This window comes from Stappia indica (genome assembly GCF_020177335.1).
Lineage (GTDB): Bacteria > Pseudomonadota > Alphaproteobacteria > Rhizobiales > Stappiaceae > Stappia > Stappia indica_B.
This window is the reverse complement of sequence record NZ_JAIVMG010000009.1, coordinates 170,270-227,191: the sequence shown is the minus strand read 5'-3', so window position 1 is coordinate 227,191 and position 56,922 is coordinate 170,270. Positions and strand designations below refer to the sequence as shown.

Below are 56,922 nucleotides of genomic sequence, written 5' to 3'. Positions count from 1 at the left end.
CGGTCCGGGCGCCTGTTTGGGTGCCGGACGGGGCGGGAACATGGCTGCACGGAATTTATGTCGACAAAAAAAATACAAATGATATTTTATTGGTGACCCGTTCGGAATGAAGGTGCGGACGAACGGTGCGCGCCGCACGAAATTACGCATGCCAAGGAGACCAGCATGAGCAATGATATTTTCACGGGCTGTATTCCTGCCCTGATGACCCCCTGCAAGGCCGACCGGAGCCCGGATTTCGATGCGCTGGTGCGCAAGGGCAAGGAGTTGATCGCGGCCGGCATGAGCGCGGTCGTCTACTGCGGGTCGATGGGCGACTGGCCACTGTTGACCGACGAGCAGCGCATGGAAGGCGTCGCACGGCTGGTGCAGGCCGGTGTTCCGGTGATTGTCGGAACCGGCGCGGTGAACACGGCCAAGGCGGTGGCCCATGCCGCCCATGCGGCCGAGGTTGGTGCGCATGGCCTGATGGTGATCCCGCGGGTTCTGTCGCGCGGCACCTCGGTCGCCGCCCAGCGCAATCATTTCAAGGCAATCCTTGCAGCGGCGCCCGATCTGCCGGCGGTGATCTACAACAGCCCCTACTATGGCTTTGCCACCCGGGCCGACCTGTTCTTCTCCTTGCGTGCGGAACACCCCAATCTGGTGGGCTTCAAGGAGTTCGGCGGGGCCGACGATCTGCGCTATGCGGCGGAAACCATCACCAGCGGCGATGAAGCGATCAAGCTGATGATCGGGGTGGACACCACGGTCTATCACGGGTTCGTCAACTGCGGCGCCACCGGTGCCATCACCGGCATTGGCAACGTGATCCCGAAGGAGGTGCTGCACCTTGTTGCCTTGAGCAAGGCGGCGGCCGCAGGCGATGCCGATGCACGTCAGCGCGCTGCTGAGCTCGATGCGGCGCTGCATGTGCTGTCGTCCTTCGACGAGGGCGCCGACCTTGTGCTTTACTACAAGTACATGATGGTTCTGAACGGCGACGAGGAATACCGCCTGCATTTCAATGAGACCGACGCGCTGTCCGACAGCCAGCGCGGCTATGTGGAGGCGCAGTATCGTCTGTTCCGCACCTGGTATGCGGACTGGAGCAAGTTGCCCGGCGCGGTGGCGAAATACGCCGCCTGAGGTTTCAGGTAGAGCCCTCCCGGTTCTCCGGGAGGGCTTTTTTCTTTTCGAAAGGGGCGGTTCAGACCGCCTCCAGTCTCAGGTCGCGCAGCCGGTGAAGCAGCGCCATTTCCTCGGCGCTGAGCCGGATGCCCTCGCTGCGTGCCCGGGCGCGAGCGGAGAAACGGCGCTGGGAGGGAAGGCGCGCGCCCTGGCCAAGCAATGCCTCGAACAGCGTTTCGGCGCGGGCCATCGGATCGCCCGCGCGTCCTTGCGAAAAACGGGCAGGGTCGAAGGCGAGGATCAGCTCGCCATGAGCCGGCACCAGCGTGGTGGTGCCCAGCGCCTCAAGCGCTTCGGGACTGGTCAGGTCGCCGATCATCACCCCGGCCAGCAGTTCAATCATCATCGAGATTGCCGATCCCTTGTGCCCGCCGAAGGGCAGCATCGCGCCGGCGAGAGCGGCCTCCGGGTCGGTGGTCGGCGCGCCGCTGCCGTCGATGGCCCAGCCTTCGGGCAGTCTGGTGCCGGCGCGGCGGTGCAACTCGATCTCGCCGCGTGCTGCGACGCTGGTGGCGAAGTCGAACACATAGGGCTCGGCGTTGCGGCGTGGCCAGCCAAAGGCGAAGGGATTGGTGCCCAGCAGGGGCGCGCTGCCGCCCGCCGGGGCGACGCTTGCGTAGCTCGGGCACATGGCCATGGCCGCAAGCCCCTGGTCCGTCAGGACCTCGATCTCGGGCCAGAGGGCGGAAAAATGGGTGCAGTCATTGATGACAAGCGCGGCCAGACCCAGCGCGCGGGCCTTTTCCGCCAGCACCGGAGCGGCCAGCTCGAACGCGGCGCAGGAAAAGCCACCCTTTGCGTCGACACGCAGGATCGCGCTGTCGTCGCGCGTCAGCTTCGGCTGTGCATCGGCGACGACCTTGCCGGCCTTGAGCGTGCGCAGGCACCCCTCGATCCGGTAGATGCCATGGGATTTGCAGGCATCGCGCTCGCCGGCGACGATCACCCGCGTCAGTGCATCGGCATGCAGGGGGGCGAGGCCCGCCTTGCGCAGGATTTCCCCGACGAGCCGCTCGAGCTCATCGAGGGTTAGCGTGGTCTCGCTCATGAAACGTCCTTTCGGTGTGCAAATGGGTTGCATTCTTGCATACATAATGTATGCAGTTAACGATGGATGCAAGCGGCGGAATGGCAACGTCCCGTGCCGTGCGACTGCGCCGCCAATGGCCTGGAACCCACAGCAAGAAGGAGGGGATACATGCCCTTCACTCCCCATGGAAACCACCTGATCGCGGGCGAATGGATCGCCAGCGGCGAGACCTTCGAATCCGCTCCGGCCAGTGGCCCCGCGCACCGCTTCAGCGTCGGCACGGTGGAGCTTGTGGATCGCGCGGTGCGGGCGGCCGAGGCAGCCTTCGAGACCTATGCGAACTCTTCGCGGGAAGACCGCGCCGCCTTTCTCGAAACCATTGCCGATGAGATTGAGGCTCGCGGTGCCCAGATCACCGAGATCGGCACCCAGGAAAGCGGTCTCCCTGCCGCGCGCCTGGAAGGAGAGCGTGGCCGCACCGCCGGTCAGCTTCGCCTGTTCGCCGCGCATATCCGCAAGGGCGAGTATCTCGACCGGCGGCATGACGTGGCGCTGCCGGACCGTCAGCCGCTGCCGCGCCCCGATCTGGTGATGGTGCAGCGGCCGATCGGGCCGGTTGCTGTCTTCGGCGCGTCGAACTTTCCGCTGGCCTTTTCCACCGCCGGCGGCGATACGGCGGCGGCGCTGGCAGCGGGCTGCCCGGTGGTGGTCAAGGGGCATTCGGCCCATCCCGGCACGGGCGAGATCGTTGCTGAGGCAATCAAGGCGGCGGCCGTGAAATGCGGCATGCCGGCCGGTGTCTTTTCGCTCATTCAGGGCGGCGATCGCAGCGTCGGACAGGCGCTGGTGCAGCATCCGCTGATCAAGGCTGTGGGCTTTACCGGAAGTCTGGCCGGCGGCCGGGCGCTGTTCGATCTGTGCGCCGCCCGGCCGGAGCCGATCCCCTTCTTCGGCGAGCTGGGCTCGGTCAACCCGATGTTCCTGATGCCGCAGGCGGCAGGGGCACGGGGGGCGGAGATCGGTCGTGGCTGGGCCGGGTCCCTGACCATGGGCGCGGGGCAATTCTGCACCAATCCGGGCATTGCCGTTGTCATCGACGGCAAGGAGGCTGATGCGTTCGTTGCTGCCGCTGCCGAGGCTCTGGCGCAGGTCGAGGCTCAGGTGATGCTGACCGACGGGATCGCCGGCGCGTTCTGCGACGGGCGCGAGCGGATCGCGCAAAGCGGCGCGGTGCGTCCGGTGACCGTTGCCAGTGCAGAAGGCCGTGCCGCCGCGCCGGCCCTTTTCGAGACCTCGGCTGCCGAGTTCGGCGAAAATCCGCTCCTGCATCAGGAGGTCTTCGGGCCGCTGGGGCTGGTCGTGCGGGTAAAATCGGCGGAAGAGGTCATGGACATCGCCCGGGGGCTGGAGGGGCAGCTCACGGTGACGCTGCACATGGATGACGAGGATACCGAAGCGACGAAGGTGCTGCTGCCGGTTCTGGAACGCAAGGCCGGCCGGCTGCTGGTCAACGGCTTTCCCACCGGGGTCGAGGTTGCCGATGCGATGGTGCATGGCGGCCCCTATCCGGCCAGCACGAATTTTGGCGCGACCAGTGTCGGCACCTTGTCGATCCGGCGGTTCCTTCGCCCGGTCTGCTACCAGAACATGCCCGCAGTGCTGCTTCCCGAGGACGCGCGCGGCTGACATCGGCGATCGCGGTTTGCCCCGGTCTGATCGCGGCGCGCAGGATCCTGCGCGCCGCGTTTTCGTTTGGCGATGCTGAGGCGCCTGCCGCAGGGCAAGGGGAGGGTGTGTGAAGTGTTGTCGAGATTTGAATATTTTTTTTGTCGACACAGAGAATAGAGTTTGTATAAATCTTGAGCGCAAAAATGGGCGACGCTCAGGCGGTGCCTTCAGGAACATCAGAGGAGGAGTTGATATGTTTCTTGGTCTCAAGCGGCTGGCGCTGGCCGGCGCGGTGGCACTTGTCGCCACGGGTGCGCAGGCCCAGGACGTGACCTGGCGGGTGCCGACCTCGGTGCCGGAAGGCTCGCCCTTTTACGTGAATTTTCTTGAGCGGTTTGCCAGCAATGTGGATCTTCTGACCGATGGGGCCGTCGAGATCCAGCCGTTCGGCGCGGGTATTCTGGTGCCGGCGCTGCAGGTCTATGACGGGGTCAAGGACGGCATTGTCGAGGCGGGCCATTCCACGCCGAGCTACCTGGTCAACCAGGATCCGGTGAACGCAATTTTCGCCGGCTTTCCCGGCGGCATGGGGCCAGAGGCCTATTCGACCTGGATCTTCCAGGGGGGCGGCAAGGAGAAGCTGGCCGAACTTCGCGCCGAGGAAGGGCTGAAGTCGCTGGTCGTCGGCATCGGATCGTCCGAGATCATGGCTCATGCCAACAAGCCGATCACCAAGGCTGAGGATCTCAAGGGGCTGAAATACCGCACCTCCGGTCCCTGGGCGGAAGTGATGCGCGATTACTTCGGCGCGGTTCCGACCGTCGTGCCGCCGGGAGAAATCTACACGCTGCTGGAGCGCAAGGGCGTCGACGCGATCGAGTGGGGCCCGCCCTCGGGCAACCTGCCGGAAGGCTTCCACGAGGCCGCGCCTTACATCGTCGTGCCGGGCGTGCACCAGCCGACCTTCCTGTGGGAAGTGGTCGTCAAGCAGGAGACCTGGGACGCGCTGGATGAGGCGGTCCGGGCCAAGATCGAGGCCGCGGCCGAGCTCACCACCCTGCAATCGCTGGCCCATTTCTACGACCAGGACATGAAGGCGATGGCGACCTTGCGCGCCAGCAAGGCCGAGGTGATCGAGCTTGAGCCGGCGTTCCAGAAGCAACTGACCGATGCCGGCCGGGACTGGATCCAGAAGACCGCCGAAACGCAGAAGGCCGAGGGCAAGCCGCGGATGGCCGAAATCCTCGACGAGTATCTTGCCTATGAGGATCGCTGGGCGGAGCAAAGTGGCTATCTGATCCGCAACTCCAAGTAAGAGGCTGGAGGCGATCATGAAAAGCATTCTCCTTACCGTCGCGGATCGTATCTCCTCGGGGTTGAATGCCATCGCGCAGGCGATGGTGCTGATCCTGATCGCCTCCATGCTCTACGAAGTGGTGGCGCGCTATGTGTTTGGCGCGCCAACCCTCTGGGCGTTCGATGTCGCCTATATGAGCACGGGTGTTCTGTTCGTCCTGGGCGCGGCGCAGGCGCTGCGCGAGGACGCCCATGTGCGGATCGACTTCCTGTCCGCGTTGCTGCCGGCGCGGGTGCGCGGCGCGATCGACGGCCTGGCCTTTCTCGCGGTGCTCTGTCCCATCTTCACCTGGCTGGCGGTGATTGCCGGCCAGCGCGCCTGGCGCGCCTTTCTGACCGGCGAGGTCGAGCATGTCAGTCCCTGGGCGCCGTTGATGTGGCCCTTCTACAGCGCCCTGGCGATCGGGCTCGCGGCGCTGGCGCTGCAGATCCTGGCCGAGGGCTTGCGCGCCCTGGCGGCTCCGCGCAACGACGACAGCTTCAAGATCGAGGCCTGACATGCTGATCGCAGGATTGATGTTTCCCGCGCTGTTCGTGTTGATCCTGCTGGGATTGCCGATCGCGTTTTCGCTGGTGATCGTGGCGGTGGGGGCCGGGCTCGGCGCCTTTGGTCCCGTTGCCTTCAACCAGCTCTACGGCTCCTTCTACTCCGCCTCGACCAATTTCATCCTGTCGGCGATCCCGATGTTCATCCTGATGGGCGCGCTGCTGGAGCGCTCGGGCATCGCCGAGCGCCTGTTTCGCGTCATGAACCTGTGGCTGTCGCGGCTGCCCGGCGGGCTGGCGCTGGCCACCATCGCCATGGGGGCGATCTTCGCCGCCGCCGCCGGTGTGGTCGGCGCGGTCGAGGTGATGATCGGCATGATGGCGATCCCGGCGATGCAGAGGGCGCGCTACGGCAACCCGCTGATTGCTGGCACCATCTGCGCCGGCGGATCGTTGGGAACGATGATCCCGCCTTCGGTGATCGCGGTGATGTATGCCTCGCTGGCGCAGATGTCGGTGGGCAAGCTCTTGGCCGGCATGATGCTGCCCGGCCTGCTGATGGTGGGGTTGTTCCTTGCCTATATCTTCATTCACGGGCTCCTGTATCCGGCCCGGCCCGAGCCTGGCGAGGAGGCCGAGGCGTCTGTGGGTCTGGGCGAAAAGCTGTGGCTGACCGCGACGGTGATGCTGCCGGTGGTGCTCCTGATCGTCGCCGTGCTGGGGTCGATCCTCGCCGGCGTGGCCTCGCCGACCGAGGCGGCGGCAGTGGGGGCGGCGGGCGCGCTGGCGCTGTGCATCCTCAACGGACGGTTCTCGGTGGAGATGCTGCGCTCGTCGCTGGCGATCACCGTGCGGATCTCGGCGATGATCCTGTTGATCGTTGCTGCCGGGACCATGTTCATGGGCGCGTTCGCGGCCAATGGCGGTGCGCGGCTCATCCGCGATGTGATCGATGGGGCGGGGCTCGGCACCACCGGCATGATCGTCTTCTTCCTGGCGGTGGTGTTCATCCTCGGCTTCGTGCTGGACTGGACGGCCAACGTGTTGATCTGCGTGCCGCTTTTCACTCCGTTCATCCGCTCGGCCGGGGTCGATCCGGTGTGGTTCGCCACCCTGGTGATCATCGTGATCCAGACCGGCTATCTGACGCCGCCGATGGCCTCCTCGATCTTCTATCTGAAATCGATCGCGCCGCCGGGAATGACCTATGGACAGATGTGTCGCGGCGTGTTGCCCTTTATCGTGTTGCAGGTGGTGACCCTGGCCCTGGTGGCGAGCTTTCCGGCGCTGTCCACCTGGCTGCCCGAGAGGATCGTCGGGTTCTGACGCCGGCTATGTGAATTTTTTGCGTCGGCGATAAGTATACAAATTGTATTTTGAATGAGTTTGTGATTGCCTGAACTGGTTTCCGGCGCACCGCGCTGCCGTGTGCCGGAAACCTTGGAACCTGGGAGAGAGACATGAACTTCAAGACCGTTGCAGGTGGCCTGATCGCTGCCACCCTCGTTGCCGGTACGGCGCAGGCCGACAAGCTGGACGACATCATCGCCTCGGGCACGCTGCGCTGCGCGGTGGTGCTCGATTTCCCGCCGATGGGATCGCGCGATGAGAACAACGAGCCGATCGGCTTCGATGTCGATTACTGCAGGGATCTGGCGAAGGTTCTCGGAGTGGAGGCCGAGATCGTCGAAACGCCGTTCCCCGATCGTATTCCCGCGCTGGTCTCGGGCCGTGCGGACGTCGGTGTGGCGTCCACCTCGGACACGCTGGAGCGGGCCAAGACGGCCGGCTTCACCATTCCCTACTTCGCGTTCACCAATGTGGTGCTGACCAAGGAAGGCACGGGGGCCGACAGCTACGAATCGCTGAAAGGGCGCACGGTGGGCTCGGTTGCCGGCACCTATGAGGCGATTGCCCTGGAGAAGGACATCAAGGCGTGGGGCGAGGGCGGCAGCTTCCGTCCCTACCAGTCGCAGGCCGATGTGTTCCTCGCCCTGTCCCAGGGGCAGATCGACGCCACCGTCGTCACCTCGACCGTTGCCTCGTCCATTGTCGACAGCGGTCGCTACGAGGGGCTGACCATCGGCGGCGACGCGCCCTATCTGCCTGACTATGTGTCGCTGATCGCCCTGCGCAGCGAGTACGGCCTGCTGAACTATCTCGACCTGTTCATCAATCAGCAGGTCCGCACCGGCCGCTACCAGGAGCTCTACGAGAAGTGGGTCGGCGGCGCCGCACCGGATCTGACCGTCAACAAGGTCTACCGCTGATCCGGGAAAAGGGGGGGCAGCTGCCCCCCCGCCCAACGCGAGCCGATAGCGGGGCGCAGGATGTTTGAATACACCTTTCAATGGCGGCAGGCCTTTCGTGCGCTGCCGCAGATGCTGGACGGCGCGCTGGTCACGATGCAGATCGCCGTTCTGTCGATGGTGATCGGCGTAACCATCGCCGTGTTGCTGGCGGTGGCACGAAATGCCCATTCGCCCTGGCTGCGATGGCCGGCGACGGCCTGGGTCGAGGTGGCGCGCAACACCCCGGCGCTGTTCCAGATCTACATGGCGCATTTCGGTCTGGGATCCTTCGGGATCTACCTCAGCCCCTATGTGGCGCTCCTGGCCGGGATCACCTTCAACAACGCCGGGTACCTATGCGAGACCTTTCGCGGGGCCTTGCGGGCGATCCCCGCGACCCAGGTGCGCGCCGGCCGCTCGCTGGGCATGGGGCAGGTGATGGCGTTTCGCCTGATCGTCCTGCCGCAGATGTTCCGCATCGCCTTCCTGCCGACCACCAACCAGATGGTCTGGGCAATCCTGATGACCTCGCTCGGCGTCACCGTGGGCATGAGCACGGATCTGACCGGGGTGACGCAGGACCTCAATGCGCGCACCTTCCGGACCTTCGAGCTCTTCGCTCTGGCGGGCGCGCTCTACTACTGCATCGCCAAGGCGGTGATGTTTGCCGCGCGGCTCGCCGCCTGGCGTTTGTTCCGGTACTGAGGGGGAGAGGCGATGTTTGATACCGCTTTGAGTTTCAACGACCTTCTGTTCCTCCTCAAGGGGGCCGGAGTGACGCTGTCGGTCACCGCCTTCGCGGTGGTGGGCGGCACGGTGCTGGGCCTTTTGTTCGGCGTCCTGCGCAGCCATGTCAGCCCCTGGGCGGTGCTGCCGCTCACCTTCGTGCTGGATGTGTTCCGGTCGGTGCCGCTGCTGATCCAGCTGATCCTGGCCAACGCCTCTCAGGCGATTGCCGGCTTGCAGTTCTCCCCCTTTGTCACCTCCTGCATCGTGCTGGCGCTCTACACCTCGGCCTATTGCACGGAGATCGTGCGCGGCGCCATCGAGGCGGTGCCGCCGGTGACGCGCCGGGCGGCGCGGTCGCTGGGGCTGACCTGGGGGCAGGACATGACGCAGATCGTCTTTCCGATGGCACTGCGCGTCGGCCTGCCGAGCTGGATCGGCCTGACCCTTGGGGTAATGAAGGACAGCGCGCTGGTCCTGTGGCTGGGCATCATCGAGCTGCTGCGTGCCAGCCAGATCCTCGTGACGCGCCTGCAGGAGCCGATGTTCATCCTGCTGATTGCCGGCGCGATCTATTTCGCCCTGAGTTTTCCCATCGCACGGCTTGGCGGTCGGCTGGAGAAAAGGTGGCAAGAGAATGATTGAGATCGAAAACGTGCACAAATCCTTCGGAGCTCTGGAAGTTCTGAAGGGCATCAACCTGACCGTCGACAAGGGCGAGGTGGTGTCGGTGATCGGTGGCTCGGGCTCGGGCAAGTCGACCCTCCTGACCTGCATCAACGGGCTGGAGCCGATCAACAGCGGCCGCATCCTCGTCGATGGCATCGAGGTCCATGCCAAGACCACCGATCTGAACAAGCTGCGTCGCAAGATCGGCATCGTGTTCCAGCAGTTCAATGCCTTTCCGCATCTGACCGTTCTTGAGAACGTGACGCTGGCACCGCGCAAGGTGAAGGGCTTGTCGCGGCAAGAGGCGGAAGAGATCGCCGTCAAGCATCTCACCCATGTGGGGCTTGCCGAAAAGCTGAATGTCTATCCCGGCCGGCTGTCGGGCGGTCAGCAGCAGCGCATGGCGATTGCCCGCGCCCTTGCCATGTCGCCCGACTACATGCTGTTCGACGAGGTGACCTCCGCGCTCGATCCGCAGCTTGTGGGCGAGGTTCTGGACACGCTGAAGATGCTGGCCGACGAAGGCATGACCATGATCTGCGTCACCCATGAGATGAGCTTTGCCCGGGACGTGTCGAACCGGGTCGCGTTCTTCCACAAGGGGGTGATGGCCGAGATCGGTCCCCCTGAGCAGATCTTCGGCAATGCGCAGCATGAAGAGACGCGGAAATTCCTGTCGAGTGTCCGGTGATGGCACCGCGGGAGGTGATTGTCGTCGGTGCCGGGGTTGTCGGTCTGTCCGCGGCGCTGGAGGCGCAGGCGCGAGGTCTGTCCGTGCGGGTGATCGACCGGGAGGGGCCGGCGGCCGGCGCTTCGGCGGGAAACGCGGGGGCCTTCGCCTTTTCCGACATCCTGCCGCTGGCCTCGCCGCGGATCATCCGGCAGGCGCCGAAATGGCTGCTCGACCCGCTTGGGCCGCTCAGCATCCGTCCGGCCTACGCCTTGCGCATCCTGCCCTGGATGTGGCGCTTCTGGCGGGCGAGCTGGCCGGCGCAGGTGCGCGCCTCGACGGCGGCGCAGACCGAAATGATGCGCGTCTCGCAGGCATCGCTCGAACCGTTCCTCGATCGGGCCGGGCTTGCCGACATGCTGCGCCGCGACGGCCAGCTGCAAGTCTATGAGGGCGAGCGGGAGTTCCGTGCCTCGCTGCCCGGCTGGCAGGCGCGTGAGGAAGAAGGCATCGCCTTCCGCCACCTGAAGGGGGAGGAGATCGCCGCTTATCAGCCGGGTCTGTCGCCGCGCTTTACCCATGCCACCTTCACTCCCGGCTGGCAGTCGATTGCCGATCCCAAGGACTATACGCTGGCGCTGGCCGAAAGGTTCCGTGCCGGGGGCGGCGAGATCGAGATCGCCGAGGTCGAGGCTCTGGTGCCGGGCGGGGTGAAGACGAGCGCCGGCGAGAGAGCCGGTCAGGTCGTTCTGGCGGCGGGCGCCTATTCGCATCGTCTGGCGCGCACCGCCGGGGTGCGCATCCCGCTTGAGACCGAACGAGGCTACAACACCACCTTGCCCGCTGGCGCCTTCGATCTGCGCATGCAGGTGACTTTTGGCGGTCATGGGTTCGTCATTTCGCGGCTGAGCTCGGGGCTGCGGGTGGGCGGCGCGGTGGAACTGGGCGGACTGGAGCTGCCGCCGAACTATGCCCGCGCCGACGCCATGCTGAAGAAGGCAGCCGAGTTCCTGCCCGGGCTCGACATTTCCGGCGGGACGCAGTGGATGGGGTTCCGCCCCTCGCTGCCGGACACGTTGCCGGCCATCGGCCCCTTGCCCGGTCGGCCGGATGTGATCTGCGCCTTCGGTCATGGCCATCTGGGCCTGACCCAATCGACCGGCACGGCGGCCCTCGTTGCCGATCTGTTGACCGGGCAGGCACCCGCCATTGACCTGGCGCCGTTTTCTCCGGGGCGGTTTTCCTGAGGCCCGGATTCCCCAAGGCGTTGTTCTGAGGTGAAAATGACCCAATACACCTTTCCCTGCATCGATGGGCATACCTGCGGCAATCCGGTGCGACTTGTCACCGGCGGCGCGCCGATGCTGCGCGGTGCGACCATGCTGGAAAAGCGTGCGCATTTTCTGGCCGAATACGACTGGATCCGCACCGGCCTGATGTTCGAGCCGCGCGGCCATGACCAGATGTCGGGGGCAATCCTCTACCCGCCGACCCGCGAGGATTGCGACATCGCGGTGCTGTTCATCGAGACCTCGGGCTGTCTGCCCATGTGCGGGCATGGCACCATCGGCACCGTGACCATCGCTCTGGAAAACGGTCTGATCCGCCCGCAAACCCCGGGCACGCTCAGGCTGGAGACGCCGGCCGGTCGGGTCGATGTGCGCTACACCCAGGAAGGCCGGTTCGTCGAGGAAGTGCGGCTGACGAATGTGCCGGGCTTCCTTCATGCCGAAGGCCTGACCGCCGAGGTCGAGGGTTTGGGCGAGATTGCCGTCGATGTGGCCTATGGCGGCAATTTCTACGCCATTGTCGAGCCGCAGAAGAACTTCCGCGACATGGCGGATTTCTCCGCTTCCGAGTTGATCGGGCTGAGCCCGAGACTGCGCGCGGCGCTGAATGCGAAATACGAATTCGTTCACCCCGAGCATCCGGCAATCAACGGTCTCAGCCACATTCTGTGGACCGGCACGCCGCGCGACCCTGAGGCCCATGCGCGCAATGCGGTCTTTTATGGCGACAAGGCCATCGACCGCTCGCCCTGCGGCACCGGCACCTCGGCGCGGATGGCGCAGCTCGCCGCCAAGGGCAAGCTGAAGCCGGGGGACGATTTCGTCCATGAAAGCATCATCGGTTCGCTGTTTCGCGGCCGGGTCGAGGCGACGACGGAGGTGGCGGGCCGTCCGGCCATCGTGCCGTCGATCGCCGGCTGGGCGCGGGTAACCGGCTTCAACACCATCTTCATCGACGAGCGCGACCCCTTCGCGCATGGCTTTGTCGTCACCTGAAAGGCCGATACCGATGGGCTCTCTTTTCGTTCCCGCCGAGGCCGAAGGGCCGGTGCTGGCCTTTTCCGAAGGCTTGAGCTTCTGGGGCGGTGTCGATCCGGCGACGGGCCGGGTGATCGACGCGCATCACCCGCTGTGCGGCCAGTCGCTGGCCGGCAAGGTGGTGATGATGCCGACCAGCCGGGGCTCCTGCACCGGCAGCGGCGTCTTGCTGGAGCTGGCGCTGAACGGCCACGCGCCGGCGGCGCTGGTGTTTCGCGAGGCCGAGGACATCCTCACGCTTGGTGCGCTGATTGCCGGGCGCATGTTCGGCAAGCCGCTGGCGGTGGTGCGGCTGGCGCCGGAAGACTACGACGCGCTTGCCGCCGCCCCCAGCGCACGGATTCTTCCCGACCGGATCGAGGCCGGGGCGCTGTCCGTGCCGCTCGTTCCGCTCGATCCCACCAAACTGGCGCTGAGCGAGACCGACCGCGCCATGCTGGCCGGGGAGGAAGGGCAGGCCGTGCAGCTTGCCATGGAGATCATCTGCACCATGGCCGCCGGGCAGGGAGCGGACCGGCTCGCCGATGTCACCCGCGGCCATATCGACGGTTGCATCTACGCAAGCCCCGCCAATCTGCGCTTTGCCGAGGCGATGGTCGAATTGGGCGCGCGGGTGCGGATCCCCACCACCATGAACGCCATTTCCGTGGATTTCGCCAACTGGTGCGCGCAAGGCGTGGCGCCGGACTTCGGCCAGCCGGCGGCACGGCTGGCGCAGGCCTATGTGGACATGGGCGCCCGGCCCAGCTTCACCTGCGCGCCCTATTTGCTGCCCGAAGCCCCCTCGCGGGGCGAGGCGATTGCCTGGGCGGAATCCAACGCGGTGATCTATGCCAACAGCGTGCTTGGCGCGCGCAGCGTCAAGCACCCGGATTTTCTCGACCTGTGCATCGCCCTGACCGGGCGGGCGCCGCTGTCCGGGGTTTACTTGCAGGAAAACCGCGCCGCGCGGCGGGTGATCCATGTGGAGCTGCCGGAGGGGTATGACGATGCGCTCTGGCCGATGCTGGGCTGGCTGGCCGGACAGCTTTCGCCCGACCGGATCCCGCTGCTGACGGGGCTGGAAGAAGCCGCACCGTCGGAAGACGATCTGAAAGGGCTTTGCGCCGCCTTCGGCACCACATCGGCGGCGCCAATGCTGCATGTGGCCGGCGTGACCCCGGAAGCCGGCGAGGCGGTGGCCGCCGATGCCGATAGCACCCGCATCACCCGCGCCGATCTCGCCAGGGTCTGGCAGACCTTCAACCAGGGCGACGACACGGTCGATCTGGTGGCCTTCGGCAGCCCGCATTTCTCGCTGGCCGAGTGCCGGGCACTGGCGCAGTCCCTGGGCGGGCGGGTTCGAAATCCCGACACGGCGGTCATCGTCACCCTGGGGCAGGACGTGCTGACCAAGGTACGCGAGGAGGGTCTCCTTGCCCGGCTCGAAGCCTCGGGCGTGCAGGTGGTGGCCGACCTTTGCTGGTGCTCGATCTCCGAGCCGGTGTTCCCGCCGGAGGCCCGGGTGCTGATGACCAATTCCGGAAAATACGCCCATTACGCCCCGGGCCTGTGCGGCCGCGCGGTCCGGTTCGGCAGCCTGCGCGACTGTGCCGAGGCGGCGGTCAGCGGCCATGCGACCGCCGCGCTGCCGGCCTGGCTCGCCTGACAGACCACGACTGAGAGACGCCAAGATGCGAAGCAGCAAGACCGTACATGTGATTTCCGCCCATGCCGAAGGCGAGGTCGGCGACGTGATCGTCGGCGGTGTCGCGCCGCCGCCGGGCGACACGCTCTGGGAACAGAGCCGCTGGATCGCCAGGGACGAGACCTTGCGCAATTTCGTGCTCAACGAGCCGCGCGGCGGGGTGTTCCGCCATGTCAACCTGTTGGTGCCGCCGAAGGATCCGCGCGCCGATGCCGCCTTCATCATCATGGAGCCGGAAGACACCCCGCCGATGTCGGGATCGAACTCGATCTGCGTCTCGACGGTGCTGCTCGATGGCGGCATCCTGCCGATGAGCGAGCCGGTGACGGAGCTGGTGCTGGAAGCGCCGGGCGGGCTGGTCAAGGTGCGGGCCGAATGCGCGGACGGCAAGGCGCAGCGGATTTTCGTTGAGAACCTGCCGAGTTTCGCCGCCGAGCTTGATGCCTCGCTGGAGGTCGAGGGGCTTGGCACCCTGACCGTCGACACCGCCTATGGCGGCGACAGCTTCGTCTTCGTGGATGCGCAGGCGCTCGGTTTCGCGCTGACGCCGGACGAGGCGCATGACATGGCGCGGCTGGGGGTGAAGATCACCGCCGCGGCGAATGAAGCGCTGGGCTTTCACCACCCGGAAAACCCCGACTGGAAGCACATTTCCTTCTGTCTGTTCGCCGGTCCGGTCACCCGCGATGCCGAGGGCTTGCGCGCTGGCGCGGCGGTGGCGATCCGCCCGGGCAAGATCGACCGCTCGCCGACCGGCACGGCGCTGAGCGCGCGCATGGCGGTGCTGGCGGCGCGCGGGCAGATGGGCCCTGAAGACCAACTGACGGCGGTCTCACTGATCGGCTCGACCTTTACCGGGCGTATTCTCGGGGAAACCCGGGTGGGCGAACTACCGGCGATCCGGCCGCAGATTTCCGGACGCGGCTGGGTCACCGGCATTCACCAGCACATGCTCGACCCAAGCGATCCCTGGCCGGAGGGCTATCGCCTGTCGGACACCTGGGGCGCGCGCTAGCGGCGGCGCCATAACCTTGTCCGCTTCGGTCCGGCCAGAGAACGGTTGTCTTGGGAGCAACCGCCCTGGCCGGGCAGGAGACCCTATTGACGGTGAGCTTCGATCAGTTGGATCGCCGCTGCCTTGGCATCTTGCGCCGGGTTCGCCGTATGGCCCAGATGGGCCGTGACCATCGCCCCTTCCTTCAGAAGAAGCAATTGCCGGGCGAGCGCGTCGGCATCCCGTAACCCCGCCTTCCGGGCGAGGTCGGTGATGTGGATTTCAAGCATCCGCTTGTGCTCGGCGGACTGCTTGTGAATGGGGTGGTTGGCGTCCTGATATTCAGAGGATGCCTTGATGAACATGCACCCCCTGTAGCCGGGCTCGGCGAACCATTCTTCCAGCGCGTCGAACATGGCAATCAGTTGCTGTCGCGGCGTCTCGGCCAATTCCTCCATCCGGCGATAGAGCCAGTTTCGAAAATGCTCGTCGCGCAGGCGTAGCACCGCGAGGATCAGATCCTCCTTGGTGCGAAAGTGCTTGTACATCGACGTTTTCGATATGCCGGTTTCGGCAGCCAGCATGTCCATGCCGGTCGCCTGAAAGCCGTTGCGATAGAACGCTTGCAGCGCCTGTTGAACCAGCTCGTCGCGTTTGGTTGGTCTCACGATACACCTGCCTTTGAAACTGATCGGTACATATTGGTAAGCCGATCATGGCGCAAGGTGTAAAATTTTTCTCTGAAAAATCAGAATGATGATCGGCTGCGTCTCGTTTTTCAGCGAGTTCAGCCGACTATTTCGCTTGACTAAGTGAACTGATCGGTTCAGTTACTGAGATGCAAAGTGTACCGATCGGTAAACATAGAGCCTTCCGGTCACGGCGCTCCGGCATCCAACCGTCTGGCGTTTCACTTCCGGCCAGATGGCCGCAAGCGGGTCCAAAACGAACATGAAACAGGAGAAGATCATGAGCCGTCCCCCCCTTCCGCCCTTCACCAGGGAATCCGCAATCCAGAAGGTGCGTGCCGCCGAGGATGGCTGGAATTCGCGCAATCCTGCGAAAGTGGCGCAGGCCTACACGCCCGACAGCCTGTGGCGGAACCGGTCCGAGTTCCTCCAGGGCCGCGAGGCAATCGAAGCGTTTCTGACGCGGAAATGGGAAGGCGAGAGAGAGTATCGCCTTATCAAGGAGCTCTGGGCCTTCACCGACAACCGTATTGCCGTGCGGTTTGCCTACGAGTGGTGCGACCTTGAGGGAAACTGGTTCCGCTCCTATGGCAACGAGAACTGGGAGTTTGATGAAGACGGCCTGATGCGGTGGCGCCTTGCATCGATCAATGATCTGCCGATCAAGGAAGAGGACCGGGTGATGCGCTGGCCGATGGGAACGCGGCCCGACGATCATCCGGGCCTGTCCGACCTGGGGCTCTGAGGCCCCCTTGCCAATGGGGCCGGCGCGCGAGCGCCGGTTCCTTCTTTCGCAAGGAGCGGGGGGCCTTGCCTCACTCCTCCTGGCCGGCCAGCGGTGTCATGCCCAGCACCGCCGCGCTGCTCAGCATCAGGCGCATCAGTTCGGTCTGGCGGCTGATGCCGCTTTTGGAAAAGATCGAGCGCAAATGGGTGCGCGCGGTGTTACGGCTGATGTTCAGCGACTGGGCTGTTTCGTCGAGCGAAAGGCCCGAGGTCAGGCTGCAGGCGACCTCGGCTTCAGCGGCGGTCATGGCGAAGAGATTGCGCAGGATGGCGCGCTCCGGCTCGCCGCTGCGGTCCGGATCGCGGATCATGACGACAGTGGCAAAGCCGCCGGGCGCCTCCGGCGCGCAGCGCAGGCTGTGAACGATGAGGCCCAGCTCGCGCCCGCCCGAGGGGCGAGAGACCACCAGCGTTTGCGGCTGTTGCCGGGGAGAGCCTGCGGCTTGGTCCAGCTTGCCGCGAATGGCGGTCTGCAGCAGCCGGTTGTCGGCCGCATCGGCCGCCGCCAGACCGCCGCGCAGGAGCTGCAACCCGTCGCGGCTGTCGATCAACTCCCGGGCGACCCGGGTCGCGTGGATCACCTTGCCTTGCGCATCGAGGAAGATGGCGCCGACGGCCAGTCGGTCGAGGGTGCTCGAATAGACGCTGCGCTCCTGTTCCGAGCGGTCGATCTGGGCGGCCAGCCGGTGGGCGCGGCGGATGTGCCGCAACAGGTCCTGGGTAAGGTCCTGAAGAGAGGCCGGAAAGGGCGCGCCATCATGGCTCGGGGTCAGATGCAAGCGGTAGTGGTCGTCATGCGGATCGCCGCATTCTGCGGTGACCCAGGCGCTGGTCGCGGCGAGCAGGGCGCCGCGCGTGTCCGTCCCCATCGCCGTGTTGTCGGAGCCCCCTGCCGCGTTTGAGGAAAGGCAGCGATGGCGAACGCTCGCCCCGCGCGTCTCGATCTCCAGCGTGACCTCCATCGCCCCGGTGGCGCCGCGTACCAGGTCCAGGCATTGGCGCAGCGTGCCGCCCCCGGTGAGCGTGTCGTAGATGCGTTCAATGATATCCGCTGTTTCGGCGTTGCGCCGGACCGTGTCGAGCATGTCGGTTCCTCCCGCGATGCAATGTCTGGCCGTCGGTCCCTCCCGATCCGTACCAACATTTTCACCATCATGACGATTAATCGACTATGTGTCAATTAATCGGCTATGCGTTGAATTTTAGTCGTTTATTTTGCCCTGACGCTGCTCGTCCCCTCGGACGATGCGCGCTGTGCCGGTTCGAAGGAAAAAGGTCGGGAATCCTTTGGCCGTGCGCTCCGGCGCGGCCGGCAAGCAGGGAGCTGTCATGCGGGAAGCAGTGATTGTCTCGGTGGCGAGAACGCCCATCGGCAAAGCCTACAGGGGCGCCTTCAACGATACGGAGGCACCGGCTCTGTCCGGACATGTCGCGCGCGAGGCGCTGGCCCGCGCCGGGGTCGCCGGCGGGGAGGTCGACGATGTGGTCATGGGGTGTTCGGCGCAGCAGGGAACCCAGGGCTACAACATCGGGCGGCTGACCGCCGCCGCCGCCGGCCTGCCGGAGACCGTGCCGGGCATGACCGTCGACCGGATGTGTTCGTCCGGGCTGATGGCTCTGGCCATCGGCGGCCGGCAGATCGCGCTCGACGGTATGGAGACGGTGATCGCCGGCGGGGTCGAATCGATCAGCCTCACCCAGAACGGCCACAAGAACACCTACCGCAACCAGTCGCAGGCGGTGACGGCGCGGTGGCCGCATATGTACATGCCGATGATCGAAACAGCGGAGATCGTCGCCGAGCGCCATGGCATCGACCGTGCGGCGCAGGATGTGTTTTCGCTGCAAAGTCAGCAGCGCACCGCCGCTGCCCAGGCCGCCGGCCGGTTCGATGCGGAACTGGCACCGATGACCACCCGCAAGCTGGTGAAGGACCGGGAAACCGGTGAGACACGCCATGAAGAAGTGTGTCTTGCGCAGGACGAGGGCGTGCGGGCGGAGACGACGCTGGAGCGCTTGCGCGGGTTGGCTCCGGTCTTTGCCGATGGGGCGGTGGTGGAGACGGGGCGGCATGTGACGGCGGGCAATTCCTCCCAGCTTTCCGATGGCGCGGCGGCGCTGGTGCTGATGGAGGCGCGGCGGGCCGAGCGACGTGGTCTGTCGCCGCTCGGTGCCTTGCGCGGCATGGCCGTTGCCGGCTGTGCGCCGGAGGAAATGGGGATCGGTCCGGTCCTTGCCGTGCCGAAGCTCCTGGAGCGCCATGGGCTCGCGGTCGACGACATCGATCTGTGGGAACTCAATGAGGCCTTTGCCAGCCAGGCGGTCTATTGCCGCGACCGGCTTGGCATCGACCCGGACAAGCTCAATGTGAATGGCGGGGCGATTGCCGTCGGTCATCCGTTCGGCATGACCGGCGCCCGGCTGTCCGGCCATCTGCTGATCGAGGGGCGCCGGCGGGGCGCGCGTCATGGCGTGGTGACAATGTGCATCGGCGGCGGCATGGGCGCGGCCGGTCTGTTCGAGATCTTTTCGTGAGTTGGCGGGGGCGCGGCGGACAGCCCGGTTCCGCTTCGGTCCCTGCCGGTGCTAGGGTCAGCATGTTTCGAGGCGATGGATCGCCGGGGAGGTTCGGAAATGGCGAACAGGGGCGAAGGCGACGGTGAACGGGACGCTGATCGGGACAAGCCGCGCGCGCAGAAGGCGGAGCGGCGCGAGACCAATCCGCGCAAGGAGCTGGTACGCGAACAGCTTCTCGATATTGCCGCGCGGATGTTCGACGAGAAGGGCTACGACCGGTGCAGCATGGCGGCCATCGCCAGCGAGGTCGGGCTCGGGCGGTCGGCGATCTACCATTATTTCGGGTCGAAGGACGAGATCCTGGCGGCACTGATCGATACGGAGGCGTTCGAGCCGTCGAAACGCCTGCGCGATCTGGCCAGCGACAGGACGCATAGCCCGGCCGAGCGGTTGCGGGTCGCCATCGTCGACGGCGTGGTGCGACGGCTGTCCAGCGGGGCGCGCTTCGTGCGGCTCGCGCGTCTTGAGGCGCAGATCCCCGACCATCTTCTGGCCGACTACAACACCTCGCGCCGGGCGATCTACGACTATTACGTCGATTGCATCGAACAGGGCATCACCGCCGGCGAGTTCCGCGAAGTGGACGCTCAAATCGCCGCCTTCGCGGTGATCGGCATGGCCAACTGGACCTCGCGCTGGTACCAGCCCGGCGGCCGCCTCAGCGCCGAGGAAATCGGCGAGGCGATGGCGGATCTGGCCCTCGCCGGCCTGCTTTCCAATGATCAGAACCAGCGCCGCCTGGAAGAGGCGCGCAGCCGCATGCGGGCGCTGAGCGACGATGTCGCGGCCCTGACCCAGCTTCTCGGCTAGCATCGGGGCTTGCCGCCCCGGGGCGCAAGATATCCCTGGCCATGCGGATGGCTGCTGCGTCGTCCGATTGCATGATGCAGCCACTGCACTTTCACGGCACACTCTGACGACAAACGGTTATCGCCAACCGGAGCCGGCCTCAGCCGGCATGACAGCGTTCGGCCCCGGGGAGGGGGCCTGCGTCATCTGACCCGGGAAAACAGGCAGGACCGTCGCGCGACGTGGCCTGAAGGCGTTCACGTGCGGGACGGGGTGTGGGGGGAGGAACATGCTCAACGAAATCGCCATCATCGTCATACGGGGAGTGGCCATCGGCGCGCTGTTCTCCATCATCGCGATGAGCTTCAACATTGTGCACAATGCCACGCGCATCCTGAATTTTGCGCAAGGCAACATCTTCATTCTGGGGGGCTTTGCCGCCTATTTCCTGGCGGATAACGCGGGGCTGCCGAGCTGGCTCGCGATGCTGCTGCTGGCCAGCCTGGTCATCGCCGTTCTCGTCGCCGCGCAAGGCTGGCTGACCCTCTTGCCGCTACGGGACAACACCACCGAGCAGGACAGCTGGATGATCTCCACCGTCTCGGTCTCCGTCATCATCGCGGCGATCCTGATGCTGCTTTACGGACCGTTCGCCTATTCGGTCAGCGGGCCGGTGCCGGCATTCCGGATCTTCGGGGTCAAGACACCCGGCGCCTTCATCCTGGCGATCGCCGCCATGCTGGGCTGGTATCTTCTTTTATCCTGGTTTTTGCGCCGGACGTTCACCGGGCTGGCGATCAGTGCGTTGTCGCAGGATTTCGATGCGGCCCGTGCTGCTGGCCTCAGCGTTCGCCGGCTGCAGCTTCTCGCCTTCGGTATCAGCGGCATGATTGCCGGCTCCGCCGGGTTCATGGTGGCGCCGATCATCTCCGTCAGCCCCGACGCGGGATTGCGCTACGTGCTCAACGGTTTCATCGCCGCTGTGGTCGGCGGGATCGGCAACAACACCGGCGCGCTGATCGGCGGACCGCTGGTCGGGGTGATGGCGATGCTGATGGCCTACAAGGTCGGTGGCGCCTATCAGGATCTGGCCTCGCTGATCGTCCTCGTGGTGATCCTGATGTTCTGGCCGCAGGGCCTGTTCGGACGCGCAACGGCGCGGAGGGTGTGACGCGATGGCCAGCCAACACAACAGTCTTGCCGAGGCAGCCGGGCCCGAAGTGTCCCTTCCCGCCGGGAAAGGGCATTTCAAGTCCGACGGGCTGCAGCTTCGCCTTGGCATCCTGCTGATCTTGCTGACCGGGATCGGGCCGAGCCTCTTGGGCAACTCCTACTGGGAGCACACCTTTCAGCTGGTGAACATCTACATCGCGGTCGCGGTCCTGCAGAATTTCCTGTTTGTCGACGCGGGCCAGAAAAGCTTCGGACAGGGCGCCATCCTCGGTCTTGGTGCCTATGGGCTGGCCATTGCCAGCGGCATTCACGGGTTACCGCTGACGGTTGGTGTGCTGGCGGCGGTGGGAGCCGCCATGCTTGGTGGCCTGTTGTTCGCCCTGCCGGCCCTCAGGGTCCAGGGGTTCCATCTCGGCTTCGCCACTCTGAGCGCGGCCATCGTCTTTCCGCAGCTTCTGATCCAGTTCGATGACGTGACCCGGGGCATCAACGGCATCAGCCTTTATCTGCCGGCGCTGAAGACCCCCCTGGTTCTGGGGCTGAGCGGGTTGACGCTGCTGGTGACGGCGGTGCCGATTGCCGCGCTTCTCCTGCATTACGGCATCCGCAATGCCCGGTTGGGCCGGCGCATGCGCGTTGCGGCGGAAAGCGCGGAGGCGGCCCGCTCGCTCGGCGTGCGTCCGGGGCTGATGCGGGCGCTGGCCTTCATGATTGTCTCCGCCGGCACCGGCATTTGCGGTGCGCTCTATGTTCCCACGGTCGGCTTCATCAGCCCGCAAGGGTTTTTGGTGGAACTCTCCTTCACCCTGTTCTTCGTGGTGGTCGTCGGTGGGCGCGGTCAGCTTCTGGGGCCGATCGTCGGCATCTGGGTGATCTACATCGTGCCGAATGTCCTTCTGGTGCAGCTCGTCGAATACCGCCTGTTGATCTACGGCTTCCTGACGCTGGCGGTGGTGATCGTCTTTCCCGACGGGCTGGTCGGCACCATCGAGGCGCGGCGGCGCAAGCGTTTCCAGCGCGGCGGCGGCGAACAGGGCTTCCGCCTCGCCCCCTTTACCGAGATGCTGGAGAAGATCCCGCCGCGCCAAGTACCGGCTGAGGCCGCGCCCATTCTGGAGGTGCGCGGCGCGGTCAAGCGCTTCGGCCAGGTGGTGGCGCTGGACGGCGTCGATCTCAAGGTGCGCCCCGGCGAGGTGCATGGCCTGATCGGCGCCAATGGTTCGGGCAAGACCAGCCTTTTGAACGTGATCTCCGGTTTCAGCCGGATGGATGGCGGCAGCTACAGCTTCCGGGGGCGCGATGTGACCCGGCAAAGCGCCTCGAGCATCGCCCGGATGGGGCTCGGGCGCACCTTCCAGACACCGCGGATCTTCACCGACCTGTCGGTCTGGGACAACATCCAGCTCGGTCTCGATGCCCGCCCGACGCCGCTGGCGCCGGAGATGGCCGCGCTCGCCGAGCGCTTCAAGGAGGCCTATGGCGAGGACAACCCGGGCCTTCTCGCCCATGGCCAGCGCCGCTTGCTTGAGGTCATTCGCGTGGTCTTCGCCGATCCGGGGCTGGTGCTGTTCGACGAGCCGGCGGCGGGACTTTCCCCGGTCGAGCGGGCCGAATTTTCCAGGCTGCTGCGCCTGCTCAGCAAGCGGCTCGGCATGGCGGTGATCCTGGTGGAACACGATCTCGATCTGGTCTGGGATATTGCCGACCGCATCACCGTGCTGGAGACCGGCTCCGTGGTGGCCTCCGGACCGCCGCAGGAACTCGCCCGGGATCCGGCCGTGCAGCATCTTTTCGTCGGAGGCGCACATGCTTGAAGTTCGCGGCCTGATGGCCGGATACGGGGATATCCCGGTGCTGCGCGGCATTTCCCTGCATGCCAAACCCGGCGAGATCCTGCTGATTGGCGGGGAGAACGGGGCCGGGAAATCGACCTTGATGCGGGCGATTGCCGGCTTCATCAAACCCTCGCAGGGCAGCGTTCTGCTGGATGGTCAGCCGCTCACCGGCCTGCCACCGGAAAAGGTGGCGCAGTCGGGGCTGCGGCTGGTGCTTGATGGGCACCGGGTTTTTCCCGAGCTCACCGTCACCGACAACCTGCGCATGGGGGTGGCCGCCCGGCGCGGCGACCGGGCGGGGCTCGCACGGTCGCTGGAAGAGATCTATGCGGTCTTCCCCATCCTGAAGGAAAAGGCCAAGGCGCGGGCACATGATCTGTCCGGCGGCCAGCAGCAGATCCTGGCTCTCGGTCAGGCCTTTGTCGCCCAGCCGCGCGTCCTTTTGTGCGACGAACCTTCGCTCGGGGTGGCGCAGGCGCTGTTGCCGCCGATCCTGTCGTTCCTGCGGCGCTGGGCGGAAGGCGGCACCGCCGTCGTCATCGTCGATCAGCATGTGAAGATCAGCCTGCCCTATGCGGATCGGGCGATGATCGTCCAGCGCGGCGAGGTGGTGCTGGACTGTCCCGCCGGCGAGCTCGACCAGCGGCTTTCGGACATGCACGAGGCGCGCCAGAGCGCTTACGCGGAAAGCTGATCGCGGAGGCGGCCCCTCCGCCTCGTCGGCCTGTCGGACATGGCGCCTTGTCGTCCTATCGGACGATGAAGCGGGTGGGCCAGCGGGCTATCCCTTGAGGCATGAGACAGCGAACCCGTGAGGAGCTTGTCATGCCGGACAGTGGAAGCCCGCCCCCCAGCTACGAAACCGACCAGCCCGTTCTTTACCGGGTCGAGGCGTCGGTTGCCTGGATCACCATGAACAGGCCCACCTACAACAATGCCCAGAACTCGCAGATGACCTATGCGCTCGACGATGCCTTCAAGCGGGCGGTCGATGACGATGCGGTGCGGGTGATCGTGCTGGGCGGCGCGGGCAAGCACTTCTCCGCCGGGCACGACATCGGCACCCCGGGGCGGGATGTGGATCGCAGCTTCGAGCGTCGGTTGCTCTTTCCCGATCATGTGGGCCGTGCCGGCGCCGAGTTCCTCTACACCCGCGAACACGAGGTCTACCTGGGCATGTGCCGGCGCTGGCGCGATTGCCCCAAGCCGACCATCGCCATGGTGCAAGGGGCCTGCGTCGCCGGTGGCCTGATGCTGGCCTGGGTCTGCGATCTGATCATCGCTTCGCAGGATGCGTTCTTTCAGGATCCGGTGGCGCGGATGGGCATTCCGGGCGTGGAGTATTTCGCCCATGCGTTCGAACTGCCGCCGCGCGTTGCCAAGGAGTTCCTGCTTCTGGGCGAGCGGATGAGCGCGGTGCGGGCCGAAGGCTTCGGCATGGTCAACCAGGTGGTGCTGCGGGAGGAACTGCGCGACACGGTGGGCGAGATCGCCGGCCGGCTGGCGGAACGGCCGCCGCTCGGTACCTGGCTGGTCAAGCAGGCGGTGAACCATGTGGAGGACCTGCGCGGCAAGCGCACCGGCATGGATGCGGTCTATCACATGCATCACTTCGCTCATGCCCAGAACGAATTGGCGACCGGGCACCGGCTGGCCGGGCTCGACGGTGCCGCCATGTCGGCAGCGAACAAGGCGGAAAACGGAGGCTGACGGTGGATCTGCGCTACACGGATGAACAACAGGCCTTTCGCGCCGAGGTGCGCGACTGGATGGCGGCCAATGTGCCGGCCGACCCGCTTCCCTCCTTCGATGGCGGACGAGCAGGGTTCGAGGCCCATCGCGACTGGGAGGCCCGGCTCAATGCGGGCCGCTGGGGCATGGTCACCTGGCCGGAGGCCTATGGCGGGCGCGGGCTCGATCTGATCCGCTGGCTGATCTTCGAGGAGGAGTATTACGCCGCCGGCGCGCCCTTGCGGGTCAACCAGAACGGCATTTTCCTGCTCGGTCCGACCCTGATGGAATACGGTTCGCAGGAGCAGAAGGCGCGGTTCCTTCCGCCGATGGCCACCGGCGAGGAGATCTGGGCGCAGGCCTGGTCGGAGCCGCAGGCGGGATCCGACCTGGCGGCGGTGCGGGCGAAGGCGGTGCGCGACGGAGACAGCTATCTCCTGTCGGGGCACAAGATCTGGTCCTCACGGGCGGTGATGGCAGACTGGGCCTTCGGCCTGTTCCGCACCGATCCGGCCTCCGAGCGCCACAAGGGCCTGTCGCTGATCCTGTTCCCGCTCGATGCGGAGGGGGTGCGCCGGCAGGCGATTGCCCAGATCAACGGCGAGACCGGCTTTGCCGAACTGTTCCTGGACGAGGTGCGGGTGCCGGCCGGCAACCGGGTGGGAGCGGAAGGCGAGGGCTGGCGGATCTGCATGGCCACTGCCGGCTTTGAGCGCGGATTGATGCTGCGCAGCCCGGCCCGGTTCCAGATGACCGCGCGGCGTCTCGTGGAGCTCTACGAGGCCAACCGCGAGACCTGCACCCCGGCGCAACGGGATGCGGTGGCGGAGGCCTGGATGGCCGCCGAGGCCTATGCGCTGTCGATCTACGCCACCGCTTCGCGGCTGATCGCCGGCGGCAGCATCGGCGCGGAGGCCAGTCTCAACAAGATCTTCTGGTCGGAGATGGACATAAAGATGCACGAAACCGCGCTGGCGATCCTCGGAGCGCGGGCGGAACTCTTGCCGACCGCCTCCGCCGCCGGCGATGTCGGGCGCTGGCTCGATGGCTATCTCTTCTCGCTGGCCGGGCCGATCTATGCCGGCACCAACGAGATCCAGCGCAACATCATCGCCGAGCGGCTGCTTGGCCTGCCGCGCGGCTAGAAAGGATACGTCATGAATTTCGCCTTTAGCGAAGAGCAGACGATGATGGCGGACGTGGTCCGCGAGTTGCTGGCCCGCGAATGCGGATCGGCGGCTCTGCGCGGGCAGATGTCTGCCGCCTGCAGCTTCGACCGGGAGCGGTGGCGCAAGCTGCTGGAGTTGGGGCTGGCCGGAGTTCTGGTTCCCGAAGACGCCGGCGGTCTCGGGCTTGGCGGTGCGGATTTCGTGCAGATTGCCGAGGCCTGTGGTTATGCCTGCCTTCCCGAACCGCTGGTGGATCATGCCGGGGTGGTGCTGCCGCTTCTGGCCGACAGCGAGGGCGAGACGGCTCGGGCGGCGCTGACGCAGGGCCTTGAAACCGGCACGGTGATCGCGCTGACTCATCCGCAGACGCCGTGGATCGTTGCCGCCAATGCGGCCTCCGCCTTCGTGTTGCCAGGCCCGGACGGGTTGCGGTTGGTGCGAAGCGAGGAGGTCCGGCGCGTCCAGCAAGCGGGCATCGACCCGTTACGTCAGCTTTTCACGGTAAGCGCGGAGCCGGCAGCGGGAGCGCTGATCGCCGCGCCAGGGGCAATGGCGGCGCTGCTGGCGCGAGCCGCTGAACGCGGCGCGGTGTTCACGGCGGCGGAGCTGGTGGGCCTTGCCCAGGCCTGTGTCGATCTTGCCGTTGCCTATGCGGGCGAGCGCCGGCAGTTCGGCCGGCCGATCGGCGCCAATCAGGCGATCAAGCATCATCTGGCAAGCGCGCAGGTAAAAATCGAATTCGCCCGCCCGGTGGTGCATGCGGCGGCAGCGCTCGTTCCCGCTCTTTCCGAGGGCGTGCCGCAGAGCCTGGAGAGCCGCGCGCGGGTGTCCCATGCGCTGTTGGCGGCGGGGGAGGCGGCGACGCTGGCGGCGCGGACCGCGCTTCAGGTGCATGGCGCCATGGGCTACTCCTGGGAGGTGGATGTGCATCTTTATCTGAAGCGGGCGCTCTCGCTCACCCAGCGCTGGGGCGGTCAGGAACATCACCGCCAGCGCATCGCGGAGCGGATCCTCACCGCGCCGCTCGGGCCTGACCGGTTGTTTCCGCAAGTCGCGGAGGAGACAGGGACGACGCCAATGAAAAGGACGGCATGATGGGAGTTTGCAAGGATCGGGTGGTGATCGTCACTGGCGCGGGGCGGGGGCTCGGCCGGGCCTATGCGCTCGAACTGGCGTGCCAGGGGGCGGCGGTCGTGGTCAATGATCTCGGTGTCGGCAACCACGGCGAGGCAGGCGAGACCAGCCAGAGCCCGGCCGAGCAGGTGGTGGCGGAAATCACCGCCGCCGGCGGGCGGGCCGTGGCCAATGGCGAGGATGTCGCCGATTGGGAGGCGGGCAAGCGCATCGTCGACACCGCGCTTGAAAGTTTCGGCGCGCTGCATGCGGTGGTCAACAACGCGGGCTTTGTGCGCGACCGGATGTTCGTCTCGGCAACGCCAGAGGAATGGGACGCGATGATGCGGGTGCATCTGCGCGGCCATTTCTGCACCTCGCGCCATGCGGTCGATCATTGGCGGGCCGAGGCCAAGGCCGGGCGCGATGTCGATGCACGCATCGTCAACACCACCTCGGGCGCGGGCCTTCAGGGCTCCATCGGCCAGAGCGCCTATTCGGCCGCCAAGGCGGGGATCGCCAGCCTGACGCTGGTGCAGGCCGCGGAACTGGCGCGTTACGGCATCACCGCCAATGCGATCGCGCCGCAGGCCCGCACCCGCATGACCGAGGAGGCGTTCGGCGCGGCAATGTCGCGCAAGGATGGCGATTTCGATCTGTTCGCGCCGGAAAACACCGCGCCGCTGATCGCCTGGCTGTGTTCGGCCCGGTCCGGCAAGGTGACCGGCGAGGTGTTCGAACTGCTGGGCGGACGGCTTTCGGTGGCGCTGGGCTGGAACGACGGCCCGAGCCGGGATCGGGGTGCTCAATGGCCGGCGGAGGATGTCGGCGAGGCGGTCGCAAGCCTGCTGGCCGACCGCCCTGCGGCAAGGCCGGTCTACGGCCAGTGAGATCGTGATGTGAAGGGGGGATGAGGGCGCGCATGGCCGCGCCCTCTTTTCGTGGTCGGGGCGCGCGGCTCAGTCCGCGCCCAGCCGCTCGACCTGATCGAGGAACAGCGGCTTTTCCCCGCCGCCATGAATCTCCAGCGTCGCCCCGGAAATGTAGCGGGCCATCGGACTGCAAAGAAACAGCACGCCCTTGGCGATGTCCTCCGGCCGGCCCATGCGCCGCGCCGGCAGGGATGCGGCAATGGCGCTACGTGCCGCCTCGGTGCCATAGGGCTGGGCCTCGCCGCCGGTTTCCACCAACCCGACGACGATGGCATTGACGCGGATGTCCGGCCCCCATTCGGCGGCAAGGCTGCGGGTCAGGCCGAGAAGTCCCGCCTTGGCGGCGCCATAGACGGCGGTGCCTGGCGAGGGCCGCGTCGCCGAGACGCTGGCGATGTTGACGATGGAGCCGGCCTCCGCGCCTTTGCGCATCCAGGGCGCCACCGCCTGGGACAGGTGAATGGGCGCGGTCAGGTTGAGCGCGAGAATGGCCTCGTGAAAGCGCGGGGAGACGGTGGCCGCATCCACCGCCGGCGAGCCGCCGGCGTTGTTGACGAGAATGTCGATACGGCCGAACTCCCGCCCGACCGTCTCGACGAAACCGGCCACCTCTTCATGTTTGCGCACGTCGCAGGGCCAGAATCGGGCGGCACGCCCGCCGGCTTCCGGCAAGGCATCGGGGGCGCTGCGGCCGCAGATGGCGACCTCGGCGCCGGCGGCAAGAAGCTCGCGGGCGATGTCCGCGCCGATGCCACGGGTGCCGCCGGTGACGATGGCCACGCATCCATCGAGCCTGATGTCGGCATCTGGCAGGCCGGTTTCGGTCATGGGGTCGGGCTCCTCTGGTGAAACAGGCGGATGAGGGGCATCGACTAAAGCCGCTCGATGATGGTCACGTTGGACTGGCCGCCGCCCTCGCACATGGTCTGCAGGGCGAAGCGGCCCTTGCGGCGTTCGAGCTCATGCAGCATCGAGGTCATCAGCCGCGCGCCGGTGGCGCCAAGCGGATGGCCAAGGGCGATGGCACCGCCATTGACGTTGACCCGCTCATGGGGAATGTCGAGATCCTTCATCCAGGCCAAGGGGATCGAGGCGAAGGCCTCGTTGCACTCGAAAAGGTCGAAATCGGCGATCTTCATGCCGGTCTTTTCCAGCGCGTATCGGGTCGCCGGGATGGGGGCGGTCAGCATCCAGACCGGATCGGCGCCGCGCACGGAAAGATGATGAATGCGCGCGCGTGGCGTCAGGCCATGGTCCTTGACTGCCTGTTCGGAGGCGATCAGCAGCGCGGCGGAGGCATCGCTGTTCTGGCTGGCGACGCCGGCATGGACGCGCCCGCCCTCGATCAGCGGTTCGAGCCCCGCCATCTTCTCCAGCGAGGTGTCGCGGCGCGGCGGTTCATCCACGGCGAAGCCGTCGATCGGGGCGATCTCGTCGCGGAACAGGCCGCCGTCGATGGCGGCGATGGCGCGCTGGTGGCTTTCGAGCGCAAAGGCTTCCATCTCCTCGCGGGAGGAGTTCCACTTCTCGGCGATCATCTCGGCGGCGCGGAACTGGCTGACTTCCTGATCGCCATAGCGGGCAAGCCAGCCCGGCGAGGTGCGAAAAGGATCGGGGTAGCCGAATTGCGCGCCCACCGTCATGGCCGCGCCGATCGGGATGGTGTTGAGGCTCTGAACGCCGCCGGCAACGACCAAGTCCTGGGTGCCGCTCATCACTCCTTGCGCGGCGAAATGGATCGCCTGTTGCGACGAGCCGCATTGCCGGTCGACGGTGACGCCGGGCACATGATCGGGCAGGCCCGCGACCAGCCAGCAGGTGCGGGCGATATCCCCGGCCTGCGAGCCGATGGTTTCCGTGCAGCCATAGATCACATCGTCGACGGCGGCCGGGTCGATGCCGGTCCGCGCCATCAGCGCCTTGATCGGGTGCGCGCCGAGATCGGCGGAATGCAGCGTAGCGAGCGCCCCCTTCTTGCGGCCGATAGGGGTGCGCACGGCGTCGACGATATAGGCTTCGGGCATTGTTCGAACCTCTCCAGAAAAACACCAGTTGCCGAAATCCTAAGCACGCACCGGGCACCGACAATCACCCGAAGAGACGAGTTGGCGAAGAGACGAGCCGGCAACAAGACGAGCCGCCTGCGCTCACCCGAACAGACGATGCGGCCGGCGGCGGAAGGACCAATCCTGACGTGCATCTTGCGAAAAGGGAGGGGTTCATGTCGCGCTGCCTTGCATTTCTTTCCGTGTTTTTCCTGTCCATGTCCTTGGGCCTGGTGCCGGCGGCCGCATCCGAATGGCGCATTCTGGCGCAATTCGACGATGCGCCGGAAGGGCTTGTCGCCGATGGCAAGGGTGGGTTCTACGTCAGCCTGTTTCACTCCGGTCATGTCATGCAGGTCGCCAAGGACGGGACTGTCAGAAAGGTCGCCGATCTGCGGACGGTGATCGGCCCGGCCAAGGGCAGCACCGTCGGCATCGATTGGGATGGTGCGGATAAACTTTATGTCGCGTTTTCCGAGTATTCCAAGCGCTTTCCCTGGCCGGCCAAGGCGAACCTTTCCGTCGAGGCCTGCGGCGATGCGACCGTGACGAGATCGGGCCTTTACGCGGTGACCCTGTCGACCGGCACCGTCGAGCCGGTGGTGACCCGCGCGGATGGCTATCCGTTCTGCTTTCCCGACGATCCGGTGATCGCCTCCGATGGCAGCATCTACCTGTCCGACCTCAGCCTGCAGGCGATCTGGAAGATCGACCCGAAGAAAAAGTCCGCCGTTCTGTGGTCGAAGGACCCGCTGTTCAGTCCCGGGGACAAGAGCCTGAGCGGCTATCCGGTGGGGGTCAACGGTATCGCCCTGGCCGCCGATGAAAGCGCGCTGTTCGGGGTGACGGGCGGGATTCCGATGCTGGTCAAGGTGCCGATCAACGCCGATGGCAGCGCCGGCAAGGCCGAGATGCTGACCTTCGGCTATGACAACATGGATGGGCTGGAGGTCGATGCGGAGGGGAATTTCTACCTGACGGAGACCCTGCGCAGCGAAATCTGGAAGGTGAGCCCGGATGCGCGCAAGCGCGAGCAACTCGGCAATCCGCTGCAGGCACCGCTCGGCGCGCCGGCCAGCCTTGCTTTTGGCGCGGAGGATATCTGCGTCACCAATCTCAACTTCTTCAAGCACCTGCCGGAGGAGAAGGCGAATTCGATCGCCTGCCGGAAGCTTGGCGCGCCGCTCTGGTAGCGCCTCGCTCGGCGTCCGCCCCCGCCCGGGGGCGGGCGGTCAAGATTTGAGGTTCACCCAAACAGACGATGCAGCTTTTGACGCCGGGAATAGAGTTCATTGCGTAGGTTCGGGAAAGAACAGTCAAAAATATAAGAAAATTGAATTCAGGTCCGCTTTCTCAATCTGCGCTTTTCAGAGGAATTCACGCAGGAGATCGTGATGAAGCAGTATGAAACGGATGTTCTTGTCATTGGCGGCGGTCCGGCCGGATCGACGGTGGCGACCATTCTGGCAAAGAACGGCATCAAGACCAACGTTCTGGAGCGCGATATCTTCCCCAGGTATCACATCGGCGAGTCCCTGCTCGCCTCATTGATGCCGATGATCGACATCATCGGTGCGGGGGAAAAGCTGAAGACGCATGGCTTTGTCGAAAAGCCCGGCGGCTACTTCAACTGGGGCAACGAGAAGTGGTCGTTCCGGTTCGATGAGGTGGAAGGCGCGCCGACCCATTCCTACCAGGTGAAGCGGGCGGAGTTCGATGAGATCCTGCTCAACCATGCCGCCGAGACCGGCGCCAGCGTGCATCAGAATGTGAAGGTCACGAAGATCAACTTCGAGAACGGGCGCGCGGTCAGTGCCGATTTCCATGACCGGACCAAGGACAGCAAGGGCACCATCGGCTTCAAGTATCTGGTCGACTGCTCCGGGCGCAGTGGCGTGCTCGCCAATGAACACACCAAGAGCCGGCATTTCCACGAGGCGTTCAAGAATGTGGCGATTTGGTCCTACTGGACCGGCAGCCATCTGACCTACGACGACCTGCCGGAGGGCTCCACCCGGATCATCTCCATCGAGGCCGGCTGGATCTGGTTCATTCCGCTGCATGACGGAACCGTCAGCGTCGGCATTGTCCTGACCCATGATCAGTTGCGAAAAGAGCGGGCCGCCGGGCGCAGCAACGAAGAGATCTACGACCGCACGCTACAGGCAAATCCCGAGGCGAAGATCATCCTGGCGAAGGCCGAGCGCCGCGAGGTGCGGATGGAAACGGATTATTCCTACACCTCGGACCGGTTCTCCGGTCCCGGCTATTTCATGTGCGGCGATGCGGCCTGTTTCCTCGATCCGCTGCTGTCGAGCGGCGTCCATCTGGCGATGGTCTCCAGCCTGATTGCCGGTGCCTGCATCGCCAGTGTGCTGAAGGGCGAAGTGGCCGAGGACCGGGCCGTCAACTTCTTCGAGACCAGCTATCGGCAGGCCTATTTGCGCTTCCTGATGCTGGTGTCTTCCTTCTACGATCTGGGCCGGGGGCAGGACGGGTATTTCTGGGAAGCCCAGCGTCTCACATCGAAGGATTACGCCGACGGCGAGATGAAGAAGGCGTTTGTCAGCATCGTGTCCGGCGGCGCGGATTTCGAGGAGGTGCGCGACGGGCAATACGGCGAGGTGGTTGCGAAGAAAGTGGCCGAAAAGCTGCGCCAGGGGGTCGACATGCGCCGCGGTGCCGGAGAATTCGGCGATGAGACGCGGGAGCAGAACATGCAGTTCATGGACGCGCTCAACGGCTTGAGTTTCCTGCAGAAGAATGCCGCCATCGATGGTCTTTACGTGGCGACGGCGCCAAGGGTCGTCCTGGCGGAGACCGCCTGAGGCGTCCTCGTAATTTGTTTTACGCAATTCCAAGGCCGGCGGTGCTGAAGCCGCCGGCCCCGAACAGGTAGCCAGATGATTACTGAAGACGACAACTGGAGCTTTTCCACGATCCCGGCCCTGTGCGCGCGGGCCGCCGAGGTCTATGGCGATCGGCGGGCGGTCGAGGATGGGGACCTCTGCCTTTCCTTCATCGAGCTCGATGCCATGCGCCGGCGGATGGCCAAGGCGATGATCGCGGCGGGGGTGGAAAAGGGCGACCGGGTGATGATCTGGGCGCCGAACGGCTGGCGCTGGTTCGTAACCGCGCTCGGTCTTGTCAGCGCCGGTGCCGTGCTGGTGCCGGCCAGCACCCGCTTCAAAGGCGGGGAAATCGCCGATCTGGTAACCCGTAGCGGCACATCCCTGCTGTTTTCGGTGGGCACGTTTCTCGAGCGCTACTATCCCGATCAGTTGCAACAGGAAACCCGGGCGCAATTGCGCCAGGTCGTCGTCCTCGAAGGGCCGCGCGGAGCGGATCGCGACTGGGCGGATTTCCTTGCCGCAGGCGACGGCATCAGCGATGCGGAGCTGGCCGCGCGCGAGGCTGAGGTCGGCCCGGACGACCTGTGTGACATGCTGTTCACCTCAGGCACCACGGGCTATCCCAAGGGGGTGATGTACGCCCATCGCCAGTGCCTGCGCGGCATCGATGGCTGGGCGACCCGGGTCGGGGTGCGCGAACACGACCGGGTGCTGGTCATTCCGCCGTTCTTCCATGCCTTCGGCTACCGCTGCGGTGCCATCGTGTCGATGATGCGCGGCGCTGTGCTGATCCCGCATCTGACCTATGACGCGGGCGAGATCCTGCAGCGGGTGCAGGACAGCGGCATTACCGTCATTCCCGGGCCGCCGGCGATCTTTCACGGCATGTTGCAGCATCCGCAGCGGGCGGAGTTCGATACGCGCAGCCTGCGCCTTGGCGTGACCGGCGGGGCTGTGGTGCCGGAAGTGCTCGTCCGGCGCATGCGTGAGGATCTCGGCTTCGAAGCGGTGGTCAGCGGCTATGGCCTGACCGAATGCGGCGGCTTTGGCACCATGTGCTCCTTCACCGATCCGGATGCGGTGATTGCCAGCACCGCCGGCAAGGCGATGCCCGACACCGAGGTCCGCATCATGGGCGCGGATGGGGTGCTTTTGGCCGCGGGCCAGCCGGGCGAGGTGGTGATCCGCGGCTACATGGTGATGAAGGGCTATTTTCAGGACCCGGCGGCCACTGCCGAGACCATCGACAAGGATGGCTGGCTGCATACTGGCGATATCGGCACCTTCGATGCGCAAGGAAACCTGCGGATCGAGGACCGGCTGAAGGACATGTACATCACCGGCGGGTTCAACTGCTATCCGGCGGAAATCGAACGGATTCTCAGCGGCCATCCGGCCATTGGCGTGGTTTCGGTGATCGGCGTGCCCGATGAGCGCCTCGGCGAGGTAGGGCGGGCGTTTGTCATTCTGCGTCCGGGCAAGACCGCCAGCGAGGAGGAGATCATCGCCTGGGCGAGGGACAACATGGCCAACTTCAAGTGTCCGCGCGCGGTGGAGATCCGGACCTCCTTGCCGATGAGCGCGCAGGGAAAGGTGCAAAAGACACTCCTGCGAGAAGAGATCGCGGCGCGAAAAATGGCGGAAGCCTGAGACCCGGGAGGGGGGCGAGCCGCGAGACGAGGATCGGGACAGGAAAACACAAACAACAAGACCAGAGGTCAGAAGGAGGAGGACAGTGATGGATCGGAACGGAAAGTGGCTGGGACTGTGCGCGGCGATGGCGCTCGGCCTGGCATCGACCCAGGCCGGGGCGCAAGAGCCGCTGAAGCTCGGCGGGATGGTCTCGCTGACCGGCAACGGTGCCTCGATCGGCAAGGTGGCGGAAATCGGCTGGCGTATGGCGGTTGAGGACATCAACGCCCAAGGGGGGATTGCCGGCCGGCCGGTGGAGTTCATTCTGGCCGATACCCTGACGGATCCGACCCATGCGCTGGGCGAAGCGCGGCGCCTGATCGAGAATGAAGGGATCGAGGCGATGGTCGGTCCGGTGACCAGCCAGGAGGTGATCCCCGTCACCGCCGTGACGACGGCGGCGAACCTGCCGCAGATCACCGCCGCCTCCTCGGCAACGCTCACGCCTGAGGCCGCGCCCTATCATTTCTCCAACTCGCCGACCGGTCTGGCTCAGATGATCCCCAACATCGACTATGCGATTGATGTGCTGGGGCTGACCAGGCTGGCGATCATCTCCGACAATGGCGGCATGTCGAAGGATGCGGTCGCGGAGATGATCCGCTACCTGAAGTCCCGCGAGCTGGAGCCGGTCGAGGTGCAGGAATTCGCCTTCCGCACCGAAGACATGACCCCGCAGCTCTTCTCGCTGCGCTCCAGCGGCGCGGAGGCTGTGCTGATCATCAATTCGCTTGGCGACGACGCCCGCAAGTTCCTGCAGAACCGGGATGAGATCGGCTGGGACGTGCCGGTGTTCGGCAGTCTGACCATGACCAACTTCTCGGTCGGTAATGCCAAGATCCTAGGGCAGGAGGCGTTTGATGGGGTCAACAGCGTGCAATTCGTCGGCATGACCTATTGCGAAGGGGATCCGGTCGGGGCCTCCGCCTATGCCCGGTTCGACAAGCGCGCCAAGGAGACGGTGAGTGATCTGGAGCGGCTCGGCGGCAGTTCCTCCATCATCCCCTATTACATCGAACCCTTCATCGTGAAGGCGGCGATCGAAGGGGCCGGCTCGACCGACGGCGACAAGGTCGCCGCCTGGATTGAGGCGAATGCGGCATCGATGGACAACATGCTGGGGACCTTTTCTGCCAGCAGCGAAACCCATTTCCTGCCCTCGTCGAAAACGCTGGTGGTGGTCAAGAACGCCTTTGCCCCGCGCGAGGATGGGCTGACCGAACGGGCGAAGTGCGATTGACGCCTTCACCCTTGTGACATCGAGACCAAGGGCCGCCTCCGGGCGGCCCTTTTGCGTTCGAAAGGCGCGGCGGCTGCGCGCAAGGATTGTCGCGCCGGTGGATTGCGCGCCGGGTATCGAGCCTCCATCCTGCATATGGACGATGCGGCACCGCGCTCGGCGTGGCTGATGGAAGGCAGAACAGGACAGATCCGGGACGACCGATGGACGCGCTACCCACCGACGAACACTCGATGATCCGCGATGCGCTGGCGCGCTTTCTGGAGCGTGCCGGCGGGCTGGAGCCGGCCTTCCGGGTGTCGGATGGCGGCAAGGCTTGCGAGCTGTGGCGGGGGATTGCCGAGGAGTTGCAGTTCACCGCCATCGGATTGCCGGAGGCGTGCGGCGGTCTGGGGGCGGATATGCGGGCGCTGGTCGCGGTCGGGCGTGAGCTGGGGAGGGTGCTGGCACCGGTCCCCTTTGTCTCCACGGTGGCGCTGGCCGGGCAGGTGCTGGCGGCGGCGGCGCCGGGTCCTTTGCGCGATGCCTGGCTGTCGCGGCTTGCGGGCGGAACGGTGCGGGCCGTGCTCGCCCATGGTGGCCATGGCGTCGGGGACTGTTGGGACACGCCCGTGTTCTGGGCCGAACAGGGAGGGGATGGCTATGTTCTGCAAGGGCAAAGCGGTCCGATCCCGGATCTGATGGGCGCGGATCTGGTGCTGGTGCCGGCGCTCTGTGCCGGGGAACGGCTGTTGATCGCGCTGGAAGGTGAGGCGTTGTCGGGGCACCGGCGGGCTTGCGTGCCCATGGATGCGACCCAGCCGGTGGGTGTTCTGGCGCTGAAGGATCTGCGCCTTCCCGCAGGTGCGGTGCTCGACTGCGGCTCCGCGTTTGCCGGGCGCTGCCGCGCAGCCATCGACCGGGCGCGGCTGGTGCTGGCCGCCGAGATGGCCGGTGCGGCGCGGGGCGCCTTCACCCTGACCCTTGAGTATATCGCCGAACGTCGCCAGTTCGGCCGTACCATCGCCTCCTATCAGGCGATCAAGCACCGGATGGCCGATCTTTACGTTCGGCTGAACCGGCTCGATGCGCTGATCGACGGGGCGGCGGTGCGGTTCGACCAGGCCGCGCATGCGCTGAAAACCGATGATGTGGCGGAGACCGAGGCCCGTGCCGCCCAGGCGCTGGCCTGCGAGGAGCTGTTCGCCGTCAGCGCCGAGGCGATCCAGCTTCATGGCGGTGTCGGCATGACCTTTGAATACGCGCCGCATCTGTTCTTCAAACGCGCCACCGCCATGCGGGCGCTGTCCGGCGGCCCTGTTGCGGCCTTTCGGCAGATCGGTCTCGATCTGATCGACGGGCGGCTTTCCGCGCTCCCCGCCGGCAGGGCTGCAAGTGAGGCGGAGACGACGCTCCGCCGAGCCGTGGCCGGGTGGATGGCGGAAAACCTCACCGGCGCGTTCGAGCCGCTGCGCGGGCGCGGCGGGGCGGGGGATGGCGATGCCCTGCCGGAGCTGCGAAAGGCCTGGGAGCGGCGCCTGGCCGCAGGCGGCTGGGTCGGGCTGGGGTTGCCGGAGGCGCTCGGCGGGCGCGGCATGTCGGTCGGCGATCAGGTGATCTTCAACGAGGAATATGCTCGGGCGGGCGGGCCGGGACGGATGGGTCACATCGGCGAGGGGCTGCTGGCGCCAACACTCGCCGCCTTCGGGACCGAGGACCAGAAGGCGCGCTTTCTGCCGGGGATCCTGCAAGGTACGACCTTCTGGGCGCAAGGATATTCGGAACCGGGGGCGGGATCGGATCTGGCGGCGCTGCGCACCCGGGCGCGCCGCGATCCGGCAAGCGGCAACTGGATCGTCCACGGGCAGAAGACCTGGACCTCGCTAGCGCATCTGTCCGACTGGATCTTCGTGCTCGCCCGGGCGGAGGAAGGCGCGACCGGCCGCGAGGGGTTGATCCTCCTGTTGATGCCGCTCGACCAGCCGGGCATCGACATCCGTCCGATCCGCCAGATCAACGGCGCCTGCGAGTTCAACGAGGTCTTCTTCGACGGGGCGATGGCCAGGGCGGAGGATGCGGTCGGGAAACCGGGCGAGGGCTGGGCCATTGCCATGGCGCTGCTTGGCTTTGAACGCGGCATCTCGACCCTCGGCCAGCAGATGGGGTTTGCCCGGGAGCTGGAGGCGGTGGTTGCGCTGGCGCGTCAGGCGCGCGAACCGATGGATCATGCCGAAGCACTGGGGCGGGCCTGGGCCGGCTTGCGGGCGATGCGTCATGGGGCCTTGCGGGTGCTGGGCGCGGTCGAGCGCGGCGAGGCAGGGCCCGAGGCGCTTGGCTACAAATACGAGTGGTCCAACTGGCATCGGACACTGGGCGAATTGGCCATGGAGGTGCTGGGGCCGGAGGCCGCCGTTCATGCGCCCGAGCCGGAGATTGTCCGCTTGCAGCAGATGTACCTGTTCAGCCGGGCGGAGACGATCTACGGCGGCACTAACGAGATCCAGTTGAATATCATTTCGGAACAAGGGCTTGGTATGCCGCGCGAGCCGCGCGGGCAGAGCTCGGGCGGTACGCGCTAGCGGTTTTTCATTGTGCGGGGGATGGCGAGCGTCAGGGCCTTGCGTCCCGGCCCGCAGGCGTCGCCGCACCAGTGATCACAGGAAAGGGAGTGACATGACGGGGGATTTCACGGGCAAGGTGGTCGCGGTGACCGGTGCCGCGCATGGCATCGGCCGGTCGATCGTTCTTGGCTTCGCGGCGGAGGGGGCCGATCTGGCGATCCTCGACCGCGACGGCGAGGCGTTGGCGGCAACGGCGGAGGAGGCGCGGGCACGGGGCGGGCGCGTTCTGGCGATCGAGGGCGATCTGCTCGACCGGGCGCATGTGACCGCCAGCTTTGCCCGGATCGAGGCGGAGTTCGGACCGGTGCATACGCTGGTCAACAATCTCGGCCAGACGGCGCGGGAGAAATACTCCGAGTTTTATCTGGCAGAAGGTGAGACGCTGGATTTCGTCATCGGCATCTCCCTTGGCGCGACTTTGCATTGCTCGCGTCAGGTGGTGCCGGGAATGCGGGCGCGCAAACAGGGGCGGATCGTGTCGATCTCCTCCGACTCGGCCCTCAATGGCGACATCGGCACGGTCGATTACGCGGCGGCCAAGTCCGGCGTTCTGGGTTTTACCCGGGCGCTCGCCCGGGAACTTGGCCCGCACAAGGTGACCGTCAATGCGATCTGCCCCGGTCCGACCAACACCCGGGCGATGCAGCGCATCCCGAAGGATGCCTATGAGAGGGCCCGGGATGCGATCCCGCTCGGCGAACTCTGCGAGCCGGAAGATATCGCCAATGCCGCCGTGTTCCTGGCCAGCGACAAGGCCCGCTGCATCACCGGTCAGACGCTGGTGGTCAATGGCGGGCGGGTCTTCAACTAGGCCGAACAGGGCGCGGCGGTGAACAACGCTTGGGGGGAACGAGACGTGAGGCGGTGGAGATGACAGGCAACGGGTTTGAAACGCCCCTGACACGGGCGCTCGGATGTCGCTATCCGGTGGTGCAGACGGCGATGGGCTGGGTCGCCGACCCGAAGCTTGTCGCGGCGACGACCAATGCCGGCGGGTTCGGCTTTCTTGCCGCCGCATCGATCCCGCCGGGCGGCATCGATGCGGCCATCGCGGCGGTCAAGGCGGCAACGGATGGTCCGTTCGGCGTCAACTTCCACATGTTTCAGCCCAATGCAGAAGAGGTGATCGAGGCGGTCCTTTTACACCGGGTCCGGGCGGTGAGCTATGGGCGCGGCCCGGATGCGGCGACCATCGGCCGGTTTCGCGATGCCGGGATCGAGTGCATGCCGACGGTCGGGGCGGTGAAACATGCCGTGCGGGCGGTGGAACTCGGCGCCAGCATCATCACGGTTCAGGGCGGGGAAGGGGGCGGGCACACCGGATCGGTGCCGACCTCGCTGCTTTTGCCGCAGGTGCTCGACGCGGTCGATGTGCCGGTGGTGGCCGCTGGCGGGTTTTACGACGGGCGCGGGCTCGCCGCCGCTCTGGCCTGGGGCGCGGATGGCATCGCCATGGGCACCCGCTTCCTCCTGACCTCCGACAGTCCGGTGCATCCGGCGACGCTGGACCGCTACCTGAAGAGCGGCGATCCGGCGGCGATCCGGGTGTCGCAGGCGGTTGATGGCCTGCCGCAGCGGTTCATCGACAATGAGGAACTGCGCCGCATGGAAGGGATGAGCGGACCGGCGCGGTTCCTTGCCAGCCTGCGGCACAGCCTGTCCTGGGGGCGGGCGCAAGGCATGAGCTATGCCGGCATGGTGCGGCTGGCCCTGCGCGCGCTGAAGGCCGATGAGGCGGGGTTTGCCGCCACCGTGATGGCCCCGAACCTGCCGCGTCTGGTCGAACAGGGGCTGGTGAGTGGTGATACCCGGGGCGGGCTGTTGCCGTCCGGTCAGGTGGCGGCGCTGATCGGCGAGCTGGAGAGTTGCGACGCACTGATCACGCGCATCGTGCGGGAGGCGGAAGAGCGTCTTGCCGCCCTGCGGCATTTGCCGGGCAGCGACCGCGAAACGGTGAAACAGGGAGCACGGGCATGAGCGCGCCATTTTCCGCCGATGTCAGCGATCATATTGGCGAAATCGTCCTGAACCGACCGCCGGTCAACGCCTTCGACAGCGCCGGCTGGGCCGCGCTGGCGCGGGCCGTGGACGACATGAACGCGGACCGGCAGGTGCGGGTGCTGATCATCCGCGCCGAGGGGCGCGGCTTTTGCGCCGGGGTCGACATCAAGGAACTGCAGCGGCATCCGGAACGGATCATCGAGGTCAACCGGGGCAACTACGACACCTTCCGCGCCATTCATCGCGGCCGGGTGCCGGTGATCGCCGCCGCCCATGGCTTCGTGCTCGGCGGCGGGATCGGCATCTGTGGCGGCGCGGATATCGTGCTCGCCTCGGACTGCGCCAGTTTCGGCGTGCCGGAGGTGGATCGCGGCGCGCTGGGTGGCGGCGCGCATCTTCAGCGCCTGTTTCCGCTGCAAAAGGTGCGGCAGATGTATTTCACCGGCGATCCGGTAAGCGCGGCGGAGGCCTTTCGCTTCGGCGGCATCGAGGCGGTGCTGCCCCGGGAGGAACTCGCCGAGGCGGCACGAGAGCTTGCGGCGAAAATCGCCGCCAAGAGCCCGGCGATGATCGCGCTGGCCAAGGAGGCGCTCAACGGGGTGGAGGCGGCCGATCTTGAGGCGCAGTACCGCTGGGAGCAGGGCTTCACCGCACAGGCCTATCTGATGGCGGATTCCCAGGCGGCCCGCGATGCCTTTGTCGCCGATGGCCGCACCGCCGATTTCTCGAACAAGGCAAGGATGAGCCGAAATGGACGCTGACACATTCTCCGCACGCCCCTCCTCGCAATGTCCGTCCTACGTGCCCGGCCATGGGCTTCTGAAAGGGCGCTCGGTGCTGATCACCGCCGCCGCCGGGCAGGGAATCGGTTTTGCCGCCGCCCGCCGCGCGGTGGAGGAAGGGGCGCGGGCGCTGATGATCTCGGATATTCATCCGCGCCGGCTCGATGAGGCGGTTGCCGCGCTGAAGGAGATCGCGCCCGAGACCTCGGTGACCGGGCATCTTGCCGATGTCACCAGTGAGGATCAGGTGCAGGCGCTGGTCGGCGCGGCAGAGGCGGCGATGGAGGGCATTGACGTTCTGGTCAACAATGCAGGGCTGGGCGGTGTCAAGCCGATCGTCGAGATGACCGACGAGGACTGGCACCGGGTGCTCGACGTGACGCTGAACGGGACCTTCCGCATGACCCGGGCGGCGCTGCGGGCGATGATCCCCCGCCGGCGCGGCACCATTGTCAACAACGCCTCGGTACTCGGCTGGCGGGCGCAGAAGGGGCAGGCGCATTACGCCGCCGCCAAGGCGGGGGTGATGGCGCTGACCCGGTGCAGCGCCCTTGAGGCGGCGGAGCATGGCATTCGCGTCAACGCGGTCTCCCCGTCCATCGCCATGCATGACTTCCTGAAGCGCTCCGCACCGGAAGAGGTGCTGAAGCAACTGGCCGAGCGGGAAGCCTTCGGCCGAGCCGCCGAGGTCTGGGAGGTGGCCAATGTCATCATGTTCCTGGCCAGCGACTACGCCTCCTACATGGTCGGCGAGGTGCTTTCTGTCTCCAGTCAACATGCGTGAGGGAGGAGTACCCGCATGACATTTCGCTTCCGTTCCGCCGATGAGGTGATCAGTGCAATCGGCCGCAAGCTCGGTCCCAGCGACTGGCTGACCATCGATCAGGAGCGCATCAACCAGTTCGCGCAGGCAACCGGGGATTTCCAGTGGCTGCATGTGGATCCGCAGCGCGCCGCAACGGGGCCGTTCGGCAAGACCATCGCCCATGGGTTCCTGTCCCTGTCGCTGACGAACCTGTTCCTTCCGGATCTGTTCATGCCGGACAATCTCGACTGGGGGGTGAACTACGGTCTCGACCGGGTGCGGTTTCCCGCGCCGGTGCCGGTGGGCGCACGCATACGCGCCAGCGGTGAGTTGGTCGATGCCAAACCCATCGGCGAGAACGGGGTCCAGACCATGGTGCGCATGGTGATCGAGGTCGAGGGCGGCGACAAGCCGGGGTGCGTTGCCGACACACTCCAGCGCTATGCGTTTCTTTAGGAAATTTGCCGCCCGGTGTCGTCCTGTCGGACGATGAGGGCGGCCGGCTGTCGCTCTAGGCTCATGGCGAGTGGGCGGAAATCCTTTCTGCCGAACGGCAACAGCGATTACGGGTTCATCACATGGACAAACAGAAAAGTCTTCGCGAGGCCGTCCGCAGTCTGCATGACGGGATGGTGATCGGCGTCGGCGGCTGGGGCGCGCGGCGCAAGCCGATGGCCTTGGTGCGGGAGATCCTGCGCTCGGATCTGAAGGATCTGACGCTGGTCGCCTATGGCGGGCCGGAGGTTGGCATGCTCTGCGCTGCCGGCAAGGTGCGCAAGGTGATCTACGGCTTCGTTTCCCTCGACCGGATCCCGCTCGAACCCTATTTCCGCAAGGCGCGGGAGGCCGGGGCGGTCGAGGTGATGGAACTCGACGAGGGCATGTTCCTGCTTGGGCTCCGGGCGGCGGCTGAAGGGGTGCCCTTCGCACCGACCCGCATTGGCCTTGGCACCGATGTGCTGACGCACAATCCGGAGCTGCGCCTCGTTACCTCTCCCTATGATGCGGAGGATCTGCTGGTGGCGATGCCGGCGCTGAAGCCGGACATTTCGCTGATCCACGTCAGCCGCGCCGACCGGCGGGGCAATGTGCAGACCGACGGGCGCGATCCCTATTTCGACAATCTGATCGCCCGTGCCGCCGGCCGGGTGATCGTGTCGGCGGAAGAGGTTCACGACCGGCTCGACCTCACCCATTCCCACATGGCGCAAAAGAGCCTGTTCGACCGCTCCGTGGTGGACACCGTGGTGGCGGCGCCGTTCGGCGCTCATCCCACCACCGCCCATGACGCCTATGGCTGGGACATGGCGCATCTGAAGGCCTATTGCGATGGGGCGCGCCAGGAGGGGGGCTGGGACGCCTACATGCGGGATTACGTTGGCACGGACGAGCCGGGCTATCTGGACCGGGTGGGCGGCGCCGAGGCGATCCGCAACCTGTCGATCCCCAATCTGTGAGGTGCCGTCATGATCCACGCTGAGACTTTCACCCTTGCCGAACTGATGATCACCGCCGCCGCCCGGGCCTTTGCCGACGATGGCGAGGTGATGGCGAACGGCATCGGCACATTGCCCCGGCTCGCCGCGGGCCTCGCCAAACTCAACCTGAACGACCGGTTGCTGTTGACCGATGGCGAGGCCTTCGCCGTGGAGGAGCCGGTGCCGCTTGGCTGCGCGCCGGAGGACCGGCCCGGTCATTCCGGCTGGTTTCCCTATGGACGGGTGTTCGAATGCCTCTGGTCCGGCCGCCGGCACGCCATGGTGACGCCGGTGCAGATCGACCGGTTTGCCCAGGCCAACATTTCCTGTCTTGGCGACTTTCAAAAGCCCAAGGTGCAGATGCTCGGCGTGCGCGGCTTTCCCGGCAACAGCATCAACCACCGCAACTCCATGCTGGTGACGAGCCACGACCGGCGCACCTTCGTGCCGGGGGAGGTGGATGTGGTGTGCAGCGCTGGCTTCAACGACCGGCTCTGGCCGGAAGGGGCGCGGCGACCGGAAATCCGGATCGGCCTGGTCATCACGCCGCTCTGCGTGATGGATTTCGGCGGACCGGACCATGCGCCGCGCGTGCTCTCGCTGCATCCGGGCGTGAGTTTCGAGGAGGTGGACGCGAACACCGGTTTTGAGCTGTTGCGGGCGCCGGATCTGCATGAGACGGCGACGCCGACGGCGGAGGATCTGGCGGTGATCCGCCGGCTCGATCCGCATGATCTGCGGGCCGGCGCGGTGAAGGGCAATCCGGCGGGTATCCGGGAAAAGGCCGCCTGAGGCGGCGTGTCGGGGGCGGCGTCTCAGGCGGGCGTGGGGGCGCTGAAGGCCTCCGCCAGCGCCTCGAACGGCAACAGGATCGAGCTGTGCCGGGTCGGGAAGTCGCGGGCGGCCATGAACATCTCCAGCGCCTCCCAGGGGGGCGGGAAGCAGGCGTCCTCGCCGGCCAGCAGCGCACGCAGCCTCTGTCCGGCGGCAAGGGTCTCTTCCACCGGCCGCCCCGGGGCGGTGGCAACCACCACCGCCGCCGAGGCCATGCCCAGGGTGCAGGCGCGCACCCGGTAGCCCAGTTCCTGGATCGTCCGGCCTTGCGCCCTGACATCGAGGGTCAGGGCGCTGCCGCAGATCGGGCTTTTCTTCGTGACGGTGAGGTCCGCAAGCGAAAGTCGACGGTCGTTGCGTACCCTGGCGGCCCAGTGCCGCACCCTGTCCTGATAGAGTGCGGCAAGGTCCGCGTCGCCGGTCATGCTTCGCCGTCGTCCTTCATCCGGCTGCCGAGCACGGCGAGGAAGCGCAGCGCGAAATGCAGGCCGCGGCGCACGTCCTCGTCGCCGGCCGCGCGCAGCAGGCCGAACAGGGTCGGCACCGGCAAGGTGGCGGCCTCCGCCTGGGCAAAGCGGGCGGCATTGCTGAGCGACCAGGCCGCGCCGATGCCTTCCTCATAGGCCTTCATCAGCTTCTGGATCATGGCGTCATCGGCCATGTCGACCGCATCCGAGGCGAGCGACAGAAGGTCGATCACGTTGTGGAACCGGCCGGCCTGAAGCAGCGGGGCGACCTTTTCCAGAAGGTCCGCAAGACCCTTTTCGGTCGCTTCGTCCATCAGGGCGGAGGTTTGCGCGATGCGCTCCACCAGCGGTTCGGCGGCGGCGGCTTCGGGCATGTCAGTGGTGGATGTGCTCATTGGTGTTTCCTTCCCAGAGGTTGTCGGTGATCCGTGCCGAAATCAGATGATGCCGCGAGCGACGGACCAGTAGATTCCTCTATTGAATGCCTTGCGAAGCAGTCCCCCGACCTTGGTCGGCGGGGTCGGATGCACATCCTCGTCGTAGTCGTACCAGAGCGGCATACCCAGCTCGAGGCCCATCTGGGCGACCGCCTGGACGCGGCCGTCATAGGCATCGACCGTGCGGCCGAGGCGCAGATCGCCGGCGATGTTGTTGGCGATCACCGGGCACTGGTTGTGACAGGAGCCGCCGGCCTTGCTGATCGGCAGGTCGACCGTGTCGCCCATGATGTAGGCGTTGGGGTGGCCTTCGAGCTGCAGGGTCTGCCGGTCGGTGGGAAGCCAGCCTTCGTTGTTCGGCGCTTCGGAGATGCCGCTTTCGATCACTGCATCGACGGCGCGGATCGGCGGGGTGCACATGAGGATGTCGAATTCCTCTTCCTTGCCCTCTTCCGAGATGGCGATCTTCTTGCCCGGATCGACGGAGTCCAGGGTGAAGCCGCGCTGATACTTGATGCCCTTGCTCTCGAAGACCGGCGGCAGCACCTCGCAGACCTCCTGCTGCAGGAACAGGCAGTTGCGCAGGAGCTGGGAGACGGTCGGGTAGGTGTAGACGATCTCGACCTGATCGCGCACGCCCTTGCGGCGCAGATACTCGTCGACCATCAGCGTGGTTTCCATCGGCGCGATGCCGCACTGGTGCGGCACGTTCGGCGTCTTCGGGAAGTTCACGGTGATGAAGATCCGGCCCTTCTCGAAGTTGCGCAGCTTCTCCGCAAGCTGCCGTGCCGGGTCGTACTGGTAGAAGTAGTCACCCGCTTCCTTGAGGCCGGGAATGCGCTCGGGGGCGGGCAGGCAGCCGGTCGATACGACGATGTAGTCATAGCCGACGGTCTTGCCGCTGGCGGTCTTGACCCGCGAGCCGGCGAAGTCGAATTCCACCACCTTGTCGACGTTGAAATCGATCTCCGGGCGCAGCAACGTGCGTTGCTTGCGCCGCAGCTCGCCCTCGAAGAACATGTCGAAGGCCACATACATGAAGGCCGGCTTGTAGTAGTGCCAGGGGGAATCCGACAGCATGCTGACCTTGACCTCGCCCCGGGAAATCTCCGGGTAGAGCTTGGCAACGATGCTGTTCGCGGTCATCGTTCCGCCGATGCCGCCGCCAACTACAAGTATGTGTTTCGTCATGCTTTTCTCCTCCGCCTCGCGCCGTTCCCGGTGCCTTTGGCGTGCCTTTATCGTTGGCCATGGGACAGTGAGGTCATTCGCCGTGGAGCATTTCGCTCCATGTTTCCAATAGCATGCGACATAACGCCCTGAGCTTTGGATGTTCCCATTCTGGAAAGGAGCCGGTACCCTTGGGCAAAATGACAAGGTCTGCGCGAAGCGTGGGGGAGGGGAAAGACATGCAGCGGCTGCGCCAATGAATATCCGGCAAAAATTCCCGGAAGGGGTCGAGGAGGACCTTCGCCGCATCGTGCAAACGCAGATCATCGAGTGCCTGAACCGGTTCTATGCCATCGAGACCGGCATGTGGGGCGGGCCGCTCGATGCGCTGATCATCCGCACGGTGATCGTCGGAGAAAACCAGCGGCGGCTTTATGATCTCTCGGCGCTGGCCGGTGTGCTCGACCTGCCGCTGTCCACCGTCCACCGCAAGGTGCGGGAGCTGGAAAACGCGGGCTTCCTGACGAGCGAGCGAAAGGGGCGCTCGACCTATCTGCGGCCAACGGACAAGACGTGTGTGGAATTCGACAAGTCGTTCCAGGACATGATCGGCACCTTGCAGCGGCTCTACCGATCCCGTTCCGTGCCATGTGTCGAAGCGGCACCCGCTCCGCTGTGGGACAAGGCCGACTGACTAGCGCGAGGCGGGCGGTAGAGCCGGTCAACCCGGGTGAGCAGCCTTTTGATCCGGAGCAGCGGTGGCCTTCGTTCCCGCCTCTGGCCCTGACGTTGCGCCGTCTTCGGCCTCGCCAACGAGTTCGAACACCTCCAGCGGTTCGACCCGGCCCTTCACCTGGGTGCTGCCCAGAGGGCGGAAGCGGATCGCGCTGCCGCAGCGCTTCACCACCGCCGCGCTGGTAAGGGCTGAGGTGCCGAACACCTTGTTGGTTCCTTCCAGGCGCGAGGCGACGTTGATGGTGTCGCCCATCGCCGTGTATTGCAGGCGTTCGGTGGCGCCGACGCTGCCGACGACCGCCGGACCGGAGTGGATGCCGTAGCGGGTACGGAACTCCGGCAGCCCCTTGCGGCGCTGCTCGGCGTTGAACGCGACCAGCCGCTGCTCGATGTCGAGCACGCAGAGGCAGGCATGCAGCGCATGTTCCTCGTCGGCGAGCGGGGCGTTCCACATGGCATAGACGGAATCGCCGAGGAACTGGATGATGGTGCCGCCATGGGCGCTGACGGCGGCGTCGAACACGTCGAAATAGCCCGACAGCATTTCGACCACCTCTTCGGGGGAGTGGTTCTCGCTGATGGTGGTGAAGTCATAGATGTCGGAGAACATCGCCGTCACCTCCTGCCGGCGAGCCGAGCGCCCCTTGAAATAGCCGGCCTCGATGCCCTTGCGCACGAACTCCTTGGGCACATAAAGGGCGAAGGTGAAGATCGCGTCCTGCGCCCGGTTGATGGCGCCGCCCAGGGTGGAAATCTCGGTGACTCGCGAGGTGGCGTCGATCGGTTGGGAGAAGTCGAGGCTCTGCATCCGGTGTGCGCCGAGGGTGAGGATTTGCAGGGAGCGGGAGATCCAGCGCGCCAGCGCGAGGGCGAACAGGATGGCCGCGATCACCACCGCGATGGAGATCAGCACCCCGTGCAGAAGGTCGCGGTTGGCGCTGGCAAGCAGTTCATCGAGCGGGGCGGCGACGACAATGCGGTGATCTTTGAGCAGGACACTGGAGATTTCCGGTCCGACGGTGACGAGGAACGGTTCGTCCTCGACCCGGTAGATGCGGGCGGGGCGAACGCGCGGTGCGGCGTCTGTCGGTCCGGCAGCCTCGACCAGCGGCGCCAACACCTTGGCGGACCAGCCATTGGCCGTTTTGTCCGGCAGGGCGCTCGCCAGGCGCAAGGAGCCCGGGCCGGCGTGAATGGCGATCTCCAGACCGTCATCGAGGATGAAGGCGTTGGTGTGTTCGGTCAGGCGCCCGGCGGCGAGGAAGTTGGTGACGGTGCCAAGGATGATGTCCGCACCTATGACGATGCCATCCGCATTCTGGTGGGCGCGGGCGACGGTCATGCCATGGGCACGGGTGGTCGCCATCTGGTAGGGGCCGACCGAGATCGTGCGTCCTCCTTGCGCCCTGGCCTGTTGGTACCAGGGGCGCGCACGTGGGTCATAGGCGTCCGCGTCGAAGGGGCGGCGACCAATGATCGTGCCGTTGGCATCGAGGAAGGTGACATAGGCGAGCCGGCTGTCTTCCGGTCCGGCTTCGATGGTGCGGATTGCGAGCGCCGCCTTTTCCGGCGCGGCAAGCGCCTCCCGCCAGCCGGCGTCGCGCAGGCTGACCGCATGGACGAAGCTGCCATCGGGATAGCCGGCATAAAGGCCGTCGATCTGCGGCGAGCGTGCCATGGCAACCCGCAGGACAGCGATCTTGTCGCTCATGCGTCCGGGCGGGGGGACGAGGAAGGCGTTCTCGGTCTGGGCGATGAGCTCGATCGGTGCCACCGTGTCGGCGGAGAGGGCGCTGAGCCGATCGGCGAGCCTTTCGGAAAAGGCGCCCATCGCCTGCTCCGCGGCGATCAGCTCGGCCTTGCGGGTGCGGTGATAGTCGAGGGAAATCAGCACGCCGGAGAGAATAATGATCAGCGAGATCATCACAATGCCGAGCAGGGACCTCAGCGAACAGCTCCAGCTGGGTTTGCGAAATGCGGTTTTCTTGGCGGCTTCCATGGCCTTTTCACCAGCTCCGGTTGAGCATCCGGCGGAACTCGATCCATCGCGTCCCCATCCGCCCTGAGGGTGCCTTTCCAGGCAGGCGTCTGATTTTTCTAGCACATCCTTTCAAGGGAAGGGAACGGCGGTCGGTGTTCACAGCTATCGGTTGCCGGCCCCTGTTTGTTCGTCTGAAGCTTCATAATGATGAAAGCATTGGCGGCGCAGGATCGGTCCAGCGTGCCGAATCCGGGCGGCGGTTTTTGTGGTGCCTGTCTTCGGTGTGGGGTGCAGAAGTTAAGGAGACCATCTTGACGCGAATGTCCATTTCATGCCTTGCGGTGATTGCCGCCGGGCTCAGCGCATTCCCGGCGTTTGCTGCCGAGGAAATCGCCGACCGGATCTGGTCGGGCGGCCCGGTTCTGACCATGAATGACCAGGCGCCCAGAGCCGAGGCGGTGGCGGAAAAGGATGGCGTCATCCTGGCTGTCGGCACGGCCGAGGAGGTGATGAAGTTCAAGGGCAAGGGGACAACGCTGATCGACCTGAAGGGCAAGGCCATGTTGCCCGGCTTCGTCGATGCCCATGGTCATGCCTTCATGATTGGCATTCAGGCGGTGGCCGCCAACATTCAGCCGGCGCCCGATGGCAAGGTCAACGATATTCCCGCTCTGCAGGCGACGCTCAGCGAATGGGCCAAGACCTATCCGGACCGGGCCAAGCGGCTCGGCACCATCCTCGGCTTCGGCTACGACGATGCGCAGCTTGCCGAGCAGCGCCACCCGACCCGTGAGGATCTCGATAAGGTCTCGACCGAGGTTCCGGTCATGGTGATGCATCAGTCCGGGCATCTGGGCGTGATGAACTCCAAGGCGCTGGAACTGGCCGGGATCACCGCCGAGACCCCGAATCCGACCGGTGGCGTGATCCGCCGTGAGGAAGGCTCGAACGAGCCGAACGGGGTTCTGGAAGAGGCCGCGTTCTTCGGCGCAGCGCTCAAGCAGCTCAGCGATCTCGACAAGGAAGGCGCGCAGGAGCTGTTCGTTGCCGGTACCGAACTTCTGACGAGCTACGGCTACACCACTGGTCAGGAAGGGCGCTCGACGCCGGCCGTGGCCCGTCTGATGAAGGCGGCGGCCGATGCCGGTCGCATCAAGATCGACGTGGTGACCTATCCGGATGCGCTGGTCGACAAGGACTTCATCGCCAAGAATGTCTCCGCCTCCTACACCAACCGCTTCCGTGTGGGCGGTGCGAAGCTGACCATCGACGGTTCGCCGCAAGGGTTCACCGCGCTGCGCGATCGGCCCTACTACAATCCGCCCTCGACCTACCGGGCGGACTACGCGGGCTATGCGGCGGCCACCACCGACGAGGTGTTCGACGCGATCGACTGGGCCTTTGCCAACAACATCCAGATCCTCACCCATTCCAATGGCGAGGGGGCGTCGGACATGCTGCTGGCCGCGGTGAAGACCGCGACGGAGAAATACGGCCGCGCCGACCGGCGGCCGGTGCTGATCCATGGTCAGTTCCTGCGCAAGGATCAGGTCGCGGCGGTGGATGAACTCGACATGTTCCCGTCGCTGTTTCCGATGCACACCTTCTACTGGGGCGACTGGCACCGGGACCGGACCGTCGGTCCGGTCAATGCGGAAAACATCTCGCCGACCGGCTGGGTGCGCGAGCGCGGCATGATGTTCTCCTCGCATCATGACGCACCGGTGGCCTTCCCCGATTCCATGCGCATCCTCGATGCGACGGTGACCCGGCGGACCCGGTCGGGCGATATTCTCGGCCCGGATCAGCGGGTCGATGTGATGACGGCGCTGAAGGCGATGACCATCTGGCCGGCCTACCAGCATTTCGAAGAAGCTGGAAAGGGCTCGATCGAGGTTGGCAAGACCGCCGATCTGGTGGTGCTGTCCAAGGACCCGACGGCAGTGGATCCGGAAACCCTCGACAGTCTCAAGGTGGTGGAGACCATCAAGGAGGGGGAGACGATCTTCACCTACAAGCCGGAAGAGAAGCGGGGCTCCCTGCAGTTGCGGCCAGGCTCGTCCGGCAGTGATGCGTTCGGCAACTTCCTGCGCCACGCCTCCGCCGAGGTCGAAGAGGCTGGTGGCCACGCGCATGGGCCGGATGTCTACTACAGCGCCTTGTCGGAGGGGCTTGCCCGCAACGGAATGGCCGCGCGATAAGACTTGAAAAGACAGCCCTGTCCGGGTTTTGCGCGGATGGGGACATAGACGGCAAGCCGCCCGGGGCGACCGCCCCGGGCGGTTTTTTCATGGGCGCAAGGAAGACCGCTCACCTCAAATCTGCCGCTACGGTAGCTTTATATCCCATAGATTGCATTTTTCTCATAAGTATAGATCTTTAATTGTGATGATATTCCTCAATGTTAAGTGAGTTGAGATCGCCTTGATGGTGTGGGGTTGCAAGTTTTCGTAGGAACTTTCGCGCTTTGCACCTTTGATTAACATATCGCGTAGAAGGATGGGCTGCTCGAAATGGGGGAGCTTACGCGATGAAATTACCGGTCTTTATTCTACTGTGTGCGTCTTTGCTGACGATGGGCGGTGCCCAGGCGCAGCCGACGGTGCCAGATGCCAAGGCATTGATCACGCCGGAGGTCATCGCGGAAACCCGGGCCTGGCTGACCAACCCGATCGTGCCGCTGTCGGTGAACGCGCAGAACGAGCGGCGGGGCAATCTGACCCAAAGCGAGATCGACGCGCTCGACAAACAGTGGCGAGCGGAGCGGGAGGTGGCGGACAAGCCGCTGATCTCGGCGACGCTGTCGGCGCCCCTGTCGATTTACCTCTTGCGGGTGCAGGCCGGCAGCCTCGGGCTTTATACGGAATTGTTCGTCATGGATGCGAACGGGCTGAATGTCGGCCAGAGCGCGATCACCGGCGATTACTGGCAGGGCGACGAGGCCAAGTTCCAGAAGACCTTTCCCGAAGGCAGGGATGCGGTGTTCATCGATGAGCCCGAATGGGACGCGGACCGCCAGATCTGGCGCGCCCAGCTCAACATGACGCTGGCCGACCCGAAGGGGGCGGGGCCAATCGGCGCCGCGACCATTGAGATCAATCTCACTGAATTGCAGCGCCGCGCCATGCCGCAAGGCTGATTGGCCGCGCCATCCTGCCGACCGTTCGAGGAAGTTTCCATGTTTGCCAATATGTCTGTTTCGCGGAAAGGTCTGATCGCCTTTCTTGGCATTGCGCTGATTGGCGCGCTCACCGGACTGACCACCTATTACAAGACCGCGTCGACCAACGCGGCGGTGCGGGAGGCGGAAGTGATCGTCTCGCTGGCGCGGGAGATCGACGGGCTTCAGGCCGCCGTTCTCGATCAGGCGCTATCGGTCAAGACCTTCCTTCTGACCGGCGACCGGGAGTGGGTGCGCAAGACGGAAGCCAGCACCGCCGGGATCGACAAGGCGCTGAGCGGTCTGGAGCAGCGGCTCAAGGCGGCGGTGCCGGAGCAGGCCGCCGGGGTCGCGGATATCCGCGAGGCCTGGCAGGGCTGGCTCACCGGCTTTGCCAATGAGCAGATCCGTCTGATGCGGGACCCGAACACGGTCGATCTTGCCCGGGCGATGGAGCTGACCAGCACCGGCCAGAGCCTGCTCGACACGCTGTTTTCCCGGCAGGGCGCGTTACGCTCGCAGTTGCAGACCCGCGAACAGGCGCTGCTTGAGTTTGAACATGCCGCGCTCAGTTCCACCCAGATGATCGCCATTGGCGGTGGCTTGCTGCTGGTGGTGATGGCCATCGGCTTCGGGGTTCTCAACCATCGGCTGGTGTCGCAACCGCTGACACGGCTGGCCAGCGTCGTCCGCCAGTTGGCCGAGGGCAACACCGAGCGGGAGGTGGACCTTGGCGCTCGCCGTGATGAGATCGGCCAGATGGGCGAGGCGCTCAGCGTCTTCCGCGCCAACCTCATCCGCACCCGCGAGCTTGAGGAGGAGACCGCCCGTGACCGGGAAGAGACCGCCGCGCGGCGTCACCGGGACATGCAGGCCGTTGCCGATCAGTTCGAAAGTACCGTGCTGTCGATCAGCGAAGAGATGATGACGGGCCTGGATACGCTGAACATCTCCGCCGAGGATCTGGCCGAGATCGCAAGGGTGACCTCGGAGCGGGCGCTGGCGGTGTCGGCAGCCTCGGAGCAGACCACCGGCAATGTCAACACGGTGGCGAGCGCCTCGGAGGAGCTGTCGAACTCGATTGCCGAGATCGACACCCAGGTCAATGGCGCGGCCAAGGCCGCGACCGACGCGGCCGGCGAAGTCGAGCGCTCCAGCGAGGCGGTCAACCGGCTGCAGCAGGTGGTCTCCAAGATCGGCCAGGTGACCGGGCTGATCACCGATATCGCCGAGCAGACCAATCTTCTCGCCCTCAACGCGACCATCGAGGCGGCGCGGGCCGGAGAGGCGGGGCGCGGCTTCGCCGTGGTCGCCTCCGAGGTCAAGGCCCTGGCGGAGCAGACCGCTCGGGCGACCGAGGAAATCGACCAGCAGATCACCGAGATGAAGCGTGCGGCCTCCGATTCGATCGATGCCACCGCGTCGGTCGCGGAGATGGTGCGGATGATCGAAGAGCGCGCCTCTGCCATGACCGAGGCGACCGAACAGCAGAATGCGGCGACCAACGAGATCGCCCGCAGCATCGCCGAGGCGGCGAGCGGTACCCAGAGCGTGACCGGGTCGATTGGCGAGGTCAGTTCCTCGGCCATCAAGACCGGCGAATACAGCACGGACATGCGCTCCTCGATTGCCGATCTGCATGAGCGGTCGGACCGGATGCGCACGGCGATGAAGGAGTTCCTGGCAACCATTCGGGCCGCTTGAGTCCGCGCGGAAGTGCAGCGGGACCATTTGAACGCGTCGGCCCATCCTGGCCGGCGCGTTTTTTGTTGGGCCATCCGTCGCAGACCCCAGCGGGTAGCCCTCCGTGGAATCCTGTAAGATATATCATAGGGAAAAATGACAATTCACGCGATTTTTTAGTGGCTTGTTAAGCGATAAGGCTCCTTGATGATACATCGTGGGGTTGAGTAATAAGCGGGCTGGTGGGGACCAATGAACAAATTTCAAGTTAGTATTCTGAGCGTATGTGCTGCTCTTTCAAGTTCTCTTCTGTCAACATCGGCAATCGCCGGGTGCTCGATCTCCAACGGCTCGGAAACGTGTACCGGGTCCTTCGGTCCGATATTCCACAACGATGGGTCTGTCGTCGATCTCACTTTAACGGATTTGACGGCTGACTTTGGGGGGAGCGGCTCTGGAGTCAACGCTGTTCTGCTCGAGCATACGGGCGGCGAGGATGAGGTTGGAAAGGACCTTACGTTAACCGGCCATTTCGACAAGGGCTACGGCATCGTCAGCAGCAGCGGCGAAGGCGTTCATCTGGAATCCACTGGCGGGGGCGGCAAGAAGGGCTCGGAGCACAAGACATCCTTCACCACCGCCTATGGCGGCGATGGCAAGGATGGCGGTAGCGGCGGCGACCTAACCGCGACCTTCTCCAAGTCGCCCTCCGGCGGCACCGGCAACGTCAAACCGATCACATCGGGCATCGGCCACGGTCTGTTCTTGCGCACAACCGGCGGGGACGGCGGGACCGGCGGCGAAGGCTACATGGTCGGCTTCATCAAGGATGGCCATGGCGGTGACGGCGGTGACGGCGGCCAGGGCGGCACGGTCAATATCTCGTTGCTGGATGGCCATGCCATCAATCAGGTTGGCGCGGGCAGCGGCATTTCCGTCATGAGCAAGGGCGGCGCCGGGGGACACGGCGGCGAGGGCAAATCCGGCGCCAGTGGCTATGGCGGTACGGGTGGCGTCGGCGGCGATGGGGGCGACATCACCGTCAATGCCACCGGCGACAACAAGATCCACACCACGGCGGACGGCTATCATGGGGTGGTGCTGATCAGTGCCGCCGGTGATGGCGGCAAGGGCGGCGATGGCGTCGGCGGCGGCGCGCATGCGGGCAATGGCGGCCAGGGCGGAACCGGCGGTACGATCAAGGCGACGCTGAAGGCGGATATCACCACCGATGGCAAGCAGGCGGTGGGCATTCACATGCTCAGTCTGGGCGGGGCGGGCGGCTCGGCCGGTGCTGGCGACGGCACGTTCCACTCTCATGGCGGCGAATCCGAGGGCCCCGGGCCGGGCGGCAATGTGACGCTGACCCTGTCGGACAGCTCGGTGACGACGGCGGGCTCGGAATCCAACGGCATTCTGTTGCAGAGCGTCGGCGGTTTTTCCGGTGCCTCCGGATCCACCAGCGGTTTTGTCGCCTATGGTGCCAGTGGCCATAGCGGCGGCGATGCCGGGACGGTGACGGCGACGCTGTCCTCGGTGACGGTGACGACGACCGGGGACCATGCGGCGGCCTTCGAGGCCATCAGCGTTGGCGGCGGCGGCGGCAAGGGCAGCAGTACCGATGGCTTTGACGCCATGGGCGGCGATGGCGGAGCCGGCGGTGGTGGCGGAGCGGTGACGGTCGACCTGACCAAAAGCACGTTTTCGACCGAAGGGGTTAATGCCATCGGCGTGGGAGTTCTCAGTGTCGGTGGCGGTGGTGGCGCCAGTGGTGCCAATGGCGGTGTGCTGACGACTGGTGGTGCCGGTGGTCCAGGTGGCGATGGCGGTACCGCCGATCTCTCGGTGGATGGTGTCACGGTCACCACCAAGGGCGACAGCTCGATGGGCGTCTATGTTGCCAGCATCGGCGCTGGTGGCGGCAATGCCCATTCACCCAGCGGATTGATCGCGATTGGCGGCAGCGGCGGCGATGGCGGCGGCGGCAAGGATATCTCCCTGACCGGTTCGGGCGACGGGCTGTCGGTGACGACGGAAGGCAAGTTCGCCGATGGCGTGCTGTTGCAAAGCATTGGCGGCGGCGGCGGCAAGGGTGGCGGCACATTCAAGATCAACCTGGGAATCGGGACGACCGGGGTCGGCTCGGTCGGCGGCGACGGCGGGTCCGGTGGCAATATCAGCTTCACCGGCACCGACAAGGACATGATCCACACCAAGGGCGCACAGGCGCGCGGGTTCGTGGCCCAGTCGGTCGGTGGTGGCGGCGGCGCTGGCGGTACCGTCACCGACATCAATATTGGTCTCACCTTCGCGGGCCAGACCGGTGCCTCGAATGGCAGCCATCATCACGATGGCCGCGCGGTGAAGGGATCGCTCGGCGGGTCGATCACCACCGAAGGGGACAGCTCTACCGGCGTACTCCTGCAAAGCATCGGTGGCGGTGGCGGTTCGGCCGGCACCCACACCAATATCGGCGTCGCTGATGTCAGCTTCAATCACGACATGGGGGCTGATGGTGGCAACGGGGGCGATGGCGGCGAGGTGGATCTGACCTCCAGCGCGGCGATCACCACCAGCGGCCACGATGCCGATGGTATCCTCGCCCAGTCGATTGGCGGTGGCGGCGGCCATTCGAGCAACCTCTATTCCGCTGGCGTTGGCGATCTGGAGCTGAGCCAGCAGGCTGGCAACGTCGGAGCCCAGGGCGGTGCGGGCGGTGCCGGCGGCACTGTCGCGGTGACGTCGAAGGGCAAGATCGTCACGGCCGGCGATCACTCCAGCGGCATTTCGGCCCAGAGCCTCGGCGGCGGTGGCGGCAAGGCCGGCAGCACCATCTCCGGATTGATCGGCATTGACCTGGCCTCGCAGGTCCTGGGGCAGACGGGCGGTGACGGCGATGCGGCCGGCACAGTCGATGTCAGCAGCTTCGGGGAGATCGAAACCAAGGGGTCCTTCGCCTACGCGATCCTGGCCCAGTCGATTGGCGGCGGCGGCGGTAGCGGCGGCACCACGATCCACGGCGATATTTCCATTGCTTCGGCCAGCTACACCCATGGCGGCGATGGCGGCTCTGGCGGCTCGGGCAATACGGT

Annotated in this window: 49 protein-coding genes (1 of these 49 running past the window's edge); 40 read left to right on the top strand and 9 right to left on the bottom strand. The window is 65.7% G+C overall.

The window, feature by feature from the left end; genetic code table 11:
• The first annotated feature begins 165 nt into the window (after positions 1–165).
• Positions 166–1,128 (top strand): dihydrodipicolinate synthase family protein, encoded by a 963-nt coding sequence (locus LC062_RS13985; RefSeq protein WP_224911646.1) that lies wholly within the window; start codon positions 166–168, stop codon positions 1,126–1,128.
• Between the two features lie 61 nt (positions 1,129–1,189).
• On the opposite strand, the gene LC062_RS13980 is transcribed toward LC062_RS13985, so the two are convergent.
• Positions 1,190–2,218: an Ldh family oxidoreductase gene (locus LC062_RS13980; protein ID WP_224911645.1), complete on the bottom strand. Its 1,029-nt coding sequence runs from the start codon at positions 2,216–2,218 to the stop codon at positions 1,190–1,192.
• 150 nt (positions 2,219–2,368) lie between these two features.
• Here LC062_RS13980 and LC062_RS13975 point away from each other — a divergent pair, with 150 nt between their 5' ends.
• The 12 genes from LC062_RS13975 (at position 2,369) to LC062_RS13920 (ending at position 15,095) form a co-directional block, all read left to right on the top strand.
• Complete coding sequence (locus tag LC062_RS13975) at positions 2,369–3,886, top strand: aldehyde dehydrogenase (NADP(+)) (protein WP_224911644.1); 1,518 nt, start codon at positions 2,369–2,371, stop codon at positions 3,884–3,886.
• Between the two features lie 235 nt (positions 3,887–4,121).
• Complete coding sequence (gene dctP, locus LC062_RS13970; RefSeq protein WP_224911643.1) at positions 4,122–5,183, top strand: TRAP transporter substrate-binding protein DctP; 1,062 nt, start codon at positions 4,122–4,124, stop codon at positions 5,181–5,183.
• Positions 5,184–5,199: 16 nt separating this feature from the next.
• The gene (locus tag LC062_RS13965) at positions 5,200–5,721 is read left to right on the top strand and encodes a TRAP transporter small permease subunit (RefSeq protein ID WP_224911642.1); all 522 of its coding nucleotides are present in this window, start codon (positions 5,200–5,202) and stop codon (positions 5,719–5,721) included.
• Between the two features lies 1 nt (position 5,722).
• Positions 5,723–7,036 carry a TRAP transporter large permease gene (locus tag LC062_RS13960; protein ID WP_224911641.1) on the top strand — a complete coding sequence of 438 codons (1,314 nt, stop codon included), beginning with the start codon at positions 5,723–5,725 and terminating at the stop codon, positions 7,034–7,036.
• Positions 7,037–7,170: 134 nt separating this feature from the next.
• Positions 7,171–7,980 carry an ABC transporter substrate-binding protein gene (locus tag LC062_RS13955; RefSeq protein WP_224911640.1) on the top strand — a complete coding sequence of 270 codons (810 nt, stop codon included), beginning with the start codon at positions 7,171–7,173 and terminating at the stop codon, positions 7,978–7,980.
• Between the two features lie 60 nt (positions 7,981–8,040).
• Entirely contained in the window at positions 8,041–8,706 is a 666-nt protein-coding gene (locus LC062_RS13950; RefSeq protein WP_224911639.1) for an amino acid ABC transporter permease, read from the top strand.
• Positions 8,707–8,718: 12 nt separating this feature from the next.
• Complete coding sequence (locus LC062_RS13945; protein WP_224911638.1) at positions 8,719–9,372, top strand: amino acid ABC transporter permease; 654 nt, start codon at positions 8,719–8,721, stop codon at positions 9,370–9,372.
• Complete coding sequence (locus LC062_RS13940) at positions 9,365–10,087, top strand: amino acid ABC transporter ATP-binding protein (RefSeq protein ID WP_181761922.1); 723 nt, start codon at positions 9,365–9,367, stop codon at positions 10,085–10,087. The genes LC062_RS13945 and LC062_RS13940 overlap by 8 nt, the downstream gene beginning before the upstream one ends.
• Entirely contained in the window at positions 10,087–11,313 is a 1,227-nt protein-coding gene (locus LC062_RS13935) for an NAD(P)/FAD-dependent oxidoreductase (RefSeq protein ID WP_224911660.1), read from the top strand. Before LC062_RS13940 ends, LC062_RS13935 begins: the two co-directional genes overlap by 1 nt.
• A gap of 36 nt (positions 11,314–11,349) precedes the next feature.
• Positions 11,350–12,351, top strand: coding sequence for a 4-hydroxyproline epimerase (locus LC062_RS13930; protein ID WP_224911637.1), 1,002 nt, complete (start codon positions 11,350–11,352; stop codon positions 12,349–12,351).
• Entirely contained in the window at positions 12,332–14,041 is a 1,710-nt protein-coding gene (gene lhpI, locus LC062_RS13925; protein ID WP_404829723.1) for a cis-3-hydroxy-L-proline dehydratase, read from the top strand. Before LC062_RS13930 ends, lhpI begins: the two co-directional genes overlap by 20 nt.
• 25 nt (positions 14,042–14,066) lie before the next feature.
• On the top strand, positions 14,067–15,095 hold the full coding sequence (locus LC062_RS13920) for a trans-3-hydroxy-L-proline dehydratase (RefSeq protein WP_224911635.1): 1,029 nt from the start codon (positions 14,067–14,069) through the stop codon (positions 15,093–15,095).
• An 83-nt stretch (positions 15,096–15,178) separates the two neighbouring features.
• Here the strand turns inward: LC062_RS13920 and LC062_RS13915 are convergent, their stop codons facing one another.
• Complete coding sequence (locus LC062_RS13915; RefSeq protein WP_224911634.1) at positions 15,179–15,742, bottom strand: TetR/AcrR family transcriptional regulator; 564 nt, start codon at positions 15,740–15,742, stop codon at positions 15,179–15,181.
• A gap of 301 nt (positions 15,743–16,043) precedes the next feature.
• Here LC062_RS13915 and LC062_RS13910 point away from each other — a divergent pair, with 301 nt between their 5' ends.
• Positions 16,044–16,508: a nuclear transport factor 2 family protein gene (locus LC062_RS13910; protein WP_224911633.1), complete on the top strand. Its 465-nt coding sequence runs from the start codon at positions 16,044–16,046 to the stop codon at positions 16,506–16,508.
• A gap of 70 nt (positions 16,509–16,578) precedes the next feature.
• On the opposite strand, the gene LC062_RS13905 is transcribed toward LC062_RS13910, so the two are convergent.
• Positions 16,579–17,634 carry a helix-turn-helix transcriptional regulator gene (locus LC062_RS13905; RefSeq protein ID WP_224911632.1) on the bottom strand — a complete coding sequence of 352 codons (1,056 nt, stop codon included), beginning with the start codon at positions 17,632–17,634 and terminating at the stop codon, positions 16,579–16,581.
• Between the two features lie 244 nt (positions 17,635–17,878).
• Between LC062_RS13905 and LC062_RS13900 the strand changes: the two genes are divergently transcribed.
• The 9 genes from LC062_RS13900 to LC062_RS13860 all read left to right on the top strand — a co-directional run bounded on the left by LC062_RS13900 (position 17,879) and on the right by LC062_RS13860 (position 27,826).
• Entirely contained in the window at positions 17,879–19,084 is a 1,206-nt protein-coding gene (locus LC062_RS13900) for an acetyl-CoA C-acyltransferase (RefSeq protein WP_224911631.1), read from the top strand.
• 99 nt (positions 19,085–19,183) lie between these two features.
• Complete coding sequence (locus tag LC062_RS13895) at positions 19,184–19,936, top strand: TetR/AcrR family transcriptional regulator (protein ID WP_224911630.1); 753 nt, start codon at positions 19,184–19,186, stop codon at positions 19,934–19,936.
• A 268-nt stretch (positions 19,937–20,204) separates the two neighbouring features.
• Complete coding sequence (locus LC062_RS13890; RefSeq protein ID WP_224911629.1) at positions 20,205–21,086, top strand: branched-chain amino acid ABC transporter permease; 882 nt, start codon at positions 20,205–20,207, stop codon at positions 21,084–21,086.
• 4 nt (positions 21,087–21,090) lie between these two features.
• Entirely contained in the window at positions 21,091–22,902 is a 1,812-nt protein-coding gene (locus LC062_RS13885) for a branched-chain amino acid ABC transporter ATP-binding protein/permease (RefSeq protein WP_224911628.1), read from the top strand.
• Entirely contained in the window at positions 22,895–23,617 is a 723-nt protein-coding gene (locus tag LC062_RS13880; RefSeq protein ID WP_224911627.1) for an ABC transporter ATP-binding protein, read from the top strand. Before LC062_RS13885 ends, LC062_RS13880 begins: the two co-directional genes overlap by 8 nt.
• Before the next feature lie 131 nt (positions 23,618–23,748).
• Complete coding sequence (locus LC062_RS13875) at positions 23,749–24,633, top strand: enoyl-CoA hydratase (protein ID WP_224911626.1); 885 nt, start codon at positions 23,749–23,751, stop codon at positions 24,631–24,633.
• 2 nt (positions 24,634–24,635) lie between these two features.
• Entirely contained in the window at positions 24,636–25,799 is a 1,164-nt protein-coding gene (locus LC062_RS13870; RefSeq protein WP_224911625.1) for an acyl-CoA dehydrogenase family protein, read from the top strand.
• A gap of 12 nt (positions 25,800–25,811) precedes the next feature.
• Positions 25,812–26,918, top strand: coding sequence for an acyl-CoA dehydrogenase family protein (locus tag LC062_RS13865; protein WP_224911624.1), 1,107 nt, complete (start codon positions 25,812–25,814; stop codon positions 26,916–26,918).
• Positions 26,915–27,826 carry an SDR family oxidoreductase gene (locus tag LC062_RS13860; RefSeq protein ID WP_224911623.1) on the top strand — a complete coding sequence of 304 codons (912 nt, stop codon included), beginning with the start codon at positions 26,915–26,917 and terminating at the stop codon, positions 27,824–27,826. The genes LC062_RS13865 and LC062_RS13860 overlap by 4 nt, the downstream gene beginning before the upstream one ends.
• Positions 27,827–27,895: 69 nt before the next feature.
• Here LC062_RS13860 and LC062_RS13855 read toward each other — a convergent pair whose 3' ends face one another.
• Both LC062_RS13855 and LC062_RS13850 read right to left on the bottom strand, forming a co-directional pair.
• The gene (locus LC062_RS13855; protein ID WP_224911622.1) at positions 27,896–28,696 is read right to left on the bottom strand and encodes an SDR family oxidoreductase; all 801 of its coding nucleotides are present in this window, start codon (positions 28,694–28,696) and stop codon (positions 27,896–27,898) included.
• A 44-nt stretch (positions 28,697–28,740) separates the two neighbouring features.
• Positions 28,741–29,892: an acetyl-CoA C-acetyltransferase gene (locus LC062_RS13850; protein ID WP_224911621.1), complete on the bottom strand. Its 1,152-nt coding sequence runs from the start codon at positions 29,890–29,892 to the stop codon at positions 28,741–28,743.
• 197 nt (positions 29,893–30,089) lie between these two features.
• Here LC062_RS13850 and LC062_RS13845 point away from each other — a divergent pair, with 197 nt between their 5' ends.
• From LC062_RS13845 to LC062_RS13790, 12 genes are all read left to right on the top strand, one after another.
• A complete protein-coding gene (locus LC062_RS13845) occupies positions 30,090–31,106 on the top strand; it encodes an SMP-30/gluconolactonase/LRE family protein (RefSeq protein ID WP_224911620.1) in 1,017 nt (338 codons plus the stop codon).
• Positions 31,107–31,307: 201 nt separating this feature from the next.
• On the top strand, positions 31,308–32,741 hold the full coding sequence (locus LC062_RS13840) for an NAD(P)/FAD-dependent oxidoreductase (RefSeq protein ID WP_224911619.1): 1,434 nt from the start codon (positions 31,308–31,310) through the stop codon (positions 32,739–32,741).
• 75 nt (positions 32,742–32,816) lie between these two features.
• Positions 32,817–34,415: a FadD3 family acyl-CoA ligase gene (locus LC062_RS13835; protein WP_224911618.1), complete on the top strand. Its 1,599-nt coding sequence runs from the start codon at positions 32,817–32,819 to the stop codon at positions 34,413–34,415.
• A gap of 88 nt (positions 34,416–34,503) precedes the next feature.
• Positions 34,504–35,697: an ABC transporter substrate-binding protein gene (locus tag LC062_RS13830; protein WP_224911617.1), complete on the top strand. Its 1,194-nt coding sequence runs from the start codon at positions 34,504–34,506 to the stop codon at positions 35,695–35,697.
• 203 nt (positions 35,698–35,900) lie between these two features.
• Entirely contained in the window at positions 35,901–38,255 is a 2,355-nt protein-coding gene (locus LC062_RS13825; protein ID WP_224911616.1) for an acyl-CoA dehydrogenase, read from the top strand.
• Between the two features lie 94 nt (positions 38,256–38,349).
• Positions 38,350–39,108, top strand: a complete 759-nt coding sequence (locus LC062_RS13820) for an SDR family NAD(P)-dependent oxidoreductase (RefSeq protein ID WP_224911615.1) — start codon at positions 38,350–38,352, stop codon at positions 39,106–39,108.
• A 59-nt stretch (positions 39,109–39,167) separates the two neighbouring features.
• The gene (locus LC062_RS13815) at positions 39,168–40,274 is read left to right on the top strand and encodes an NAD(P)H-dependent flavin oxidoreductase (RefSeq protein WP_224911614.1); all 1,107 of its coding nucleotides are present in this window, start codon (positions 39,168–39,170) and stop codon (positions 40,272–40,274) included.
• Positions 40,271–41,059: an enoyl-CoA hydratase family protein gene (locus tag LC062_RS13810; RefSeq protein WP_224911613.1), complete on the top strand. Its 789-nt coding sequence runs from the start codon at positions 40,271–40,273 to the stop codon at positions 41,057–41,059. The genes LC062_RS13815 and LC062_RS13810 overlap by 4 nt, the downstream gene beginning before the upstream one ends.
• The gene (locus tag LC062_RS13805) at positions 41,049–41,864 is read left to right on the top strand and encodes an SDR family oxidoreductase (RefSeq protein ID WP_224911612.1); all 816 of its coding nucleotides are present in this window, start codon (positions 41,049–41,051) and stop codon (positions 41,862–41,864) included. Before LC062_RS13810 ends, LC062_RS13805 begins: the two co-directional genes overlap by 11 nt.
• 15 nt (positions 41,865–41,879) lie before the next feature.
• On the top strand, positions 41,880–42,341 hold the full coding sequence (locus LC062_RS13800; protein WP_224911611.1) for a MaoC family dehydratase: 462 nt from the start codon (positions 41,880–41,882) through the stop codon (positions 42,339–42,341).
• Between the two features lie 122 nt (positions 42,342–42,463).
• The gene (locus tag LC062_RS13795; protein ID WP_224911610.1) at positions 42,464–43,342 is read left to right on the top strand and encodes a CoA transferase subunit A; all 879 of its coding nucleotides are present in this window, start codon (positions 42,464–42,466) and stop codon (positions 43,340–43,342) included.
• 9 nt (positions 43,343–43,351) lie between these two features.
• Entirely contained in the window at positions 43,352–44,155 is an 804-nt protein-coding gene (locus LC062_RS13790) for a CoA-transferase subunit beta (RefSeq protein WP_224911609.1), read from the top strand.
• 23 nt (positions 44,156–44,178) lie between these two features.
• On the opposite strand, the gene LC062_RS13785 is transcribed toward LC062_RS13790, so the two are convergent.
• Genes LC062_RS13785 through LC062_RS13775 form a run of 3 tightly spaced genes read right to left on the bottom strand, consistent with a single transcriptional unit; the run spans position 44,179 to position 46,292 of the window.
• Entirely contained in the window at positions 44,179–44,622 is a 444-nt protein-coding gene (locus tag LC062_RS13785) for an iron-sulfur cluster assembly scaffold protein (RefSeq protein ID WP_224911608.1), read from the bottom strand.
• Positions 44,619–45,059: a DUF1641 domain-containing protein gene (locus LC062_RS13780; RefSeq protein ID WP_224911607.1), complete on the bottom strand. Its 441-nt coding sequence runs from the start codon at positions 45,057–45,059 to the stop codon at positions 44,619–44,621. Before LC062_RS13780 ends, LC062_RS13785 begins: the two co-directional genes overlap by 4 nt.
• 42 nt (positions 45,060–45,101) lie before the next feature.
• The gene (locus LC062_RS13775; protein WP_224911606.1) at positions 45,102–46,292 is read right to left on the bottom strand and encodes an NAD(P)/FAD-dependent oxidoreductase; all 1,191 of its coding nucleotides are present in this window, start codon (positions 46,290–46,292) and stop codon (positions 45,102–45,104) included.
• A gap of 235 nt (positions 46,293–46,527) precedes the next feature.
• Between LC062_RS13775 and LC062_RS13770 the strand changes: the two genes are divergently transcribed.
• Positions 46,528–46,965, top strand: coding sequence for an ArsR/SmtB family transcription factor (locus LC062_RS13770; protein ID WP_224911605.1), 438 nt, complete (start codon positions 46,528–46,530; stop codon positions 46,963–46,965).
• A gap of 27 nt (positions 46,966–46,992) precedes the next feature.
• Here LC062_RS13770 and LC062_RS13765 read toward each other — a convergent pair whose 3' ends face one another.
• On the bottom strand, positions 46,993–49,005 hold the full coding sequence (locus LC062_RS13765; RefSeq protein ID WP_224911604.1) for an adenylate/guanylate cyclase domain-containing protein: 2,013 nt from the start codon (positions 49,003–49,005) through the stop codon (positions 46,993–46,995).
• Positions 49,006–49,307: 302 nt separating this feature from the next.
• On the opposite strand from LC062_RS13765, the gene LC062_RS13760 reads away from it, so the two are divergent.
• The 4 genes from LC062_RS13760 to LC062_RS13745 all read left to right on the top strand — a co-directional run.
• Positions 49,308–51,188, top strand: coding sequence for an amidohydrolase (locus LC062_RS13760; protein ID WP_224911603.1), 1,881 nt, complete (start codon positions 49,308–49,310; stop codon positions 51,186–51,188).
• Positions 51,189–51,517: 329 nt separating this feature from the next.
• Positions 51,518–52,126, top strand: coding sequence for a hypothetical protein (locus LC062_RS13755; RefSeq protein ID WP_224911602.1), 609 nt, complete (start codon positions 51,518–51,520; stop codon positions 52,124–52,126).
• 39 nt (positions 52,127–52,165) lie between these two features.
• Complete coding sequence (locus LC062_RS13750; protein ID WP_224911601.1) at positions 52,166–53,851, top strand: methyl-accepting chemotaxis protein; 1,686 nt, start codon at positions 52,166–52,168, stop codon at positions 53,849–53,851.
• Between the two features lie 405 nt (positions 53,852–54,256).
• Positions 54,257–56,922: the start of an autotransporter outer membrane beta-barrel domain-containing protein gene (locus LC062_RS13745; protein ID WP_224911600.1), read on the top strand. The gene runs 4,099 nt beyond the window's last position; 2,666 of the gene's 6,765 nt are visible here — the first part of the coding sequence; its start codon is at positions 54,257–54,259; its stop codon lies beyond the right edge, outside the window.

What these genes read in the sequence shown, in the direction of transcription:
- LC062_RS13985 (WP_224911646.1), top strand. Translation starts at nt 166, where the DNA reads ATGAGCAATGATATTTTCACGGGCTGTATTCCTGCCCTGATGACCCCC.
- LC062_RS13980 (WP_224911645.1), bottom strand. Translation starts at nt 2,218, where the DNA reads ATGAGCGAGACCACGCTAACCCTCGATGAGCTCGAGCGGCTCGTCGGG.
- LC062_RS13975 (WP_224911644.1), top strand. Translation starts at nt 2,369, where the DNA reads ATGCCCTTCACTCCCCATGGAAACCACCTGATCGCGGGCGAATGGATC.
- dctP (WP_224911643.1), top strand. Translation starts at nt 4,122, where the DNA reads ATGTTTCTTGGTCTCAAGCGGCTGGCGCTGGCCGGCGCGGTGGCACTT.
- LC062_RS13965 (WP_224911642.1), top strand. Translation starts at nt 5,200, where the DNA reads ATGAAAAGCATTCTCCTTACCGTCGCGGATCGTATCTCCTCGGGGTTG.
- LC062_RS13960 (WP_224911641.1), top strand. Translation starts at nt 5,723, where the DNA reads ATGCTGATCGCAGGATTGATGTTTCCCGCGCTGTTCGTGTTGATCCTG.
- LC062_RS13955 (WP_224911640.1), top strand. Translation starts at nt 7,171, where the DNA reads ATGAACTTCAAGACCGTTGCAGGTGGCCTGATCGCTGCCACCCTCGTT.
- LC062_RS13950 (WP_224911639.1), top strand. Translation starts at nt 8,041, where the DNA reads ATGTTTGAATACACCTTTCAATGGCGGCAGGCCTTTCGTGCGCTGCCG.
- LC062_RS13945 (WP_224911638.1), top strand. Translation starts at nt 8,719, where the DNA reads ATGTTTGATACCGCTTTGAGTTTCAACGACCTTCTGTTCCTCCTCAAG.
- LC062_RS13940 (WP_181761922.1), top strand. Translation starts at nt 9,365, where the DNA reads ATGATTGAGATCGAAAACGTGCACAAATCCTTCGGAGCTCTGGAAGTT.
- LC062_RS13935 (WP_224911660.1), top strand. Translation starts at nt 10,087, where the DNA reads ATGGCACCGCGGGAGGTGATTGTCGTCGGTGCCGGGGTTGTCGGTCTG.
- LC062_RS13930 (WP_224911637.1), top strand. Translation starts at nt 11,350, where the DNA reads ATGACCCAATACACCTTTCCCTGCATCGATGGGCATACCTGCGGCAAT.
- lhpI (WP_404829723.1), top strand. Translation starts at nt 12,332, where the DNA reads ATGGCTTTGTCGTCACCTGAAAGGCCGATACCGATGGGCTCTCTTTTC.
- LC062_RS13920 (WP_224911635.1), top strand. Translation starts at nt 14,067, where the DNA reads ATGCGAAGCAGCAAGACCGTACATGTGATTTCCGCCCATGCCGAAGGC.
- LC062_RS13910 (WP_224911633.1), top strand. Translation starts at nt 16,044, where the DNA reads ATGAGCCGTCCCCCCCTTCCGCCCTTCACCAGGGAATCCGCAATCCAG.
- LC062_RS13905 (WP_224911632.1), bottom strand. Translation starts at nt 17,634, where the DNA reads ATGCTCGACACGGTCCGGCGCAACGCCGAAACAGCGGATATCATTGAA.
- LC062_RS13900 (WP_224911631.1), top strand. Translation starts at nt 17,879, where the DNA reads ATGCGGGAAGCAGTGATTGTCTCGGTGGCGAGAACGCCCATCGGCAAA.
- LC062_RS13895 (WP_224911630.1), top strand. Translation starts at nt 19,184, where the DNA reads ATGGCGAACAGGGGCGAAGGCGACGGTGAACGGGACGCTGATCGGGAC.
- LC062_RS13890 (WP_224911629.1), top strand. Translation starts at nt 20,205, where the DNA reads ATGCTCAACGAAATCGCCATCATCGTCATACGGGGAGTGGCCATCGGC.
- LC062_RS13885 (WP_224911628.1), top strand. Translation starts at nt 21,091, where the DNA reads ATGGCCAGCCAACACAACAGTCTTGCCGAGGCAGCCGGGCCCGAAGTG.
- LC062_RS13880 (WP_224911627.1), top strand. Translation starts at nt 22,895, where the DNA reads ATGCTTGAAGTTCGCGGCCTGATGGCCGGATACGGGGATATCCCGGTG.
- LC062_RS13875 (WP_224911626.1), top strand. Translation starts at nt 23,749, where the DNA reads ATGCCGGACAGTGGAAGCCCGCCCCCCAGCTACGAAACCGACCAGCCC.
- LC062_RS13865 (WP_224911624.1), top strand. Translation starts at nt 25,812, where the DNA reads ATGAATTTCGCCTTTAGCGAAGAGCAGACGATGATGGCGGACGTGGTC.
- LC062_RS13860 (WP_224911623.1), top strand. Translation starts at nt 26,915, where the DNA reads ATGATGGGAGTTTGCAAGGATCGGGTGGTGATCGTCACTGGCGCGGGG.
- LC062_RS13855 (WP_224911622.1), bottom strand. Translation starts at nt 28,696, where the DNA reads ATGACCGAAACCGGCCTGCCAGATGCCGACATCAGGCTCGATGGATGC.
- LC062_RS13850 (WP_224911621.1), bottom strand. Translation starts at nt 29,892, where the DNA reads ATGCCCGAAGCCTATATCGTCGACGCCGTGCGCACCCCTATCGGCCGC.
- LC062_RS13845 (WP_224911620.1), top strand. Translation starts at nt 30,090, where the DNA reads ATGTCGCGCTGCCTTGCATTTCTTTCCGTGTTTTTCCTGTCCATGTCC.
- LC062_RS13840 (WP_224911619.1), top strand. Translation starts at nt 31,308, where the DNA reads ATGAAGCAGTATGAAACGGATGTTCTTGTCATTGGCGGCGGTCCGGCC.
- LC062_RS13835 (WP_224911618.1), top strand. Translation starts at nt 32,817, where the DNA reads ATGATTACTGAAGACGACAACTGGAGCTTTTCCACGATCCCGGCCCTG.
- LC062_RS13830 (WP_224911617.1), top strand. Translation starts at nt 34,504, where the DNA reads ATGGATCGGAACGGAAAGTGGCTGGGACTGTGCGCGGCGATGGCGCTC.
- LC062_RS13825 (WP_224911616.1), top strand. Translation starts at nt 35,901, where the DNA reads ATGGACGCGCTACCCACCGACGAACACTCGATGATCCGCGATGCGCTG.
- LC062_RS13820 (WP_224911615.1), top strand. Translation starts at nt 38,350, where the DNA reads ATGACGGGGGATTTCACGGGCAAGGTGGTCGCGGTGACCGGTGCCGCG.
- LC062_RS13815 (WP_224911614.1), top strand. Translation starts at nt 39,168, where the DNA reads ATGACAGGCAACGGGTTTGAAACGCCCCTGACACGGGCGCTCGGATGT.
- LC062_RS13810 (WP_224911613.1), top strand. Translation starts at nt 40,271, where the DNA reads ATGAGCGCGCCATTTTCCGCCGATGTCAGCGATCATATTGGCGAAATC.
- LC062_RS13805 (WP_224911612.1), top strand. Translation starts at nt 41,049, where the DNA reads ATGGACGCTGACACATTCTCCGCACGCCCCTCCTCGCAATGTCCGTCC.
- LC062_RS13800 (WP_224911611.1), top strand. Translation starts at nt 41,880, where the DNA reads ATGACATTTCGCTTCCGTTCCGCCGATGAGGTGATCAGTGCAATCGGC.
- LC062_RS13795 (WP_224911610.1), top strand. Translation starts at nt 42,464, where the DNA reads ATGGACAAACAGAAAAGTCTTCGCGAGGCCGTCCGCAGTCTGCATGAC.
- LC062_RS13790 (WP_224911609.1), top strand. Translation starts at nt 43,352, where the DNA reads ATGATCCACGCTGAGACTTTCACCCTTGCCGAACTGATGATCACCGCC.
- LC062_RS13785 (WP_224911608.1), bottom strand. Translation starts at nt 44,622, where the DNA reads ATGACCGGCGACGCGGACCTTGCCGCACTCTATCAGGACAGGGTGCGG.
- LC062_RS13780 (WP_224911607.1), bottom strand. Translation starts at nt 45,059, where the DNA reads ATGAGCACATCCACCACTGACATGCCCGAAGCCGCCGCCGCCGAACCG.
- LC062_RS13775 (WP_224911606.1), bottom strand. Translation starts at nt 46,292, where the DNA reads ATGACGAAACACATACTTGTAGTTGGCGGCGGCATCGGCGGAACGATG.
- LC062_RS13770 (WP_224911605.1), top strand. Translation starts at nt 46,528, where the DNA reads ATGAATATCCGGCAAAAATTCCCGGAAGGGGTCGAGGAGGACCTTCGC.
- LC062_RS13765 (WP_224911604.1), bottom strand. Translation starts at nt 49,005, where the DNA reads ATGGAAGCCGCCAAGAAAACCGCATTTCGCAAACCCAGCTGGAGCTGT.
- LC062_RS13760 (WP_224911603.1), top strand. Translation starts at nt 49,308, where the DNA reads ATGTCCATTTCATGCCTTGCGGTGATTGCCGCCGGGCTCAGCGCATTC.
- LC062_RS13755 (WP_224911602.1), top strand. Translation starts at nt 51,518, where the DNA reads ATGAAATTACCGGTCTTTATTCTACTGTGTGCGTCTTTGCTGACGATG.
- LC062_RS13750 (WP_224911601.1), top strand. Translation starts at nt 52,166, where the DNA reads ATGTTTGCCAATATGTCTGTTTCGCGGAAAGGTCTGATCGCCTTTCTT.